The sequence below is a fragment of the uncultured Aquimarina sp. genome, assembly GCF_947495315.1.
Taxonomy (GTDB): Bacteria; Bacteroidota; Bacteroidia; order Flavobacteriales; family Flavobacteriaceae; genus Aquimarina.
Map to the genome: position 1 here is coordinate 115,344 of NZ_CANLYD010000016.1, position 57,671 is coordinate 173,014.

At 32.7% G+C, this 57,671-nt stretch carries 56 protein-coding genes (2 of these 56 cut by a window edge); 19 read left to right on the plus strand and 37 right to left on the minus strand.

The features are described 5' to 3' along the window. The 3 genes in view from Q0910_RS22915 to xerD are tightly spaced (at most 46 nt apart) and all read right to left on the minus strand, a layout consistent with a single transcriptional unit that may run on beyond the window. Nucleotides 1-695, minus strand: partial view of a leucine-rich repeat domain-containing protein gene (locus Q0910_RS22915; protein WP_299221991.1) — the 5' portion only. The gene continues 250 nt to the left of window position 1, outside the view; 695 of the gene's 945 nt are visible here — the first part of the coding sequence; the start codon lies at nucleotides 693-695; its stop codon lies off the left edge, out of view. Further along, a complete protein-coding gene (locus tag Q0910_RS22920; RefSeq protein ID WP_299221993.1) occupies nucleotides 688-1,599 on the minus strand; it encodes a hypothetical protein in 912 nt (303 codons plus the stop codon). The genes Q0910_RS22915 and Q0910_RS22920 overlap by 8 nt, the downstream gene beginning before the upstream one ends. Before the next feature lie 46 nt (nucleotides 1,600-1,645). Then, the gene (gene xerD, locus Q0910_RS22925; RefSeq protein WP_299221995.1) at nucleotides 1,646-2,542 is read right to left on the minus strand and encodes a site-specific tyrosine recombinase XerD; all 897 of its coding nucleotides are present in this window, start codon (nucleotides 2,540-2,542) and stop codon (nucleotides 1,646-1,648) included. 199 nt (nucleotides 2,543-2,741) lie between these two features. Here xerD and Q0910_RS22930 point away from each other — a divergent pair, with 199 nt between their 5' ends. Then, nucleotides 2,742-3,353, plus strand: a complete 612-nt coding sequence (locus tag Q0910_RS22930; protein ID WP_299221998.1) for a porin family protein — start codon at nucleotides 2,742-2,744, stop codon at nucleotides 3,351-3,353. A 245-nt stretch (nucleotides 3,354-3,598) separates the two neighbouring features. Continuing rightward, a complete protein-coding gene (locus Q0910_RS22935; protein WP_299222001.1) occupies nucleotides 3,599-4,210 on the plus strand; it encodes a porin family protein in 612 nt (203 codons plus the stop codon). A gap of 80 nt (nucleotides 4,211-4,290) precedes the next feature. Here the strand turns inward: Q0910_RS22935 and Q0910_RS22940 are convergent, their stop codons facing one another. Further along, on the minus strand, nucleotides 4,291-4,872 hold the full coding sequence (locus tag Q0910_RS22940) for an outer membrane beta-barrel protein (RefSeq protein ID WP_299222003.1): 582 nt from the start codon (nucleotides 4,870-4,872) through the stop codon (nucleotides 4,291-4,293). Nucleotides 4,873-5,157: 285 nt separating this feature from the next. On the opposite strand from Q0910_RS22940, the gene Q0910_RS22945 reads away from it, so the two are divergent. The 5 genes from Q0910_RS22945 to Q0910_RS22965 all read left to right on the plus strand — a co-directional run bounded on the left by Q0910_RS22945 (nucleotide 5,158) and on the right by Q0910_RS22965 (nucleotide 9,307). Continuing rightward, the gene (locus Q0910_RS22945) at nucleotides 5,158-5,787 is read left to right on the plus strand and encodes a porin family protein (RefSeq protein ID WP_299222006.1); all 630 of its coding nucleotides are present in this window, start codon (nucleotides 5,158-5,160) and stop codon (nucleotides 5,785-5,787) included. After that, a complete protein-coding gene (aroQ, locus tag Q0910_RS22950; protein WP_299222008.1) occupies nucleotides 5,788-6,201 on the plus strand; it encodes a type II 3-dehydroquinate dehydratase in 414 nt (137 codons plus the stop codon). It abuts the gene before it with no gap. Between the two features lie 5 nt (nucleotides 6,202-6,206). Further along, complete coding sequence (locus tag Q0910_RS22955; protein WP_299222011.1) at nucleotides 6,207-6,932, plus strand: diphthine--ammonia ligase; 726 nt, start codon at nucleotides 6,207-6,209, stop codon at nucleotides 6,930-6,932. A 106-nt stretch (nucleotides 6,933-7,038) separates the two neighbouring features. Then, a complete protein-coding gene (locus Q0910_RS22960; RefSeq protein ID WP_299222013.1) occupies nucleotides 7,039-7,464 on the plus strand; it encodes a hypothetical protein in 426 nt (141 codons plus the stop codon). 4 nt (nucleotides 7,465-7,468) lie between these two features. Next, nucleotides 7,469-9,307 carry a hypothetical protein gene (locus tag Q0910_RS22965; RefSeq protein WP_299222016.1) on the plus strand — a complete coding sequence of 613 codons (1,839 nt, stop codon included), beginning with the start codon at nucleotides 7,469-7,471 and terminating at the stop codon, nucleotides 9,305-9,307. Between the two features lie 82 nt (nucleotides 9,308-9,389). Here Q0910_RS22965 and lpdA read toward each other — a convergent pair whose 3' ends face one another. From lpdA to Q0910_RS22990, 5 genes are all read right to left on the minus strand, one after another. Next, nucleotides 9,390-10,781: a dihydrolipoyl dehydrogenase gene (lpdA, locus tag Q0910_RS22970; protein WP_299222018.1), complete on the minus strand. Its 1,392-nt coding sequence runs from the start codon at nucleotides 10,779-10,781 to the stop codon at nucleotides 9,390-9,392. A 193-nt stretch (nucleotides 10,782-10,974) separates the two neighbouring features. Beyond that, nucleotides 10,975-11,472: a hypothetical protein gene (locus Q0910_RS22975; protein WP_299222021.1), complete on the minus strand. Its 498-nt coding sequence runs from the start codon at nucleotides 11,470-11,472 to the stop codon at nucleotides 10,975-10,977. A gap of 66 nt (nucleotides 11,473-11,538) precedes the next feature. After that, nucleotides 11,539-11,934 (minus strand): peptide-methionine (R)-S-oxide reductase MsrB, encoded by a 396-nt coding sequence (msrB, locus tag Q0910_RS22980; RefSeq protein ID WP_299222024.1) that lies wholly within the window; start codon nucleotides 11,932-11,934, stop codon nucleotides 11,539-11,541. Further along, complete coding sequence (gene msrB / locus Q0910_RS22985) at nucleotides 11,934-12,422, minus strand: peptide-methionine (R)-S-oxide reductase MsrB (RefSeq protein WP_299222027.1); 489 nt, start codon at nucleotides 12,420-12,422, stop codon at nucleotides 11,934-11,936. Before msrB (Q0910_RS22985) ends, msrB (Q0910_RS22980) begins: the two co-directional genes overlap by 1 nt. Nucleotides 12,423-12,488: 66 nt before the next feature. Next, entirely contained in the window at nucleotides 12,489-13,358 is an 870-nt protein-coding gene (locus Q0910_RS22990; RefSeq protein WP_299222030.1) for an alpha/beta fold hydrolase, read from the minus strand. 179 nt (nucleotides 13,359-13,537) lie between these two features. Between Q0910_RS22990 and Q0910_RS22995 the strand changes: the two genes are divergently transcribed. After that, nucleotides 13,538-15,052 (plus strand): DEAD/DEAH box helicase family protein, encoded by a 1,515-nt coding sequence (locus tag Q0910_RS22995; RefSeq protein ID WP_299222033.1) that lies wholly within the window; start codon nucleotides 13,538-13,540, stop codon nucleotides 15,050-15,052. Between the two features lie 7 nt (nucleotides 15,053-15,059). On the opposite strand, the gene Q0910_RS23000 is transcribed toward Q0910_RS22995, so the two are convergent. From Q0910_RS23000 to Q0910_RS23025, 6 genes are all read right to left on the minus strand, one after another. Beyond that, on the minus strand, nucleotides 15,060-16,094 hold the full coding sequence (locus Q0910_RS23000) for an NADP-dependent oxidoreductase (protein ID WP_299222035.1): 1,035 nt from the start codon (nucleotides 16,092-16,094) through the stop codon (nucleotides 15,060-15,062). A gap of 44 nt (nucleotides 16,095-16,138) precedes the next feature. Further along, nucleotides 16,139-16,831 carry an aspartate/glutamate racemase family protein gene (locus Q0910_RS23005; RefSeq protein ID WP_299222038.1) on the minus strand — a complete coding sequence of 231 codons (693 nt, stop codon included), beginning with the start codon at nucleotides 16,829-16,831 and terminating at the stop codon, nucleotides 16,139-16,141. Between the two features lie 11 nt (nucleotides 16,832-16,842). Next, a complete protein-coding gene (locus tag Q0910_RS23010; RefSeq protein WP_299222041.1) occupies nucleotides 16,843-17,628 on the minus strand; it encodes a PhzF family phenazine biosynthesis protein in 786 nt (261 codons plus the stop codon). A 4-nt stretch (nucleotides 17,629-17,632) separates the two neighbouring features. Beyond that, entirely contained in the window at nucleotides 17,633-18,229 is a 597-nt protein-coding gene (locus tag Q0910_RS23015; protein ID WP_299222043.1) for a short chain dehydrogenase, read from the minus strand. A 41-nt stretch (nucleotides 18,230-18,270) separates the two neighbouring features. Next, nucleotides 18,271-18,582, minus strand: a complete 312-nt coding sequence (locus Q0910_RS23020; RefSeq protein ID WP_299222046.1) for an ArsR family transcriptional regulator — start codon at nucleotides 18,580-18,582, stop codon at nucleotides 18,271-18,273. A gap of 85 nt (nucleotides 18,583-18,667) precedes the next feature. Further along, nucleotides 18,668-19,702, minus strand: a complete 1,035-nt coding sequence (locus Q0910_RS23025; RefSeq protein ID WP_299222050.1) for a rod shape-determining protein — start codon at nucleotides 19,700-19,702, stop codon at nucleotides 18,668-18,670. 315 nt (nucleotides 19,703-20,017) lie between these two features. Here Q0910_RS23025 and porQ point away from each other — a divergent pair, with 315 nt between their 5' ends. Together porQ and cmk are read left to right on the plus strand one after the other, a co-directional pair. Further along, the gene (porQ, locus tag Q0910_RS23030; RefSeq protein ID WP_299222053.1) at nucleotides 20,018-21,037 is read left to right on the plus strand and encodes a type IX secretion system protein PorQ; all 1,020 of its coding nucleotides are present in this window, start codon (nucleotides 20,018-20,020) and stop codon (nucleotides 21,035-21,037) included. Continuing rightward, entirely contained in the window at nucleotides 21,037-21,738 is a 702-nt protein-coding gene (gene cmk / locus Q0910_RS23035) for a (d)CMP kinase (RefSeq protein ID WP_299222056.1), read from the plus strand. Before porQ ends, cmk begins: the two co-directional genes overlap by 1 nt. Before the next feature lie 36 nt (nucleotides 21,739-21,774). Here the strand turns inward: cmk and Q0910_RS23040 are convergent, their stop codons facing one another. Continuing rightward, nucleotides 21,775-22,095: a hypothetical protein gene (locus tag Q0910_RS23040; protein WP_299222060.1), complete on the minus strand. Its 321-nt coding sequence runs from the start codon at nucleotides 22,093-22,095 to the stop codon at nucleotides 21,775-21,777. Nucleotides 22,096-22,303: 208 nt separating this feature from the next. Next, nucleotides 22,304-22,681 (minus strand): LysM peptidoglycan-binding domain-containing protein, encoded by a 378-nt coding sequence (locus Q0910_RS23045; RefSeq protein WP_299222062.1) that lies wholly within the window; start codon nucleotides 22,679-22,681, stop codon nucleotides 22,304-22,306. Nucleotides 22,682-22,833: 152 nt separating this feature from the next. On the opposite strand from Q0910_RS23045, the gene Q0910_RS23050 reads away from it, so the two are divergent. The 3 genes from Q0910_RS23050 (at nucleotide 22,834) to Q0910_RS23060 (ending at nucleotide 25,501) form a co-directional block, all read left to right on the plus strand. Further along, nucleotides 22,834-23,631, plus strand: a complete 798-nt coding sequence (locus tag Q0910_RS23050) for a tRNA pseudouridine(38-40) synthase TruA (RefSeq protein WP_299222063.1) — start codon at nucleotides 22,834-22,836, stop codon at nucleotides 23,629-23,631. After that, nucleotides 23,628-24,278 carry an MOSC domain-containing protein gene (locus Q0910_RS23055; RefSeq protein ID WP_299222065.1) on the plus strand — a complete coding sequence of 217 codons (651 nt, stop codon included), beginning with the start codon at nucleotides 23,628-23,630 and terminating at the stop codon, nucleotides 24,276-24,278. Before Q0910_RS23050 ends, Q0910_RS23055 begins: the two co-directional genes overlap by 4 nt. Before the next feature lie 98 nt (nucleotides 24,279-24,376). Further along, nucleotides 24,377-25,501 (plus strand): NAD(P)/FAD-dependent oxidoreductase, encoded by a 1,125-nt coding sequence (locus Q0910_RS23060; protein ID WP_299222068.1) that lies wholly within the window; start codon nucleotides 24,377-24,379, stop codon nucleotides 25,499-25,501. Between the two features lie 17 nt (nucleotides 25,502-25,518). Here Q0910_RS23060 and Q0910_RS23065 read toward each other — a convergent pair whose 3' ends face one another. From Q0910_RS23065 to Q0910_RS23080, 4 genes are all read right to left on the minus strand, one after another. Then, entirely contained in the window at nucleotides 25,519-27,927 is a 2,409-nt protein-coding gene (locus Q0910_RS23065) for a G8 domain-containing protein (RefSeq protein WP_299222070.1), read from the minus strand. Next, nucleotides 27,924-30,635 carry a G8 domain-containing protein gene (locus Q0910_RS23070; RefSeq protein WP_299222073.1) on the minus strand — a complete coding sequence of 904 codons (2,712 nt, stop codon included), beginning with the start codon at nucleotides 30,633-30,635 and terminating at the stop codon, nucleotides 27,924-27,926. The genes Q0910_RS23065 and Q0910_RS23070 overlap by 4 nt, the downstream gene beginning before the upstream one ends. Before the next feature lie 398 nt (nucleotides 30,636-31,033). After that, a complete protein-coding gene (gene recQ / locus Q0910_RS23075) occupies nucleotides 31,034-33,151 on the minus strand; it encodes a DNA helicase RecQ (protein ID WP_299222076.1) in 2,118 nt (705 codons plus the stop codon). 83 nt (nucleotides 33,152-33,234) lie between these two features. After that, entirely contained in the window at nucleotides 33,235-33,606 is a 372-nt protein-coding gene (locus Q0910_RS23080) for a VOC family protein (protein ID WP_299222078.1), read from the minus strand. A 357-nt stretch (nucleotides 33,607-33,963) separates the two neighbouring features. Here Q0910_RS23080 and Q0910_RS23085 point away from each other — a divergent pair, with 357 nt between their 5' ends. Beyond that, nucleotides 33,964-34,641: a class I SAM-dependent methyltransferase gene (locus Q0910_RS23085; RefSeq protein ID WP_299222079.1), complete on the plus strand. Its 678-nt coding sequence runs from the start codon at nucleotides 33,964-33,966 to the stop codon at nucleotides 34,639-34,641. 52 nt (nucleotides 34,642-34,693) lie between these two features. Here the strand turns inward: Q0910_RS23085 and pulA are convergent, their stop codons facing one another. The 3 genes from pulA to epsC form a co-directional block, all read right to left on the minus strand. After that, nucleotides 34,694-36,679, minus strand: coding sequence for a type I pullulanase (gene pulA, locus Q0910_RS23090; protein WP_299222080.1), 1,986 nt, complete (start codon nucleotides 36,677-36,679; stop codon nucleotides 34,694-34,696). 67 nt (nucleotides 36,680-36,746) lie between these two features. Then, nucleotides 36,747-37,631 (minus strand): cysteine synthase CysM, encoded by an 885-nt coding sequence (gene cysM / locus Q0910_RS23095; protein WP_299222081.1) that lies wholly within the window; start codon nucleotides 37,629-37,631, stop codon nucleotides 36,747-36,749. After that, nucleotides 37,631-38,419, minus strand: a complete 789-nt coding sequence (gene epsC / locus Q0910_RS23100) for a serine O-acetyltransferase EpsC (protein WP_299222083.1) — start codon at nucleotides 38,417-38,419, stop codon at nucleotides 37,631-37,633. The genes cysM and epsC overlap by 1 nt, the downstream gene beginning before the upstream one ends. Before the next feature lie 325 nt (nucleotides 38,420-38,744). Between epsC and Q0910_RS23105 the strand changes: the two genes are divergently transcribed. The 4 genes from Q0910_RS23105 to Q0910_RS23120 all read left to right on the plus strand — a co-directional run bounded on the left by Q0910_RS23105 (nucleotide 38,745) and on the right by Q0910_RS23120 (nucleotide 43,533). Further along, nucleotides 38,745-39,164 (plus strand): CBS domain-containing protein, encoded by a 420-nt coding sequence (locus tag Q0910_RS23105; RefSeq protein ID WP_299222085.1) that lies wholly within the window; start codon nucleotides 38,745-38,747, stop codon nucleotides 39,162-39,164. 252 nt (nucleotides 39,165-39,416) lie between these two features. Next, the gene (locus Q0910_RS23110) at nucleotides 39,417-40,097 is read left to right on the plus strand and encodes a DUF2461 domain-containing protein (RefSeq protein ID WP_299222087.1); all 681 of its coding nucleotides are present in this window, start codon (nucleotides 39,417-39,419) and stop codon (nucleotides 40,095-40,097) included. 76 nt (nucleotides 40,098-40,173) lie between these two features. Further along, nucleotides 40,174-41,163 (plus strand): type I glyceraldehyde-3-phosphate dehydrogenase, encoded by a 990-nt coding sequence (gap, locus tag Q0910_RS23115; RefSeq protein WP_299222089.1) that lies wholly within the window; start codon nucleotides 40,174-40,176, stop codon nucleotides 41,161-41,163. A 144-nt stretch (nucleotides 41,164-41,307) separates the two neighbouring features. Beyond that, nucleotides 41,308-43,533, plus strand: a complete 2,226-nt coding sequence (locus tag Q0910_RS23120; RefSeq protein ID WP_299222090.1) for a DUF5916 domain-containing protein — start codon at nucleotides 41,308-41,310, stop codon at nucleotides 43,531-43,533. A 68-nt stretch (nucleotides 43,534-43,601) separates the two neighbouring features. Here Q0910_RS23120 and Q0910_RS23125 read toward each other — a convergent pair whose 3' ends face one another. The 5 genes from Q0910_RS23125 to Q0910_RS23145 all read right to left on the minus strand — a co-directional run bounded on the left by Q0910_RS23125 (nucleotide 43,602) and on the right by Q0910_RS23145 (nucleotide 47,595). After that, a complete protein-coding gene (locus tag Q0910_RS23125; protein ID WP_299222091.1) occupies nucleotides 43,602-44,351 on the minus strand; it encodes a glucose 1-dehydrogenase in 750 nt (249 codons plus the stop codon). A gap of 50 nt (nucleotides 44,352-44,401) precedes the next feature. Further along, nucleotides 44,402-45,007 (minus strand): TetR/AcrR family transcriptional regulator, encoded by a 606-nt coding sequence (locus tag Q0910_RS23130; RefSeq protein ID WP_299222092.1) that lies wholly within the window; start codon nucleotides 45,005-45,007, stop codon nucleotides 44,402-44,404. Between the two features lie 56 nt (nucleotides 45,008-45,063). Next, nucleotides 45,064-45,591, minus strand: a complete 528-nt coding sequence (locus Q0910_RS23135) for a GNAT family N-acetyltransferase (protein WP_299222094.1) — start codon at nucleotides 45,589-45,591, stop codon at nucleotides 45,064-45,066. 13 nt (nucleotides 45,592-45,604) lie between these two features. After that, on the minus strand, nucleotides 45,605-46,354 hold the full coding sequence (locus Q0910_RS23140) for a C40 family peptidase (RefSeq protein WP_299222096.1): 750 nt from the start codon (nucleotides 46,352-46,354) through the stop codon (nucleotides 45,605-45,607). A gap of 62 nt (nucleotides 46,355-46,416) precedes the next feature. After that, nucleotides 46,417-47,595, minus strand: a complete 1,179-nt coding sequence (locus Q0910_RS23145; protein ID WP_299222098.1) for an acetyl-CoA C-acyltransferase — start codon at nucleotides 47,593-47,595, stop codon at nucleotides 46,417-46,419. 182 nt (nucleotides 47,596-47,777) lie between these two features. On the opposite strand from Q0910_RS23145, the gene Q0910_RS23150 reads away from it, so the two are divergent. Next, nucleotides 47,778-49,823 carry an HDIG domain-containing metalloprotein gene (locus Q0910_RS23150; protein WP_299222100.1) on the plus strand — a complete coding sequence of 682 codons (2,046 nt, stop codon included), beginning with the start codon at nucleotides 47,778-47,780 and terminating at the stop codon, nucleotides 49,821-49,823. A 254-nt stretch (nucleotides 49,824-50,077) separates the two neighbouring features. On the opposite strand, the gene Q0910_RS23155 is transcribed toward Q0910_RS23150, so the two are convergent. The 8 genes from Q0910_RS23155 to Q0910_RS23190 form a co-directional block, all read right to left on the minus strand. Beyond that, on the minus strand, nucleotides 50,078-50,353 hold the full coding sequence (locus Q0910_RS23155) for a DUF3817 domain-containing protein (protein ID WP_299222101.1): 276 nt from the start codon (nucleotides 50,351-50,353) through the stop codon (nucleotides 50,078-50,080). Between the two features lie 68 nt (nucleotides 50,354-50,421). After that, entirely contained in the window at nucleotides 50,422-51,660 is a 1,239-nt protein-coding gene (locus Q0910_RS23160; protein ID WP_299222103.1) for a mechanosensitive ion channel domain-containing protein, read from the minus strand. A 57-nt stretch (nucleotides 51,661-51,717) separates the two neighbouring features. After that, on the minus strand, nucleotides 51,718-52,335 hold the full coding sequence (locus tag Q0910_RS23165) for a VTT domain-containing protein (RefSeq protein ID WP_299222105.1): 618 nt from the start codon (nucleotides 52,333-52,335) through the stop codon (nucleotides 51,718-51,720). A gap of 238 nt (nucleotides 52,336-52,573) precedes the next feature. Continuing rightward, nucleotides 52,574-52,948 carry a hypothetical protein gene (locus tag Q0910_RS23170; RefSeq protein WP_299222107.1) on the minus strand — a complete coding sequence of 125 codons (375 nt, stop codon included), beginning with the start codon at nucleotides 52,946-52,948 and terminating at the stop codon, nucleotides 52,574-52,576. 366 nt (nucleotides 52,949-53,314) lie between these two features. Further along, nucleotides 53,315-54,199 carry a DUF2807 domain-containing protein gene (locus Q0910_RS23175; RefSeq protein WP_299222109.1) on the minus strand — a complete coding sequence of 295 codons (885 nt, stop codon included), beginning with the start codon at nucleotides 54,197-54,199 and terminating at the stop codon, nucleotides 53,315-53,317. Nucleotides 54,200-54,238: 39 nt separating this feature from the next. Beyond that, nucleotides 54,239-54,754: a DoxX family protein gene (locus tag Q0910_RS23180; RefSeq protein ID WP_299222111.1), complete on the minus strand. Its 516-nt coding sequence runs from the start codon at nucleotides 54,752-54,754 to the stop codon at nucleotides 54,239-54,241. Nucleotides 54,755-54,889: 135 nt separating this feature from the next. Beyond that, nucleotides 54,890-56,593: an alpha-amylase family glycosyl hydrolase gene (locus Q0910_RS23185; RefSeq protein WP_299222113.1), complete on the minus strand. Its 1,704-nt coding sequence runs from the start codon at nucleotides 56,591-56,593 to the stop codon at nucleotides 54,890-54,892. 159 nt (nucleotides 56,594-56,752) lie between these two features. Further along, nucleotides 56,753-57,671, minus strand: the 3' portion of a protein-coding gene (locus Q0910_RS23190) for a helix-turn-helix domain-containing protein (RefSeq protein ID WP_299222115.1). It continues 269 nt past the right edge of the window; the window shows 919 of its 1,188 coding nt (coding positions 270-1,188); the start codon falls outside the window, past its right edge; the stop codon is at nucleotides 56,753-56,755.

A 57,671-nucleotide genomic window follows, 5' to 3' on the forward strand; every position in this document is an offset into this window, starting at 1 on the left:
CACAATTTTTTCATATTGGTTAATTGATACGGTAATTCTTTTAATTCATTATGATCAATGTATAAAAACCTAATTTGACTCAGCTCTCCAATAGTATTAGGTAATTTTTGTAATTCATTATGGTCAATCCACAGAGAGTAAAGTTTTGGGAGCTTTCCTAAGTAAGTATAACTAAGAGGATCATTCATAGTATTATATGATAAATTAAGATCTCTTAAATCTTGTAATTTGGTAATATTTTCAGGAAGACTGGCGAGCTTATTGTTTTTTAGATTCAAAAACTCAATGGGTAACCCCGAAATTTGTGTAATTACTTGTTGCAAATTAAGATTAGGATTATGTACTAAGGAAATTTGCTTTAGGTTGGGAAATAGCTTTATTGATGCCGGAACTTCTTTAATATCTAAACTATCTAAGATTAATACTTCAAGATTTTTATGAACTGCTAGTTTTCTGAACGTACTATCTATATTAAGCTTGATATTATTGCTTAAGTTGATCATTTTCAGATCCTTTACACTTTCAATTGAAATTGGCAATTCTTCAAGGTCTTGATTACTAAGATCCAGACGACTAATTTTTGAGATTTTTTCTATGTTGATCTCTTGATGAGTTGTACTATAAAATGTGGTATAGGTAGAGCAGCTACTTACTAGTAATGATATACATAAATAAAATAGTTGTTTTTTAATCATCTGTAACGGCTTTAAGAAACGCACTTCCGCTTACTTCTAGATAGATTTTATCTTTGGTTTCTACCAGCCAAGGAAATCTAGGATTTAACCCTAAACCATCATGTAGTATATTCTGGATGTAAGCTCCGGCTTTTTGACTATTGATCCCTAATTTAGAATATATAGAAAAATTGTTTTCTTGATAGGTACCATACGCATATAAATTACCATAAAAAAGTTCTTTAAATGGGGGTAATGTAAACCATACGTTTTTACGCCCATCATCTGAGTTAATTGAATTTCTTGGTGATCGACTATAATCTGGTCTAGCGGTAAATAAGTCAATTCCTATTCCCAATTTATACACCGTTTGCGGATTTGTAATTTCCGTAAAGCCTATATCCAACGAACCGGTAACTCCATAATCTGTGCCTGAACCACTAAACAAACCTATGCTAAAATCGTTCTGAAAAACAAGATGAATGTTATGATTAGCATTACTAAAACGCATTAATAAAGCTCCCCGTTTTAATCCATAAGATTTTAGTGATTTAGGAAGGTAATCTTTACTAAACCCAAAGCCTAACCCGTTAAACCCTCCTTTACCTTTTGGGTTAAATATAATAGAAGTATTCATGTTTGATATAGAAGAACCTAGTAAATTACTGTTTTTACCGAGTCCCGCTAGTGCAAAAAAATCATATGAATACCCTAATCCATAAGTCTTTACTGTATGTCGCTTTAGAAATTGATAAGATGCAAAAGATAATCCGCTTTCTACAGAAATATCTCCATAATTAAGAGTGCCAAAACCAAAAACACCTACTTTTAAACATTGATTTTGGTTACCTAAAGTAATTTCTGTTTTTAGCATAACACCACCATCTGCACTAAATCGTTGTGAGTATAGAAGAGAACAACTCAAGAATACAATACAAGTAATTTTTTTTCTTAAGTTGTTTATATGCATATTATCTTCTGGGATGAAATGTATTAATAACTTCAGTTAGGTGACTTCTGTCAAGATGCATATATATTTCTGTAGTAGTAATGCTTTCGTGCCCCAACATCAATTGTATGGCTCTTAGATCAGCTCCATTTTCTAATAAATGTGTAGCAAAAGAATGTCTAAACGTATGCGGACTTATGTTTTTATGAATACCTGCTTTTTCAACTAGTCTTTTTACAATAGTAAAAATCATAGCTCTGGTAAGCTGTCTTCCTCTGCGATTTAAAAACAACGTATCTTCATGTCCTTTCTTAATATCGAGGTGAATTCTTATTTCGTTTTTATAAATATTAATATACTTCTGTGTTAGCTCTCCAATAGGAACAAATCGTTGTTTATCTCCTTTTCCTGTTACACTAATAAAACCTTCATCAAAAAAAAGATTAGAAAGTTTTAAATCGATTAATTCGCTAACTCGAAGTCCGCATCCATAAAGTGTTTCTATAATAGCTTTATTTCTTTCTCCTTCAGGTTTACTTAAATCTACATGCGCAATGATACTGTCTATTTCTTCTAGAGATAGTGTGTCTGGTAACTTCCTGCCAATTTTAGGAGCTTCTATAAGTTCCATGGGATTGGTTTCTCTATAATCCTCGAAAATCAAATAATTGAAAAAACTTTTTAAACCAGAAATTATACGAGCCTGAGATCTGGCATTGACTAGTTTTGCAGTTTCATAAATGAACTGCTTCAACATATCTTTTTCTATCGCGATAGGAGTGGTCTTAATATCATTTTCTTCTAGATACTTAAGTAACCTTTGGATATCCAAACTATAATTGATAATAGAATTATCAGAAAGCCCTCTTTCAATTCGTAAATAATGTTCATAATCCTTTATAGCATGACTCCATTTCATTTCTCTAATATATTAAAAGATTGAATGCAATTTCATTTATTTTTAGCGAATTTACAACCCTTTTAAAATGAATCAATTATATGAATTAAGATATATAGATAAAAGTTGAAAACAATGAATTTTATTAGTTTTTGTTTGTTATGTCGATAAAAATGATACTTTTGTCGGAATTATTTGAAAAAACAAAAAAAAACAAACAATGATTAAAAAACTATTATTTTTAGTATTATTCGGAGCAGTTACTGTAAGTGCTACTGCCCAAGAAGAAAAAATCAGATTTGGTGCTAAAGCAGGTCTTAACTTATCTAACATTACAGGTGATTTTACTGATGAACTTAGTACAAGAACGAGTTTTCATATTGGAGCTTTAGTTGAAATTCCTCTTACAGATAAGTTTGCGTTGCAACCAGAAATAATGTATTCTGCTCAAGGAGCAAAATATGAATTTAGTGAGGTAGGATTTACTGATGAATCGACAATCAAATTAGACTACTTAAACATTCCTGTAATGGCTAAGTTTTATCCTGTAGAAGGATTGAGCATTCAGGCAGGACCACAATTAGGAGTTCTGTTATCAGCAAAAGATAAAGGAGAAGATTCTATTGGTGGTGAGTATGAGGATGATATTAAAGACTTCATTTCTTCTGTAGACTTAGGTTTAAATTTTGGTGTTGGTTACCAGTTAGAAGCAGGTATTTTCTTCGAGGGTCGTTATAATTTAGGGCTAACTGATGTTAATGATGTTAATACTTCAGAAGATTTTACTCAGCAAAACTCAACTATCCAATTATCAGTAGGATATAAGTTCTAAGAAAAATAATCTATATTTTTTATGAGAAGCACCTTCTAGTGAGGTGCTTTTTTTATGTCGAATTATATAAGTAAGGGTTTGTAGTTTTTCATTTATCACTAGAATTGAACTATTTATCCACATTATCATATCGAACGAGAACAGTTTTATCTGTTTAAATAAATCTTCTCCTAATTTTGAAGCATTAAATAGGGCTTTGGATAGTCTAAATCAATGAATTGAATTTATTAATAAAAAAACAAAACATGGTAAAGAAGTTATTATTAGTGCTTTTTTTAGGGGTAGTTACAGTTACGAATGCTCAGGAAGAGTCAATACGGTTTGGGGCCAAAGCAGGATTGAACTTGGCAAATATTACGGGAGACCAAACTGATGAACTTAGTACAAGAACAAGCTTTCATATTGGTGCGCTTGTTGAAATACCACTCTCTGATAAGTTTGCACTTCAGCCAGAATTAATGTATTCCGCTCAAGGAGCTAAATTTGAATTTAGTGAATTTGGATTTACTGATGAATCAACGGTTAAGTTAGATTACTTAAATATTCCTGTTATGGCTAAGTTTTATGTTGTAGAGGGGTTAAGCATTCAGGCAGGACCACAATTAGGTATTTTATTATCTGCAAAAGATGAAGGAGAAGATTCGATTGATGGAGAATATGAAGAAGATATTAAAGATTTTGTTTCTTCAATAGACTTAGGTCTAAACTTTGGCTTAGGTTATCAATTAGAAGCTGGTATCTTTTTCGAAGGTCGTTACAATTTAGGTTTGACTAATATTGATGACGATGATGAAGCGGTAAATGATTCTAGCATTAGAAATTCTGTGATACAATTCTCTGTAGGATATAAGTTTTAAAAGTGAGTAATATTTTGTTTGTAAAAAGAAAACCCATCATAATTAATTATGATGGGTTCTTTACTTATTAGATAAGGATCTTAGAATTTGTAAACCAATCCTAAGTTGATATCATCAAGATTCACTCCGATAGAAAATAAATCAGTAGACTCATCTCCATTGAAATCAGATTTTGTTGATGAATAAGAAAGTGCTCCCCAGAAAGCTTCTAAAGCAAAGTTATCGCTAATGAAGTAGCTTACTCCAGGTCCTCCACCAATTAAAAACCCATCTGTTGTTGAATCAATTGTTCCTATTTCTGTTTTAATAGAAAGATAGTTCGCCCCAAGTTCACCAAAAATGGAAAACTTACTAGATGGCGTAAAATAATACCTACCAAATGCACCACCCGTAAAAACGTTTGATTTCGCATCATCAGTAAATGGTATTTCTTGTTTTTGAGTAGTGTAACCTATTCTAGCACCTACTGCAATATTATCTGATACAAAGAAACCCGCTCTGGGAGTAATCTCAAATGAGTTAGACTTGGCATCACCAGTAGAAGTAGAATTGTACCCAAAAGATCCTGAGATAAAAATATCCCCTTTTGAAAATCCTCCATCTTGTGCATTGGTAAAGGCAACTGTAAATACTACAACTGCAGTTAAAAGAATTTTTTTCATGATGTTTGTTTATTTATTATTACACTCATTAGTAACTGAAATAGATGTTTTGTTACTATGCTTTTTGGAGAAATTTAAATTAAATTCTAGGGAATTTTTACAACACACTAATAGTCAATGAATAAAAAGTGTTTTTAATGTAAGGCTTTGCTAACTTAAGATGGGAGTAATATGAAGATTTTCTTCGGAACATTTTTATATCATTGTAAAGTATAGGTTTTTTGTTTACAACTACCATTGTATAAAAAAATAAAACTACTTTTGGGTATAAACTTATAGTAAAGGATGAAAAGAAATACTTTTATACTTATGATGATCTTAAGTTTTGTTTCTGTAAATGCTCAGAAACTTGATGATGAAGATCCGTTATATGCAAGAGCAGGATTTAAAGGAGGTATTAATTATAGCAATATTTTAGGAGATGCTGATGGTACTGAAGCCAGAATAAGAATACATCTCGGAGCTGTTGTAGAATACCCTATTTCAAGTAAATTTTTTATACAAGGAGAATTACTCTATTCAGCACAAGGGTACAAAGTAGATATTGGGGGTCAGGAGCAGAAAATTAGTGTAAACTATTTTTCGTTACCTATTATAACCAAAACATATATAACAGAACGTATTAGTCTCGAAACAGGGCCACAGTTTGCTATATTGACCAACGTAGGAAATGATGACGTAGAGGATAATGATCCTTTTTTTGATTCTTTTAATAATTTTGACATTAGTTGGGCATTTGGAGCGGGTTATAAACTAGAAAGTGGTTTATTTTTTCAGTTAAGATATAATTTAGGTTTAACCAATATTAACGATACAAGTATTATTGATGTAACCAATAGGAATTCAGTTGCTCAATTATCAATAGGATATTTGTTTAAGACGAAAAATAATCGAAGAATCTTACGAGAACAATAAATGAAACTTTTAATATTAAACGGACCAAACCTTAATCTTTTGGGTAAAAGAGAGCCTGGTGTATATGGTAATCAATCTTTTGAAGATTTTTTTTCAGAATTACAAATGAAATTTAGGGATGTAGAGCTGGGATATTTTCAATCCAATATAGAAGGTGAACTGATTACTAGAATCCAACAAGCTGATGATACTTATGATGGTGTTATTTTAAACGCGGGAGCCTATACTCATACTTCTATTGGTATTGGTGATGCGATCAAAGCAGTTACTGTTCCTGTTATCGAGGTACACATTTCTAATACATTTGGTAGAGAAGAGTTTAGACATCAATCTTATATATCTCCAAATGCCAGGGGTGTTATTCTTGGTTTCGGTTTACAGAGTTATGTATTAGCGATTCACAGTTTTTTATAGAAAAAATGCATAAAACTTATTTTAATTGGAGCAGTGGTAAGGATTCTTCGTTGGCATTATACTATATGATGCAAAAAAAGGAATTTAAGATTTCTACCCTGTTAACTACTGTTAATAAAGATTATGGGCGTGTTTCTATGCATGGACTACGGGAATCTTTGTTAGATGCTCAAGTAAAAAGTTTAGGCCTTCCGATACATAAAATTAAACTTCCTGCGGATGTTTCTATGGCTTCATACAATGAAGCCATGAAAAATAATGTGAAACATTTAAAAGATCAAGGGAATACGCATTGTGTGTTTGGAGATATCTTTTTAGAAGATCTTAGACAATACAGAGAAGACCAGTTAAAAAGTATTGGGATACAAGGCGTATTTCCACTTTGGAAACGAAATACTAAAGAATTATTATTAGAATTTATTGATCTAGGATTTAAAGCAATTACAGTATGCGTAAATGCGAAATATCTTGATGAATCATTCTGCGGTAGGATTTTGGATACATCATTTTTAGAAGATTTACCTGAAAACGTTGATCCTTGTGGAGAAAATGGAGAATTTCATACGTTTGTGTTTGATGGTCCGATATTCGCAAAGTCAATTAATTTTGAAATAGGAGAGAAGGTGCTCCGAAGTTATGCACCCTCCGATGATGATGATAATTGTTTTACTGATGACAATGATCAACATTGGGACACTTCGTTTTGGTATTGCGATTTGATTCCAAACTAATTCTTATACAGTGTTTTTCAAATTGAATTAGGTGTTTTCCCCCTTTTTTAAGGATATATTTTTACATACTTTTAACTACTCAAGCTTTATTCTAAAATATACTCTTATGATAGAACCTATTATTTTATCCAAAACGGATGCTGCCTTAGCTAATACCTTATTTAATAATGCGTTGGTAAATGAACCGGTGACACTTATACTAGTAATTGGTGATAATGCTCAATCCAATGGAGCTGTGCAAAAAATTTCTTCTTTTATTAATTCTGATGATCATTTTTATAACGGTATAAAAGTAGTACAAGCTCCCAATATTAGTTTTATTTTAAATACTTTAAAAGGATTAAAAGTTAGTCCAAGACTAGACGATATAGACTGGAATTCTATTGATTCTTATGTACTTTTATCAATTTCCAACGTTTTTAATAATATAGGAAATGTGGTATTAGCCTCTAAGTATGATAAACGATCAACTTATTATATAGAAAAATCAATTATGTTGGCGATGGCTTATGACCAAAATTTAAATCCATAACTATATGAGTATTATAAAGAACATCTACATTTATTATATACTTGTCTGCTGTTATTGCATATCAATTACTGTAGCTTATGGTCAGGATCAAGTGGAAAGTCAAGATCAAAAATCGGTGTTTTCTATTTTAGAAAAAGATAGAGATGCTCGTTATCAGGATAAAGATTCTGCATATATCAATAATCGGATCGTAGATATTAATAGTGTTTTACAAATAGATTTAGATTTGGGGACTATTACATCCAAGGTAGCATCTAATACACAGGGTTTGCCCGCTGGTATTGGTGAAAAGATTAGTAAGCTTACAAAAGCTTTAAAAGAGCGTAAAAAAGTTCTGAAAGCATTCGATAGTTTACTAAAAAGCTATGATTATGACACGTTTAAGAAAATTCCAAAGAAAAATGAAGAATGGGCAGCAGCTATGCAGCAATCAGCGATTTCTGTAGTTGATCTTTGGGATGTAAGTAGTTTTATAGAATTTGGAGATCCAAATGATAAAAATGTGAGCGCTAGACCTGGTCCTACCTATCAAAGGGCGCGGATAGAATTGGAACGTATGAGTAAAGAGGTAGAGGATTTTGCTGATAAGCAGGGTATTTATGTTCAATTTGGAGCATGGTTATATAGCAAAAACAATCAAAATATTCCTTTGCATATTCCAGGTTTTGATTCTATAAAACCCCAAACACCTTATGAGGTAGATAGATGGAAAGTAATTCCAACGAAAGAACAATTGACGCAGTTACAGGAAGCAAGTAACTTGGCGCAAGAAAATAAGGATAAAGGATTGTCAGTGCTTAAAGAGACTATTGATATACAAGTAGAGCAATTAGAAGAAGTGCTTACAGGGCAGTTTAACTCACTTGTTGACTCGTTGAACCAACAAGCACAACAAATAGTTGATGATCGAATTAAACCTATCATTGCAGAGATAGCATCTTTCAAAGAGAATCTTGAGAGTTTCAAAAATGATGTGAAACAACGTATTTCATATTATGAGGATTTTAATATAGACTCTCAGCTTTCTATAATTCAGGTGTTAGCACAGATAGAAAGTGATGTGGATTTTATTAAAAATGATGGACAAGCACTACTTGATCAAGCTACTAAGTTGTACGATGCTATCGAAAAACTAATCAATAGCACAATTAACAATGTCGATACTTTAGAAGAATTTGCAAAAAACATTAAAAGTCAATTGACAACTTGGTTAGATACTACATTAGAAAAAACTAACATTTCTAAAATAAAAGAACTTCTACAGGGAACTCCGGTAGATTTTGAACTATTAAAATTTAGTGATAAGGTTTTTAAATTATCATTAAAAGATTTACCAAAACAAGCAGATTTGGATTTATATACTGCAGGTATTCGACGAAGTGGAGACAGGATTGCATTTAAGTTTGAAGTAGCTTCTAAAGAAAAAACAATATATACGGAAAATAGGGAAGTATATATGTTTAGAATTTTACCCCATATAGAAAGTACTGTTGGTGTTATTTTTGCGGATCCTATAGCAAGGACAAATGTGAAAACACAATTTCAGATGGCTCCTTATTATAACTTGATTCTAAAAGGATTGTGGGATCAAAAAATAAGAAGAAAAAGTGTAGCGTATAATAGAATATTTGATTGGGGAATTGGGCTTCATATTTCTGCTCCAGATTTTGATGGAGATGATGTGCCTGAGTTAGGTGCCGGTTTAGTAGTATCAATACTACACGATTATGTGCAGACAGGAGCGGCTATTAATGTATTTACAGGTGACCCATATTGGTATTTTGGATTGAGACTACCAGTGCCATCTTTTAATATAGGTTCAATTCCAACGAGTTCTAATTAAAAGATCTAATTATTGTATATAAAAACACCTTACCAACTTTTAACAGGTAAGGTGTTTTTGTTTTAAATATATTTTAGCTGTTTTATAAATGAATCACTTCATCATAAGCATCGGCTACAGCTTCCATCACGGCCTCACTCATTGTTGGGTGAGGATGTATTGTTTTTAGTACTTCGTGACCAGTAGTTTCTAATTTTCTACCTAAGACAGCTTCTGCGATCATATCGGTTACACCGGCTCCTATCATATGACATCCTAACCACTCACCGTATTTAGCATCAAAAATTACTTTAACAAAACCATCTTTGGTTCCAGCTGCACTTGCTTTACCAGAGGCAGAGAATGGAAATTTACCAACTTTAAGCTCATAACCAGCTTCTTTGGCCTGTTTTTCTGTCATTCCAACACTTGCAATTTCTGGGGAAGCATATGTACATCCAGGAATATTACCATAATCGATTGCTTCTACATGCATACCGGCTATTTTTTCTACACAAGTAATACCTTCTGCAGAAGCGACATGTGCTAATGCGGGGCCAGATACAACATCACCAATGGCATAAACACCAGGAATATTAGTTTGATACCAGTCATTTACCACAATCTTATCTCTATCTGTAGCAATTCCTAATTCTTCTAATCCTATGTTTTCTATATTCGTTTTGATTCCTACTGCGGATAATACAATATCGGCCTCAAGAATTTCTTCTCCTTTTTTAGTTTTTACCGTTGCTTTTACGCCATCACCACTGGTGTCTACACTTTCTACAGAAGAATTGGTCATTACTTTGATTCCAGCTTTTTTGAAACTTCTTTCAAATTGCTTAGAAACTTCTTCATCTTCTAGTGGTACTAGGTTAGGAAGGAATTCTACTATGGTAACTTCTGTTCCCATTGCATTATAAAAATGTGCAAACTCTACACCGATTGCTCCAGAACCTACTACAATCATTTTCTTAGGTTGAGAATCTAAAGTCATGGCTTTTCTATACCCGATTACTTTTTTACCATCTTGTGGTAAGTTTGGTAATTCTCTTGATCTTGCTCCTGTAGCAACAATGATATGCTTTGCATCATAATCTGAAGAGTTTCCGTCCTTATTAGTAACAGTTACTTTACTACCGGATTTTAATTTACCAAAACCTTCGATTACATCAATTTTATTTTTTTTCATTAAGAATTGAACACCTTTGCTCATTCCTTCTGCAACGCCACGACTACGTTTTACCACTGCATCAAAATCTTTGTCAAATTTTTCCACGGTTAAGCCATAATCAGAAGCGTGTTTAAGGTAGTCAAATACCTGTGCACTTTTTAATAGTGCTTTTGTGGGTATACATCCCCAATTTAAACATACGCCTCCAAGGCTTTCTTTTTCAATAATAGCAGTTTTAAACCCCAATTGAGAAGCTCTAATAGCAGTAACATAACCACCAGGTCCACTTCCTAATACGATAATATCATATGCGCTCATAAATGTGAATTTTTTGAAGACACGAATTTACGGATAATTAGGTTAACCAAAAAAGGTTTTAACCATTCGGTTTTCGTAATTATTCACACTAATTATTGACATAAAAAAACACTATCATTATGATAGTGTTTTTTTTTTATAGTATATATTGTTTTTTTAGAGTAAAAACAAGTATTATTTAATAATTAGATTCTTAAAATTCTAAATTTAATGCTGATTGTACTTCATCGAAATCTAATAAGTTGATATTCGTGGTTTCTGCAAATTCTGATGGTACAATAACAAATCTAAAAGTTTGATTATTTGTTAAATCAGCAGGAACTAAATCAGGATTATTACTCTCCATTAGCAAAAGAATTTCAGCAAAAGAGAAATTAAATCTGTAAAGAACAGAGGTGTCATTTGCATCGTTTAAGAAAATTGAAGTTGTTGGTAATGGCTCCCAGACATCTCTTCCATCAAATACTTCCTCTAATCGATAGACCAAAACTACATCGCTGTTTTCGATAATTGGATCAAGAATTATCTCCGCAGAGAATCCATTACTGGCATTGAAATCTACTGTTCTTTCAAAGGTTTCAGCTAAAAATAGTCCCCCACCAGGTCCCTGAGGTCCAACTGGACCCTGATCTCCTTCACAAGCTGTAAATAGTATTGATGATAAAAATAAAAGTGTGAAAATCTTTTTCATAATGTGTAATTATTTGTTGTTTTGATATTAAATGTATGTATCAATAAGTGTTCCAAAGTATGAAATTTATGCTTTATCAAAATCAATACTTACAGAATTTACACAATAACGTTGCCCAGTTTCTGTAGGACCATCATCAAAAATATGCCCCAAGTGACTACCACAGTTAGTACATAAAATTTCTGTTCTTATCATACCGTGAGAAGTATCTTTTACGTACTCTACGCTTCCTTCTATAGATTGATCAAAACTAGGCCATCCACATCCAGAATCAAATTTTGATGTACTTTCAAATAAAGGAACGTGACACCCCATGCATTTATAGGTTCCATTCTCTGAATGAATATTGTATTCTCCTGTAAAAGGACGCTCAGTTCCTTTTTGTCTCAATACTCTATATTGTTCTTCAGAGAGTTCTTTTCTCCATTCGTCTTCTGTTTTATCAAAAGGGTATTTACTCATTATTTAGTTTGTTTTGGTTCAAAAATTAAAGCGTCACCATTAATACAATGTCTTTTCCCAGTAGTTTCTCTTGGTCCATCATTAAAAACGTGTCCTAAATGCCCACCACAGGTTCCACATACAAGCTCAGTTCTGGCATAGCCTAACTTATAATCCGTGTCAATAGACACATTTCCTTTTACAGCTCTATCAAAACTTGGCCAACCCGTACCGCTATCAAACTTATGTTCGCTCTCGTATAATGGTGTGTTACATCCTGCACAATGAAAGGTTCCTGATGCATAAACTTTATTTAGAGGGCTAGAGAAAGGCCTTTCTGTGCCAGCTTGTCTTAAAATATAGTACTGATCGTTTGTTAGGATTTCTTTCCATTCTTTATTTGTTTTAGAAACAGCATATTCTTTCTTCTCTTTTTTGATTTCTTTTTGGGCATTACCAGTACAACTTATCGTTAAAATACTGATGAATAGTATTAGAATCTTTTTCATTTTATTCAAATTATAGTTTTATATGTATATAGTCGTATATCGGTACGGTCCATAACATAAAAAACCTTATTCTATAATAAAGTCAATTATTTTACCGATTACTTCCTGATCTCCAAGAATTTTTCTATGACCTAATTTCTTAGTTAATAGTAATTTTCCTTCGATTAACTTTTCGTTAATCTCTATAGCCTCTGTATATTGTACGTCTACATCATTTTTATCATGAACAACTAATGTCGGGATTTTTACAGCTTCTGCAGAGATTCCACCAGAATAATTGTCAAGATCTTCTCCGTAGCGCTCATCGAGATATCGTTTCATTAATCTACCAGTTTTCTGGCTTAACTGCAAGTTTCTAACAAATTCTTCGGTTATTTTAGTTACACTATTCGCTGTACCGATGATTACTAATTTTTTAATCTCTAAACCTAATTTGGTAGCTCTTAATAAAGACATTCCTCCCAATGAATGCCCAATGGCACTATAAAATGGACCATGTGTTTTTTCTAATTGATGTATAGTCTCGATAAAATGTGGCATATTACTTCTTTTTCCAGGAGCTTCACCATGTGCTGGAGCGTCAAAACTTATCGTACTAAAACCTTTCTGCAATAATTGATCTGCAATCTTAGAAAGTTGAGTGCCACTGCCAGACCATCCATGTACTAACAAAATTTTTTTGTCAGAGTTTCCGTAATTATAAACAATTACTTCTCGATTTATCTTTTTAATTTTCACTTTTTCTTTACGACTTTCTGTCGCCATAATTCTCTCTCGTTCAGGTCTTTCATACTTAAATGGTGTTAAGAACAAACGTGCTCCAAATCTAGAAGCCAAAAAAGGTGAAATCCAGTTCAGTACTTTACCTATAGATAAAATTGGTTTAGGAATAAGTAGCGCTTGAACAGGTATTAGATCTTTATCAATCTTAGTCATTAATGAATTAATCAATTTTTATTTAAAATTAAAAGAACAAAAACAGTTGTAAGAAATATTATGAATAATTAACACTTTAGAAGAGATTTGATGAATTAAAACGAAATATATTCTACGAATTCTTTTATATAAGTTTATAAAGTGCTTAATTTTGTAGCTTATTTTTTAACCTAAAGCAAATGCGGGTGGAACCCACTGAAATAGAAAAAAAGGAACAGAAAGTACTTTATAATTATCAGTCCAGAGATATTGATAAGATCTTTGGGCGTTTGCAAGAGTTTCCTAAAAGCTATAATTTACTTTATCAACTCCCTACAGGAGGAGGTAAAACGGTTATCTTTTCGGAAATCGTAAGAAGGTATATAGAAACCACAAAGAAGAAAGTCGTAGTCTTAACACATCGAATCGAGCTTTGTGATCAGACTTCTAAAATGCTTACTGAGTTTGATGTAAAAAACAAGATCATTAACAGTAATGTAAAAAAGCTTGAAGATCAGCACGAGTATATGTGTTTTGTGGCTATGGTAGAGACACTCAATAATAGACTTAATGATGACCAATTAGAGATTGATAATGTGGGGATGGTTATTATCGATGAGGCACATTATAACTCTTTCCGAAAGCTATTTCGTTTTTTTGACACTTGTTTTATTCTTGGTGTTACTGCTACACCTCTTAGCTCTAATATGAAACTCCCAATGAAGGATAACTATCGGGAGTTGATTGTGGGAGATACTATTACATCTCTTATAGGAAATGGATTTTTAGCTAAACCGATCACTTATACCTATGATGTAGGTCTTGGCTCTCTTAAGATCGGTATGAATGGGGATTATACTGTAAAATCTTCTGAGGATCTATATACAAACGCGTTGATGCAGGATAAGTTGCTAAAAGCGTATGAAGAAAGATCAAAAGGACAAAAGACATTGATTTTTAATAATGGGATCAATACTTCCGTTCAGGTCTATGATGTTTTTCATAGAGCAGGATATCCAATAAGACACTTGGATAATACCAATAGTAGACAAGAAAGAGCAGATATACTAAAATGGTTTAAGCATACAGATGATGCAATTCTTACTTCAGTGAGTATCTTGACCACTGGTTTTGATGAACCTACCGTAGAAACGGTAATTCTTAATCGAGCTACGAAATCTTTAACCCTCTATTTTCAGATGATTGGTAGAGGATCCAGAATACTTCCTAAAAAACCAGAATTTTCTATTATTGATATGGGAAATAACACGGCTCGTTTTGGACTTTGGAACGGAGAAATTGATTGGCAGTCTATTTTTAGATCACCTGATTTTTATTATGAAAGCTTAGTTAGTGATGACGAGATAGAACGTAAATTTAAATACGTAATGCCGGAAGAAGTAAGAAAGCAATTTAGTAATTCTGCTGAAATAGATTTTGATATCGAAACGGAATACGCTAATACCAAAAAATATGGTTTACGTAGTAAAAGTGTGCTAGAAAAATCGATTGAACAACATGCTAAGATGTGTGTGGAAAATAGTGAAGATGTTTTCGATGCACGAATTCTTAGTAAATTATTAGAACAAGATATTGAATATAGAGTTCGTCGATATTCTTATTGCATAAGTAAAAGCACCAAAAATTATAGGGATTGGTTACAGGAGGATTACGGACGCAAATTACGTTCTAAAATCAATCAAATGTTCTTGTAATTGTTTTCTACACTTTTACAATTAACTTACCCATATTTTTTCCGAAAAACAACATATTCAAAGCTTCAGGCAATTGATCAAACCCTTCGAGAATTGTTTCTCTATATTTGATCAAACCATTTTGTACCCAAGGAGTCATTTCTGAAAGTAATTCGTCCATTCTTTGATTGTAATCTCTGGCAAGAACACCTTGTATTGTTGCTCTTTTGTATAATATTTTATGCAGAAATCTTGGGCCCATTTCTGGAGTATCTAACCCACCTGAATATTGGGAGATCTGCCCGCAAATAATGATACGTGCATTAACATTGATATGTTCAAAAATGGCATCGGTAATATATCCACCTACATTGTCATAGTATATATCTATTCCTTCAGGCGATACCCGCTCTAATTCTTGGTACATTGCTTTTGCTGATGAATGATTCTTGTAATTTATTACTTCGTTTACGCCAATCGTTTCTTTAAGAAATTTTGTTTTTTCATCAGATCCGACAATACCGATAACTTTACAACCCTTTATTTTGGCTATTTGTGCTACAATTTGCCCGACCGCACCAGAGGCACCAGAGACAACAACAGTTTCACCTTTTTTAGGGAAACCAGCTTCAAGAAGACCAAAATATGCTATCCGAGCAGGCATGCCTAAAACACCTAAAGCCGTTGTAACCGAAACTTCAGTAGGATTTAATAAACGAAGACCACTAATTTCGGTAATAGCATATTCCTGCCAACCAGTATATGATAATACCCAATCTCCCTTTTTTAAAGAGGAACTATTATCATTAATGGCTACTATTTGAGCAACAACCGCTCCACCTTGAACAGTATCTAATGGATGTGGTTCTTCCCAGGTATTATGTTTAGATTGTTGGATCCGCATATATGGATCTATACTAAAATATACAGACTTTAGTAAGGCTTTTCCCGGTTTTACCTCTGAAATAGAGATTATATTTTCTTCTAACGTATAATGACGTTGATCAACCAGTTTTTCAGGTCTTTTGGTATAAATCCACTGTTTATTTCTAAATTCGTTCACTTTCTTAAAATGTATATTTTGGGTTTGACAATTTTTGTTGTTGATTAATTCTTTAATGCAATTTCTACAGCACTTTCTGCATGAATCTTTGTAGTATTGAATATTGGAATATCTACGTCTTCTTGTTTTATTAACAAAGGTATTTCGGTGCAGCCAAGAATAACGCCTTCTGCTCCTTTGTTTTCTAGATCTTTTATGATCCGCTTATATGCTTCTCTTGAATTACTTTGAATAGTTCCAAGAACTAATTCCTCATAAATAACCTTATGTATTAGTTCTCTATCATCGACATCCGGAATTATAACATCAATTCCATATTTTTTAAGAATTGTTCTATAAAAATCTCTTTCCATGGTGAACTTAGTACCTAAAAGTGCAAGTTTTCGCAATCCTTTGGATTGAATTATTTTTCCTGTAGCATCGGCGATATGAAGAAAAGGAATCGTTGTATTTTTAATTATTTCTTCACTACACAGGTGCATTGTATTTGTACAAAGAAGTATTAGATCTGCACCAGCGTTTTCTAATTGTTTTGCGGATTTAATCATATATTTAGTTAAACCATTCCAATCGTCTTTTCTTTGCAAAATTTCAATTTCTGCAAAATCAACAGAAACCATAATAGATTTTGCAGAATGAAAACCACCTAATTCTTCTTTAACCTTTTTGTTTATCAATTCATAATAAACGGCTGAGGATTCCCAACTCATACCTCCAATTAATCCAATTGTTTTCATAATTTACTTTTTTAGATTTCTATTTCACCAACTAAATAAGGAACTGAGTATCCACTAAGAAAAACTCGATCTCCCACTAATTTACAATCAAGTTCTCCACCTCGTTTGGATAATTGATGAGCTTTCAGTTTTGTTTTGCCGAGTTTTTTTGCCCAAAAAGGAACAAGTGCGGCATGCGCAGATCCTGTAACCGGATCTTCTAGCGGGATTTCGGGATTAGCATCGAATACTCTGGATACAAAATCCGAATTTTTACCTTCAGTAGTAATAATGGTACACAAATAAGGGAGTCCTTTCAAAAACTCTAATTTAGGTTCTTCTGCTAATACTTCTTCTTCTGAACCAACAGTAATAATAAGATCTCTTCCGGCAAAAGCTTTTAATGGTTTAGCTTGGAAAGCTTCGAATACTTCTTTTGGAATATCAATAGGTTGCGGAGGTCGTGAAGGAAAATCTAATGTAATAGATCCGTTATCTTCTTTTTTAGCTTTTAGAATACCGCTTTTAGAAGAAAAAGTTATTTCATTAATTTTAGTATCGATATAATTAAAAATCACATAAGCTGAAGCTAAAGTCGCGTGACCACATAAATCAATTTCTGCATATGGCATAAACCATCTAATTTCATAGATGTCGTCTTTTTTTACAAAATAGCCTGTCTCTGCAAGATTATTTTCGATTGCAATATTCAATAAAGTTTCATCATCTAACCAATGAGGCAAATGGCAGATAGCTGCTGGATTACCTCCAAAGAGTTTTTGAGTAAATGCATCGATCTGGTATATTGGAATTTTCATAGGTTTAATAAATTTTTAGAATTTGACCTGTATTTTTATTAGTTAGTATGTATTCGTATATTTTTATAACATCTTCTATTTCTACAGGTAAATACCCTGCAAATTTCTGATCTTTAGGAAAATCACCCGCTATTGCTCCAGGAGCGACAGTATTAAGTCGAATACCTCGAGTAAGTTCTTGGGAAGCTGCATTAACAAAACTATGAATGGCGCCATTAACCAAAGAAAGTGCCACTGCATTTGGTTCATAATGCTCAGCAAGAATACCAGTTGTTAAGGTTATAGAACCGTTTTCTGTTAGATAATCTTTAGCTATATGAACAAGGTTTACCTGTCCCATTAATTTACTTTTAATTCCTAGATAATAATCTTCTTCTTCGAGATCAGAAAGAGATTTCCATGATGCTGTACCTGCTGCATTAATTACTGCATCTAGTTTGGGTAGCTTTTCAAAAAGGGATTTTATTGAATTTTTATCTGTAATATCAATAGGGTAGGAGTTACTTTTTCTATGTGCACCATAGACTTCATGATTATTTTTAAGAGAATTGTAAATTTCTTTTCCAATGGTTCCTGTTGCTCCTATAACTAAAATCTTCATAATTATATATTTAATTTTATAAATATGTTGTTTTAAATTTTTTATAAATTATCTTTTATTTCTGTAATATATTCTTGGATAATCTTTTCATTTCTTTTAAAATATGTCCATTTTCCGTGTCTGGTTGGTGTAAGTAAACCAGCTTTGTGCATAGTGGCTAAATAATGAGAGATAGTAGGCTGCGATAAGCCAGATTTATCCTGAATTAATTGACCACATACACCAAAATCAAAATGACCTAATTCCGTATGGGGTGGAAAATTAGAATCTGGATCTTTTAACCACTTAAGTATATCTAACCTAGTGGAATTTGCTAATGCTTTCTTAATTTCTAAAACTTTTTCTTTATTCACGGATCAAATATACATATTTAATTTTATAAATATGTTTGTTTGTGCTAATTTTGATCAAAAAATATTATACAATGCTCGAATTGTGTTATGTGCTTTTTATTAAAACGTTGGTGTATCTATTAAGATTTTTTAGAACCATCTCACTTCCTTTTACAACAACTTCTAACGGGTTTTCTCCTTTGTATACAGGCAATTCAGTGGTTCTAGAGAATCTTTTATCAAGACCTCTCAACATAGATCCCCCTCCTGTTAAAAAAATACCGGTATTATAAATATCTGCAGAAATCTCAGGAGGAATATCTGATAAAGTATCTAATACTGCATTTTCTATCTGTGTAATAGATTTATCAAGGCTTTTCGCAATTTCTTTATGCGTGATATAGACTTGTTTTGGTTTACCTGTTAACATATCTCTACCCTGTACAGGTATTTTTTCTGGTGGTGATTCTAATATATCTACTGCAGAACCAATCTTGATTTTGATATCCTCAGCAGTACCTTCTCCAATATGTAAATTATGATTTTCTCTTATGTATTGAATGATATCATCGTTAAAAACATTTCCAGCGATTTTTACAGATTGACCTGATATAATTCCACCAAGTGTTATTACCGCAATTTCTGTAGTACCACCTCCAATATCTATAACCATATGACCCTTAGGTTGTAGTACATCAATTCCGGCTCCAATTGCTGCGGCCATTGGTTCAGCAATTAAATATACCTTTTTTGCATTAAGACGCCTTGCGGAGTCTCTTACAGCTCGCATTTCGACTTTAGTAATTCCACAAGGAATTGCTATGATCATTTTGTAAGATTTAATAAAAATTGCACTGCCTATATCGGATAGTGTTTTGATGAGAATTTTGAGCATCTTTTCAGATAAATCAAAATTAGCAATGACTCCATTTCTTAGCGGATAGAAGGTTTTAATATTCTTGTGAATTTTACCACGCATAGAACTAGCTTCTTTACCTACTGCAATTATTTTTCCGCTAATTCTGTTAACTGCAATAATCGAAGGAGCATCGATAGCTATTTTACCTTTGTGTGTTATTAGAGTGTTAGTTGTTCCTAAATCTACTGCTATTTTATCAGTTAAAAAATCAAAAAAGCCCATAGTTGTTAGTTAAGTTAGATTGATTTGAGTTGTATAAATATCAAATAGTTCGATCATATTCATACATTTGGGTTGCTAATTCATGATAACTCTTATAAACATATAATATTGTAGGTTATTTTTTATACATCTAATAATCAGCATTTTATGTGTTATTTTATTTTGAAATAAGATTTAAGAGTAATTAGTGTAAAACTCTGAATAATTTTTTCCCTGGGATTATTTTTAGTCGTGTTTTAGGTTTTATTTAGTGCCTCGTAAAATTTTTATCACTTACTATCGTTTTCCAGATAGTTTCTTTTATTTTTGCTGCTAATGATGCGTAAATACATATTTCTGGTAATACTTTTTTTTACCGCTTTAACCTATTCACAAATAGGAGGGAGATATACCTATCAATTCTTGAATTTGGTTTCGTCTCCAAGACAGGCGGCACTTGGTGGTGAGTATGTTACTGGTTATAATATGGACCCTACTTCTGCGATGCTTAATCCAGCAGCGATTAATATCGATATGGATAATCAATTAGCTGTAAACTATGTGAATTATATTGCCGATGTTAACTATGGATCGGTATCATATGCAAAAGCTTTTGGAGAAAAGAGACGAGTATTCCATGCCGGAATCACCTATATAAATTATGGTAAGTTTGATGGTTTTGATGAATTTGGAAATGAAACTGGAGATTTTGGAGCTGGCGAAGTAGCAATATCAGTAGGATATGGGTATGCTATACCTAATTCGAATTTTCATGTCGGTGCCAGCGGAAAATTTATTTCTTCGAAGTTAGAGCAATACACATCTTTGGGAGGAGCATTAGATCTAGGATTGATATATCATAATCCTGATTCAAAATTTGATTTTGGATTAGCAGTTCGTAACCTAGGAACACAATTTACTACCTATGAGGATACAAGAGAAGATTTACCATTATCCGTGGATATGGGTTTTGCTAAAACATTAAAAAATGTACCTATTCGATGGAATTTAACTCTTGAAAATCTACAGGTATGGGATGTAGCATTCCGAAATCCTGCACGTGACATTACGGATCTAGAAGGAAATGTGGAAGCAGACGATCCTAGTTTTTTAAATAATGCGTTGCGCCACGTTGTAGTAGGACTAGAGTTTTTTCCTGAAAGTGGATTTAATATTCGCTTAGGGTATAATTTCAGAAGATCTGAAGAATTAAGAATAGAAGATCAACGATCATTTGCCGGACTTAGCGGTGGATTTTCTTTAAAACTTGGTAAATTTAGATTTGCCTATTCCTATGCACGTTATAATTCTGCAGCTTCTTCCAGTACTTTTGGTGTAAATGTAAATCTTCAATAGTGAATACAAAAATAATCATTGCAATAGACGGTCATTCTTCTACAGGTAAAAGTACTGTTGCAAGACAATTGGCAAAAGAATTAGGATATATTTATGTGGATACTGGAGCTATGTATCGTGCCGTTACTTTGTATGCTATGCGACATAAGTTCATCAATGAGTCTGAGATTGATAGGAAAGCTTTAGAAAAGAGCCTTCCTTTAATTAATATTAGGTTTGAAGTTAGTTCGAAAACAGGACTTGCAGAAGTAATGCTTAATGATGAAAATGTAGAAAAAGAAATAAGAACACTAGAGGTTTCCAGGCAAGTAAGCCCAATTGCTGCTATATCAATGGTTCGAAGAAAATTGGTAGAACAACAACAATTAATGGGTAAAGACAGAGGAATAGTGATGGATGGCAGAGATATTGGAACAGTTGTTTTTCCGAATGCAGAATTGAAATTGTTTATGACAGCAACTGCAAAAGATAGAGCAGAGCGAAGGTATAACGAACTTTTGGAAAGAGGAGAAAATGTTACATATGAAGATGTTCTAAAAAATGTAGTTAATAGAGATCATATTGATAGTACAAGAAAAGACTCTCCTCTTCGCAAAGCTGAAGATGCCGTAGTAATTGATAATTCTAATCTTACTCTTGTAGAGCAATTTGATCAAATACTTACTATAGCAAAGGCAGCAATTGCCAAAAAAACTAATTAGGCTGATAGTAAATAATAAATAATTTTTTCTTTAGACTTATTCAGAATCTTTAGGCTCCCTAAGCTCATAGAACGTCATTTTTCCTTTCACCCATTCTATTAGTTCTTTTTTTTCATTCTTTTCTTTAACTAATAGTACACGATTTAGAATAAGTGTTTTGTTTTCGAAAGTATATCTTAAGGGAATAGTGGTATCAGTTATAGCGTATAGAGGAGTTTCTTTAAGAATTTTATATTCCTTGCCATTATTCATGACCACAATTTTTTTGGATTCAAAAATAATATTGGTTTTAGATAAAGCTTGCCCATACCCGGATATCGCCAACATTAAGAAGAATGAAAATAAAATCGATTTCATAATTATTTACAGATTTGGATGGGGTGTGTTACGGTAAAACCTCAAAGTTAAACATTTTATTGTTTTTCACCAGTATTTTTAAAGAAACACCTAAATTTTATTTTTTTGTTAATGTAATATTTGAAATCTTCAATGAATAATTATAAAAAAAGGCCATCCAGTAGCATTTTGGAAGGCCTATATTATAAAGTATGTTTTAAAATGTATCTTATAGATTAGGGATAATTAATTCTTGATCAGGATGAATAACATCAGGATTCTTAAGAATATGAGTGTTTGCAGCAAAAATCTCCTTGTACTTCATAGGATCTTTAAAGTAATGTTTTGCAATTTTACTTAAAGATTCTCCACTTTTTACTGTATGTCTATGATATACAGAGGTATCTGCTACGTCAATATCCGCTACAATATCAGCAGGAGTTTCTCCTCCGATTTCTTTTATTTTATCCCAAAGTTGATTTTTTTCATATTGAGTATTTGCAGTTCCTTTTACTTTAAGGACTCCATTGTCTTCAGAAACGTCACCATTTTGGATATTTAATTCTTGTCCTAGATCCAAAACATCTTGATATTTTGCTTTAACCATAACTAAGTTGATTTTTTAGATTATTATTTAGATTTACTCAAATATAATAATTTCTATAGTTGATTTTATACTATTTCCTGATTAAAAAACATCTTATAATCGATGAAATACATAATTTATCTATATTCGAATGCTTATAAATAAAAGTCAATATGTTTCGAAAACGATTCTATTATCTTATCCAACTACAATATTTAGGATTTAGATATCATGGATGGCAAAAACAGCCAAAAGTGAATACTTTACAACGAATGGTAGAGCGTACCATAAATTATGTACTGGAGACTAAAGATTTTAAGGTATTAGCAGCCGGGCGCACTGATGCTAAAGTTTCGGCTAATGAAGCGTATATAGAATTATTTGTGGATCATACGCCATTAGAGATAAATGATTTTTTTGATTTATTTAATCAAAACCTACCACAGGATATAAGAGCTATAAGTATACAAGAAACAGATGAGCAATTTAATATCATACAGCATCCAAAAACAAAAGAGTATGTATATCTGTTTTCTTATGGAGAAAAATTCCATCCTTTTAGTGCGCCATTTATGTACAATATCATGGAAGATCTTGATATTGGTTTAATGGTAAGAGCGGCCAAATTATTTGAAGGAAAGCATAATTTCAGATCGTATTGCCATAGACCGAATGAGAATACAATAGTGCACGGAGAAATTATACAATGTGAAATTGTAAAGAATACTTTATATACAGCCAGTTTTTTTCCAGAAGAGAGTTATTTATTACGAGTAAAGGGAGAAGGGTTTAAAAGAAACCAAATTCGATTGATGATGGGAGTATTATTGGATCTGGGAAAAGGCAAAATTGATATAGATTTTATTAAACAGACATTAGATCCGGATGGAGAAAAGATTACCTTAGAGCATATCGTTCCAGGTTCCGGATTGATTTTAAATTCAGTAACACTTAAAAATGAAATGCTATGAAAGTAATATCTACTAATATTGGAGAATCTCAAACTATTTCATGGAGAGGAAAAGAAGTAAAGACAGGGATTTATAAATATCCCGTTAATGAACCTATTTTCCTTGATACGGAAGATGTAAAAGGAGATCATGTTATTGATAGACGTGTTCATGGTGGTGTTGACAAAGCCTGTTATTTATATGCAGCAGAGCATTATCCATACTGGAAAGGCAAATATCCCGATCTAGATTGGAATTATGGTATGTTTGGTGAAAATCTTACGGTTTTGGGTCTTGATGAACGTATTATTAAAATAGGAGATGTATATCAATTAGGAGATGCTACAGTTCAGGTTTCGCAACCGAGACAACCTTGTTATAAATTAGGAGTGCGTTTTGGAACACAAACTGTTTTAAAACAGTTTATCGAAGCAATGATGCCAGGTGTTTATCTAAGGGTTTTAACTTCTGGAGAAGTAAAAACAGACGATATTTTGAAGGAAGAGGAAATACATACCGATGGAATATCTATTCGAGATATGTACAGATTGCTTTATGATCAAAATTCATATCTGGATTTGGCTAAAAAAGCACTTGATAATCCTTTTGTTACTGTAAATAATAAGAAAAGTATATTGAATCGGTATGGAAGTTCTATTTCTCTATAAAGTAAGAATGCTTGCTGGTTATTGATCATAATAAGGAAAGCAAAAAGAAATCAACATATACAAACAATAGATTAAAGAAGAATTAAACCCCTTCATTAATGAATACAAGAGAAGTAAAAAATCTAATTATTGGAGCAGGACCGGCAGGTCTGGCAATTGCAGGGCGTTTTAGAAAAAAAAATATTCCTTTTGAAATAGTCGAACAAACAGATAAAATTGCTTGGAGTTGGCATGATCATTATGACAGGTTATTATTACATACAGTAAAAGAACTTTCGCATTTACCTCACCTAGAATTCCCATCAGCGTATCCTAGATACGTTCCTAGAGCTAAATTGGCTCAATATTATGAGGATTATGCTACCCATTTTGATATAAACCCTCAATTTAATGTTGAAGTCCAATCTATAAAGAAGGAAAATGATCATTGGACTGTGATCACCAATAAGCAAAAATATCACTCAGAAAATGTTATCGTTGCTACTGGAGTGAATAGAATTCCTTTCTCTCCTGTTTGGGAGAATCAGGAAGATTATAAGGGAGAAATTATTCATAGTCGAAGCTATAAAAACGTATTGCCTTTTAAAGGAAAAAAAGTACTCATAATAGGCATGGGAAATACAGGTGCCGAATTGGCACTTGATCTTAGCGAACATAATATTGATGTAACCGTTTCTGTAAGAAGTTCATTACTTATTGTTCCGAGAGATATTAATGGTAGACCTGTTCAAACTACAGCCAAGAAATTAGAGAAGTTACCTTTTGGATTAGGAAGATGGATTGGTAAGCAAGTAAGAAGCATTGTTATTGGTGATCTTTCTAAGTATGGGATTTCAATTTCTAAAAAAGATCCTATCGATCATCTAAAACAAACTGGAAAAACACCGGTTATTGATTTGGGAACGGTACAACAAATAAAATCCGGTAAGATCAAAGTAGTAGGCGACATTGAATCTTTTTATGAGTTCGGTGTTCAACTGAAAGACGGAACACAATTGGAAAAAGATACTGTAATTCTGGCAACAGGATATCGTTCTAAAGTAGAACAGTTCATAGAAAATACAGAAGGATTATTGGATCGATATGGTGTTCCTAAAAATGTAATTGGAAGAGGAGAACATAAAGGGTTGTTTTTTGTCGGCTTTGACAACTATAAACTAGGAGGGATTCTAGGTACTATCTACAATGATTCCAAAACTATTGCCGACGCGATCCTTAATTAATTATTTTAAATAAGATACTAATTAGCATAAACCGGTCCTTTATGCGTTTGACCATCAATAGTTAAAAAATAAAATAGTACCGTTTTATTTACTTGATGTTTATCTATATCTACGATTCCTTTAACGATTTCATTTTCAGAAATACCATCGAATAATGTTTCCAGTGGATTTCCGTAGCTATCTGTGAGCACAAGTTTTGATTTTATGGATATATCTGGAATTTTATAAGAAATAATAACCTTATTGGCATTAGTATCTGTTTTTATTTGTAAAGGTATTCTGTTACCTTGATATGAGATTTCGGTAAGAATATCTGAGCTATATAGTACTAGTTCATTATGATTGTTGGTGTTATAGATTTTTATCGTTGCTGTATTTGAAACTTCATCAATAAAATAACTTGTTTTTTCTGAATGTAATAACAAATCCTTAGATGGACTAGGTTCTATTAAACTACCAAAAGGATGTAGCGCATAGCTATTACTATGCTTATAGGAAATATTAAGTATAATCCAAGTGTCCTTGGGTGCATCCCATTCCAGACTTATGTCATAAAAATCACTAGCCGAAAGGTTGTAGTTCAATGAGTATGTCGTATTTGCGGTAATAGTAAAGGATTCCCTGTTCTCAGCTTTTTTTCGGGATAAAACTTTTTTGTTTTTTGTATTGGTTAACTTTATATCTCTAAAGGTTTTCCAATGTTCATGAATAGGGTCATCTAATCCGAATCCTGTGGATATAGTGAGTTCACCAAGTTTCCATTCAGGAATTTTGGAAATTACTGGTTGATCAGTAAGAGAATTATTATTGTTAGTATTCCAAAAAGAGTTTTTAGCAATGAAATAATTACCTTTTGGTTTTTTCTCTTTATTATTATGGGTATGATCCATACTTTGATGCATCACATGATCTTGATGTATCATTTTACTTGTTTCCGGTTTTTGATCTGTTCCCAATAAACTACTATCAATATCATATATATAGCTAGTATCAGATAGATGTAAAAAATGAGCTGGTTTATCTACATTGTCATATGTGATTTTTTTGAAATAATTTTCATTTTCCACGTTACCGTAAAATTGAATTCCTGTATCATAATTTTTTATATGTAAGCTTTCTATTTTAGGAGCTGAAATACCTATTGTATCTGATACTAATAAACCAATTTGTAATTTATGTTTAGAAGAATCTGCTGTAATAAGACATTTTTGGATATACGCACTTCCTGGTAAACATCCAATTATATTATTTTTCCAATAATATTCTTGTAATACGGTGTTTTTATTCTTTAATATACTTCCGATGGAGTAGTTGTTTATCTCATTGTTCATAGTTCTCCATATACCAGAATGTTTAAAATTATCCAAATAAAGCCCTGTAGAGTTATATGAAATATCTTTTTGTGAAAGATGTTTTATCTTGTTGTTTTTTAGCACAAAATGTTTGGCAGGTTTTTGCCAAATAAAATCTTTATAGTTTTTCTGAGTAGTATATGTTAGTCCATCTGATTTATTTTCAGAGTAAATGATATTATTAGTTATCTGTTGATACGGATTTTGAATTTTTACTGCAGCCGTGCCTTTTTCCGATGAATGAAAAATAATATTCTTATTAATCGTGTTGTTTTCACCTACACCTGAGGGTGAACATAGTATTGTATTTTGATTAACACCAATCAAAATGGAGTTTTTCAGAATAAGTTTCGTTTTATCTAGATACAACCCACCGCTGTTTTCTGAATGAATTATACAATCCGTAATTATGGTAGATACTTTTGATTTTCCATATAGATTTATAGCAAATTGACCATGGTACTCAGAATTATGATGAAACGACACTCCTGAGATGTAAATGTTTTTGGCATTTTCAGTAGATAGAATACTTGACTGAGAATAAGATTGAATTGATATGTTTCGTTTTGGTAGATTGTTGAATTCAGGGATTGAGATAATTTCTTGACCCGTAAAACTCTTTTTTTGATTTCCATAAAGCAACAACTGGCCTTCATTTTTAATAATAATGGAAGCTTCATCCGTTTTAGGAAACTTTAACGTCAGTTTACTTTTAAACTCGTCCATAGAATCACCTACCTTAAAAATACCTCCATCTATTTCTAAATGATCTAATTTTAATTCAAGATCTTGTTTGTCTGAGACAATAACAGTACCTTGAATTATCAAACGACCAATATTAACTGGGCTTTGATCTATGACCAGTACCTGATTTGCTGAAACTGTGTACTCTTCTTTCTTTTTATCTGATTCAGTTTTTTTATGAAGCTCTGACCATAATAATTTATGTTTAGGTTTTAGATTTTGTTCTTGCCCAAAATTAACGCCGTAAGTAAAAAATATAAAAACGAAAGAGTATAATAGTTTATGAAAACCAGTAACATTGTTAATTACTTGATATCTTCCAAAAATCATTGTTTTATAACTTTAATCTCCGTTGAGGCTTCTAAAAGTTCAATATTTAAGGCATATAACCCCGACTGCACAGGTATGTTATCTAAAGGAATACTATGAATACCCGCTTCTTGTTCTTCTGATATTATTTTTCTAACTTTTCTACCTAACATGTCATACATAGTGATAGATACTAGCTGATCCTGTAACAATGTATATTCCAAAACAGAATTTGAATTTAATGGATTTGGATATACAACCATATTTATAATATAACGTTCTAAATCATCAGAATCAACACCGTAATTAGGACCATTTCTTTGTCCTACTGGTATCATCAGTAACCAATCTTTTCCATCTTCTTTCGTAATCATCTTAACGTGTACAGCTCCATTATTCTTATCAAAATAATAGGATGTAGTCGTTTGAGACTCTAAATCGGATAAACTAGTAACTTTATTAATAGATTGTTCTTCTCGGTTTTCTACTATTATGCCTTCATATGGAAAAGGGTGCTTAAGGATAGTCCATTCTCCTTCTTTTTTCATAGCACTTAATAGTTCTAAACTTTGCCCGGCATCATCAATATCCCATTGACCATAAAGTGTATACTTCTGATTACCAAAAAATCTAAAAAAACGTTGATGTGCCCATTGCATTTTTGGAATTCGAAGCCCATCATTATCTCGAATAAGTGAAAGATCTAGTGGTAGATCAAAACCAACTCTATTCATTTTAAGTTCCATGGCATTTTGGGCATCTACAATGTAGGCATTCCAATCTTCTTTATGCTCAATAGCATCTTTTACAAAAGAAGAATAGGGGTGTACAATTAGAACAGGTCGATTATACCCAGTTAAACTACCATCTTTATCTAATAAGAACGAAGAATTTGCATTTCTACCGTTGCTACCAGCAGAGTCCATATACATAGGTGTAGAATTTATAATTTTAATCCTCTCAAAGTAGTTTTCTCCGCGATGCCCTCCATGTCCTACCACAGCTGCAGCTACACCTTCTTCAATATCTTTATTAATGTCTATAAATGTAACGTTACTAAATTTTGGCTGCTTTGACCCTCCTTGTGATACGGAGTAATAACCTGCTCTTTTATGACCGTGTCTAAGATTTCTGTTAGGTCCTCCGATATCATTATTAGATCTACCAACAACTATACTATTTTGAACGTAAGACTCAGAAGACAAAAGTCCAATTGCATTGTCTGCGGATATAAAATTATCTAGGGTAACATTGGTAATTTCGGTCCACACACCACTCATTGCGTTTTTATAAGATGTGAAATTACTAAACTCCCACATTAAATCACCGTTTTGAAAATCACCTGTCATAAAAAAACCATGTCCATGACCAACTTGACCATATAAAGCATGATTGGAAACTCCTTCATTTCCTAAATTTCCAGGCACGGAACAGGAATGTGCTAAATTATCATCAAAAACGATTTCTCTTGGTAATAAATCATATTCTCTAAATTCTCTACTTCTACCTCTTGCATCAAAAAAGAAACCTGTACCTCTTTCGGAACCAGCTACATGATTGCTAATTAGGTTGTTGTGAGGGTTCCGCATCCAGAAACCCGCTACACGTTGTTCCCCTTGCGTGCTACCACCATTACCATCTCTAGGAAATGCAAAGAGCCCTTCATCTGGCTTTCTTATAAGCATGGCTAAATTTCCTATGAATGTATTATTTATTTCATTTCCATCTTCAGCAGGAATAAAAGCATGGTTTTGTATATTAAATGCCACTATATTTTCTACCCATACGTTATCAGTTTGATGAGCAACTACTGCTCTTTGTAAACTATGATGGATACTAGAATTTTTAAGATAATCTCCCGTACGATCACCTGCTAAATGCCAATGAAAATTATATCGAGCCTCAAGACCTGGTTGTCCAAGTTTGGTAAATTCAACTCCTTCTACTTGAATAGACCCTGAACCTCCCATAATCATTATATGGCCTCCATATTTTTGTGTTACCGAGTCTTCTGCACCTTGTATAATGATATTTCGAGTTAGCATTCCTACTTCTGCACGTTCATCAAGAATTTTCCCTTCATATTCCTGGATTTCCCCAAAATGAGGGTATTGCAAAGCAGGTGTAAAAGAAATGATTCTTCCACTTAACTCAGAAATTGTAACTTCTTCGGCCTCGTAAGGTTCATATCCACTAGGGGCAATAGCTATCACATCTCCAACTTTCCAACCAACAGGATCCTTATCCAAAGTAATTTTAGTATCACCTGGTGCTACTGTTTCAATAAGTTGTCCCCAACTTAATTTTGATCTACTGGCACCATGAATTTGTAGAGACCCGCCACTTACTGTGGATAAAAAACGACCTCCAAAACCAGGTTCATCAACTTTGGGTCCTGTAAGTGTAATGGTAGCATTATTTTGAAAAGGAGTATCAACAGTTCCTATTTGTAACAACCCTTTGACTAAAATGACTTTTGCAGTAAGAGAAACATCTACGTCTTTAAAAATAAGCTGTCCATTAATGGTTAAATCACCAAGTTTAGCTGTATTAACATCCAGAATCATTGTTGTTTCAGAAGGAATAACAATATTTTCATTTGCCTGTGGAACTCTGCCGGATGGCCAGGAACTAGGGTTTGACCAATAATTTTGTGAGAATAGGTGAGTGGGGAAGCATAAGAAAATGCACATAAGAAGAAAACCCCATAAAGAGTACTTTTTAGTCATTATTTTAGGTTTAGTTAGTAGGAGTTTTTAGAAATTTCTTAATTCATAAGATTTCTTACTCAATAATTTGCTAACCTTAATAGATGAAAAAAATTACATGAAAAATGTTAAAAAACTTACAAAATTTTCTTAATAATCGATGAAATACACTTGTTGTTTTTTATAAAATTGACTAATTTTTATATCAAAATTATTTAATGAAAGCAAGTAAATTAAGGCGATGAAAGTGTCTTTGTAACCAAGTAAATTTAGAAGACATAAGAACAACGTGGTTTAAATGATATCGATGAAACACATATTTTGTTTCCCTTTATTTAATATTTTAGCAGATTTTACTTTATTAAATACTGCAATTTTATTATCGTATTAATATCTGTGAAGATAAGTATGTAATATTATTATTGATTATTTTCCAAAACAGCTAAAGCCAGTTTTATGGTATTATAATCCATTGCCTGTTCGAAATGTTCAAAATATGGTTTTAGGGTTTCTGGATTATCCAACGTTTCTTTTGCTTCTTTTACCGAAATGATATCTTCTTTACTAACAAATTGCTTTAAATCAATGTTTTCACCATCATTATATAATTTCATAATATGAGAAAAAACGGTAGACTGTGCCAGTTTTCTTTCCTGCGCAATTTCTTCAATAGATAATCCTTGTTTATATAAACTCAGTGTTTCCTTATAAGAATTTCCTTTGTTCTTATTAGTTTTCTTCTTCTTTTTAGTCTTTTCTGCAGAAAAGTCAATGATAGCTTTTATGAATTGGTATCCATAGTTTTGCATTTTCAGTTTACCCACACCGCTAATTTGCATGAATTCATCATCACTCATAGGTCTGGATTTTTCCATTTCTTTTAAGGAGGCATCATTAAAAATCTGATATGCAGGTATACCAGCTTCTTTAGCAAGTTCTAAGCGCAGTTCTCGTAACTTATCGAACAATGTATTTGGCTTTGCTTTTTTAACCTGTTGGGCGGCTATTTCTTTAATTTTTTCAAACTCTGCAAGATTGGCTAGACTAACTTTTTCACCTTCAAAAAGTACTTTTTTAGAAAGGGAAGTGAGTTTAAGTTTGTTATTAAGATGAAAAGCAATTTCTAGGTACCCTTGATTAATTAACTGTATAATATATTGCTGCCAATCTCTCCAAGAGATATCATTTGCAATACCATACGTTTTTAGACTTTGATATCCTTTATCTAAGACCATTGCATTTTGGGCTCCTCTAAGAACGTCAATTATGGTTCCTATTGGTTCTTCTTCTTTAATTCTTGCTACTGTAGATAATGCTTTTTGAGCAATAATAGTTCCATCAATAAAGCTTGGTGGATTTTTACAGACATCACAATTACCACAATCTTCTTCAATTAGTTCTCCAAAATAACTTAGTAATATCTTTCTCCGACAACTAAGTGAATCTGCGTATTGCTTCATTCGATCCAATTTGGCCATTTGCACTTCTTGATTGCCAGATGTAGTTGCGAACTTTTGTAATTGTACTACATCAGCATAACTATGAAATAGTAGGGTAGAAGAAGGTAATCCATCACGACCGGCACGTCCAATTTCTTGATAATAACCTTCTATGTTTTTTGGTAAATTATAATGAATCACCCAGCGCACATTAGATTTATCGATTCCCATACCAAAAGCAATAGTTGCGCAAACTATCTGTACGGTATCATTTATAAAACCTTCTTGTACTTCAGCTCTTTTCTTGTGATCTATACCAGCATGATAAGCTTCCGCAATAAATCCCTGACTTTGTAGTTTTTCTGCCAACATTTCTGTTGTTTTTCGGCTCAAACAATAGATAATACCAACATCATTAGGTTTGTCTTCCAAGAAATCTATAATTTGTTCAATCCTCTTGTTTCCTGGACGTACTTCCAGACTTAGGTTTTTACGGTCAAAGGATGCTAAAAACTGCTTAGCTTTAGGAATGTTTAATTGTTTACAAATATCTTGCCGGGTTGCCTTATCTGCCGTTGCGGTTAAGGCAATTACCGGAGTATCAGGAAACCTGTTTTTTAAGTATCCCAGTTGTGTATAGGCTGGTCTAAAATCATGACCCCAAGCAGATATACAATGCGCTTCGTCGATAGCAATTAAACTTAGAGTAATTTGTGAAAGTATAGTATCCAAAAAACTCAAACTTTCAGGAGCGACATAGAGTAGTTTAATATCTTTATCTAGGAGCTTTTGATATATTTCTTGTTGTTCATTTTCGTTTTGACTACTATTCACAAAAGCTGCTTGGACACCATTGACTCGCAATCCATCCACCTGATCCTTCATTAATGCAATTAATGGAGAAATTACTAAGGTAATACCAGGAAGTAATAGTGCAGGTAATTGGTAACAGATCGATTTCCCTCCACCAGTAGGCATGACAACCATATTATCCAATCCCTCGAATATGGAATCAATGATTTCTTGTTGTAACGGTCTAAAGCTGTCGTATCCAAAATACTCCTTTAACGTACTTAGAATTTGTTGTTGTTCTGGCATAGATGCAAAGAAAAGAAAAAGCCATTAAAAATTAAACGATCTTATCGGCCCATATTAATTTCTTTTCCACTTTTTACAACTACTTAGATATGCTGATCTAGCAAAATCGTATTTCCATCCGGATCAATTAATATAATGCTTCCTGGACCGCTAGAATTTTCATCTGTCTCTTGTTCTAATTTTATGCCTTTCTTTTTCAAATCCTTTTGAATTTCTCTTACATCATCAAAATTTTCGAGTGTATTAGCTGTAGTATCCCATCCAGGGTTGAAAGTCATAATGTTGTTTTCAAACATTCCTTGAAAAAGCCCAACTAGATTGTTTTCATTTTTCATTATCAGATAATTCTTTTCGATATCTCCGGCGAAAACGTCAAACCCTAAGTTCTCGTAAAATTCTTTTGATACGTGAATATCTTTCACGCTAAGACTTATTGAAAATGCTCCTAATTTCATCTTTTATATTGTTTAGTTTATGTGGTTTTATAGGTTTTAGTATAAGTTGTTCAAATTTTTGATCTAATGAAAGATACTAAATTTAAGTTCGTAAAAAGTATTATTGGCATAATGGAAAACAAATTAATGATATTGATTGTGAATAAAAGCGGTTGTTATAAACCAGAGAATTATTAAAAATGCCACACCCCATTGTATGTAATCATTTCTTTTAGTAGTACCTGTTTTCGTATTCATAATGTAATAATATATTAGATTCATCAATATAAGTATAAGAATAGGAGCATTCGTTACATTTTTCAATGTTAGAGATATTATATTTGGATAGGTGTAATTATATTTTGTAGTTTATACGGTATGAAAAATAAAGGCAATATAGTAGAAAGAACAAAAAAGCTTTGGCCGACAAAAGATGCAATGGAACAGATTTATGAAAAGAATCTTTGGGGGAGTAATAGTTCTCTTTTCTATTCAGGTTCAGGGTCACATGATCCTGAAATAGTAAAACCCTATATAGATGCTTTAATTTCTTTTTTAGGATCGTTTAAAAGTCTACTTACTGTATGTGATTTAGGTTGTGGGGATTTTAATATAGGAAAAGAATTGGTAGCACATACTAAAAGGTATATTGCTGTTGATATTGTATCTGAACTTATAAAGCATAACAAAGAAAAATTTAAAGAAGAAAATTTAGAATTTCATTGTTTGGATATTGCTGCAGATACTTTACCTTCTGGTGATTGTGTGTTATTGCGACAAGTACTACAGCACCTATCCAATGTAGAAATACATCGCATATTGAGTAAGTTAACCAATTTTAAATATGTGATTTTGACCGAGCACATACCTGAAGGAGACTTTGAACCAAATAAAGATATCATTTCTGGACAAGGAATTAGACTAAAAAAACAAAGTGGTTTAGATGTATTAGCTCCACCATTTAATTTTAAGGTAAAAGAAGAAAAACAATTATCATCAATTATTTTAAATAATCATAATGGAGTTATAGTAACCACGCTTTATACTATTTTTTAAACAGCGTCTATATTGATATGCCGTACTTGATAGTTTTAAAAGTACAATTACATTATTCCCGAAATAAAACCATCATCGATATAGAAGGTATGGTTATCTTACTTTTCACATTTTTTGTTCCTTCAAAATCAAAGTTATCTCCTAAAACGGCCACTTGCCAAGTTTCATCTAGTTGATAGGCTATTGCTTTTGGGTTGCTATTATATACCACAAGAATGTTTTTCCATGTATCTGCATTAGCATTATTCTTAATTTGATAACTTATCAATCCATTTTTATCTTCTTTAAACTCTAAATTTGTTCTCACATCATCTGCCTTAGTCATTCTGAAAGCAGGATGTGCTTTTCTAAGTGTTATAAGGTTTTTATAATAAGTAATGACATCAGCATGTGTGTTTTTCCAAATCCAATCTATCTGATTAATACTATCCGGTAGATTATAGGAGTTATGTTCTCCATTTTTAGTACGTAACATTTCTGCTCCGGCGTGCATAAAAGCGACTCCTTGCGAGGTCATTACAATAGCATTCGTTAGTTTTTGCATAGAGATAAGCTCATCTTTTGTTGCATCTTTTCTGGAGATTTTTAGTTTATCGAATACGGTGTGGTTATCGTGACAAGAAACATAGGATACAGATTGCCAAGGCTCATTTGCCCAAGGTGCTTTTGAGTAATTTACTTTTGTATAATCAATTTGCGGATGTTTTATAGATCCTACAATTCCCATTTTTACAGACTCCTCTTCATTTTTTGCTCCGCTAACAAAACCTGTACTTTCTTCCTTAAAGACAGAACCTTTTAGCCCATCTCTTAAGTCATCACTAAAAGCAGAAATTTGTGGCATAGCCAAAGTGTTCTTTTTTAAAGCTCTTCTTTCTTCCGGTAGCGGAGAATCACCAGCAGTCCATCCTTCACCATACACAAAGATATTTGGGTTTATGGTTTTTACCGTTTTAGCTACTTTGTTCATCGTTTCAGTATCATGAATTCCCATCAGATCAAAACGAAATCCATCTAGGTGATACTCTTTTGCCCAATATGCTACGGATTCTGTAATATACTTTTGCATCATTGCTCGATCTGAGGCTGTTTCATTACCACATGCAGAAGCATCCGAAGGTTTACCGTCTTCCCATTGGCGATAATAATATCCGGGAACTTCTAAATTAAAATTAGAATTCTCTGTTCTTCCCGTATGATTATAAACCACATCTAAAATGACTCCGATTCCATTATCGTGAAATGCCTTGACCATTTGTTTAAATTCCTTTATTCTCACTTCGGCTTTATACGGATCAGAAGAAAAGGAACCTTCTGGGACATTATAGTTCTGAGGATCATATCCCCAATTAAATTGTGGTGTATCTAATTTTGTTTCATCAATAGAGTAGTGGTCATAAGTTGGTAAAAGATGAACATGTGTGATGCCTAATTCTTTTAGGTGATCAATTCCCGTTACGATACTATCAGGGCTTTTAGTACCTTCTTCTACCAACCCTAAATATTTACCAGGCTTACTGGAGCCTGATTGTGGATGTATTGTCATATCTCTGATATGTAATTCATAAATAATGGCTTCATTTGGATATGTAAGAGCAGCTCTTTTATCCTGATCCCATCCTTCAGGATTTGTAGTTTCAAAATCTAATACCATAGCTCTTTTACCATTAACTCCCGTAGCTTTCGCATAAATACCAGGCGTTTCTTCTAACCATTTACCATCCATCATCGTTTGATACGTATAGTAAATACCATGTAAATCTCTATCAATCTGTAAGGTCCAGATTCCTTTTTCTTCTTGATTCAGTGCTGTGGTTTCCAATGGAGCTCCTCCATTACCTTCTTTGTATAAATGAAGTTGTATTTTTTCTGCAACCGGAGACCATATTTTAAAAGTAGTCACCTCTTTAGAATAATCAATCCAAAGATTGGCCTCTACAGGTGTAGGATACTCTTCAAAACTAGTATATACTGGTTTCTTTTTGGAACAGGAAATTATAGCAGATGAAATAAAAAGGTACATGAAAATACGTTTCATATGTTTATACTTTTGGTTTATAAATGGTTATGGTTGGTTAACTATAGGTTTTAAAATATGTTCTTATTTATGAAAATAAATCGGAACTTAAATATCGATCACCGCGATCGCAAATAATTGCTACAAGAACTCCGCTATCTAATGTTTCTGCCAATTTTAGTGCTGCAGTGACTGAACCACCGCTACTCATCCCAGAAAAAACACCTTCTTCTTTTGCCAGCCTCTTAGCCATTTCAGTAGCTTCTTCCTGACTAACTTCTATAACTTGATCGACTTTGGCTGGATTAAATATTTTTGGTAGATATTCTTTTGGCCATTTACGAATTCCGGGAATTCTGGATTCGTCTGTAGGTTGTACACCTACTATCTGTACATTTTGAGATTGTTCTTTTAGATAAGTAGAAGTTCCCATAATAGTTCCAGTTGTTCCCATAGAAGAAACAAAATGAGTTATCTTACCTTTGGTATCTTTCCAGATTTCTGGACCAGTTGTTTTGTAATGGGCTTTCCAGTTATCATCATTGGCAAACTGATTAAGCATAACATATCCTTCATTAGCTACTTTAGCTTCAGCATAATCTCGCGCTCCTTCAATACCAACATCTTCAGAAGTTAGTATAACCTTTGCTCCATATGCACGCATGGTTTGTACACGTTCTTTTGTAGAATTCTCAGGCATTACCAGCTCTATGTCTAATTTAAAGATTCCAGCAATCATAGCCAATGCAATACCTGTATTTCCACTAGTTGCTTCAATAAGTTTAGTAGTTTGATCTATATCGCCACGATCTAATGCAGATTTAATCATGTTGTAGGCTGCACGATCTTTTACACTTCCACCAGGATTATGCCCTTCTAGTTTTAGATATAATGTAATATTCGGGTTTTTAATTATGGAAGTTGCCTTAACTAAAGGTGTATTTCCGATAAGGTCTAAAATGCTATGCGACATTAAACAACTTTTTTGATCTTGATTTCTGAAGTATTTGATATAATCGAGTTTTCCGGCACAGAAGACGTAATCCACGCATTACCCCCAACGGTGCTATTAGCGCCAATTATTGTTGTGCCGCCAAGTATAGTTGCATTGGCATAAATGGTTACGTTATCTTCTACGGTTGGATGTCTTTTTACATTACGAAGTTTTCTGTCTACATATAGTCCACCTAGTGTAACACCTTGATATATTTTTACATTGTTTTTTATAATTGCTGTTTCTCCTATAACAATTCCTGTGGCGTGATCAATAAAAAAAGATTCTCCAATTTCTGCACCCGGATTGATATCGGTACCTGTCAACCTATGAGAATACTCGGTCATTAATCTTGGGATCAAGGGCAAACCAAATTTTAATAATTCGTGGCTTAATCGGTAAATCGCAATTGCATAAAATCCAGGATATGCCAGATACACTTCTTCAATAGAATTAGCTGCAGGATCACTTTTTATAAATGAGTCTGCATCTTTATTTAATTTTTGCAAAACCTCAGGTAATTTTTCTAAATAAGATTGCCAGATACTACAGGGCTTTTCAGTTTCCCAACAGGCAAGATCAACTAGCTCTTCAAAAGTTTGTTCTAAAATATCAATATTCTTTTCTACTTCAGTATCTGAATCGAATAGGGTATAGAAAAGTAGATTGGTAAAATACTCGGTTCTTTCTTTTAACTTTAGTCTAAGATTAGGATTTTTTTTCTGTTCCTCAATTTTAGCTATGATTTGATCTTTTGCTTTCGTCATTGTGCCTTTTTTGAAAAGTCTAGTAAATATATAGAATAAAGAATATATTCGTCCTAATATGCCATAATTCCTTACATTTTTACAATAATAATAACAAAGAATAGTAAGAATTGATAGTAATCCATAAAATTTGGTTAAAAACTCAGAAGAAAATAATCCTGTTTTGTCCTTATTAATTATAAAAACACATGATGGTATATTAGATTTATGAAATAGAAACCTATCAAAATTGCTTTATTTTATATTCTTTTATCCACTGATATTTATCATAATTTTTATTGGAATTGGGTGATACATTTGAATATCATTTTTAAAGTAATTCAACATGAAAAAAAGGACTCCAGTTTCAAGAATAATGACTTCTGATGTAATCACATTAAATAGTACAAACGGATTAGAAACTGCAGAAATGCTATTTAAAGAACATAAAATCCGACATATACCAGTAGTTAAAGGTGATTCAATTATTGGAATGTTAAGTTATACGGATTTACTGCGTATAAGTTTTGCTGATGCAATCAACGATAATGATGGTGATGTAGATACCGTAGTGTATGAGATGTTTACTATAGAGCAGGTAATGGCAAAAAACTTAGTAAGTGTTAGTTCCAGTACAACTATAAAGGAAGTAGCTGAAATATTGGCTAAGAGAGAATTTCATGCATTACCAGTTATTGACAATGGTAAACTGGCTGGAATCGTAACTACAACTGATTTAATAAACTATTTGTTAGAACAATTCTAATATCATCTATAGTATTTCTTTGTCAATCTAAATGATTACTAGATAAACCTTCTTTGATTTAGTCAAAAGAAGGTTTTCTTGTATTGAACTCATCTTTACTTTTTGTTTTTAACCAAAAATGTATTGAAATATGGGTGAATTTTAGTGATTTTTTAGGAAACATAAAAAGTGTAGATAAGTTCATTATTTAAAATTTAGTTAAACTTCTACTCAGCGATTAGATTTTAGTAATTTTAACACTAAAGTAATTTTATGAGTACGATACCGAAATCATCTTTTGAGTTTTTAAAAGATTTGAAAAAGAACAACCACAGAGATTGGATGCAAGAACATAAAAAGCGTTATCAAGCCAATGAAAAGGAATTGAAAGCGTTTTACACCTCAGTCCAAGAAAGGCTTAACGAGCACGATGAGATAGAGAAATTAAAGGTTTTTAGGATCAATCGTGATGTTCGCTTCAGTAAAAACAAAACACCTTATAATGTGCATAGAAGTGTAAGTTTTAGTAGGGCAGGAGCTCATCGTCGAGGAGGTTATTATCTGCGTTTAGAACCTGGCAATTCATTAATGGCAGGTGGTTTTTTTAGTCCAGAGCCAAAAGATTTATTGCGTATTCGTAAAGAATTTGAGATGGATGATCAAGAAATACGAGAGATCTTAGCTAATTCAGATTTCAAAAAAGCATTTGGTAGCTTTAATACTGGATATCAGGTTAAGACTGCACCCAAAGGGTTTAACAAAGATCACCCTGCTATTGATTTGATTAAAAATAAATCTTTTTTTGTAGAGCATACGTTTTCTGATAAAGAGGTGTTTTCTCCTGATTTTCTAGATAAGTTGATTTATCATTATGAATTATTGCGCCCTTATTTTGATTATATGAGTGATGTATTAACTACAGATCTTAATGGAGTATCTTTAATCGAAGAATGATGTAATTTTTGTTTACATTTTTCGACAACTATAAAATAATTTTAATCACACAATTAACCGACAAAATAATAGAAATATGAAAAGAGTAGCAATTAATGGGTTTGGAAGAATAGGGCGTGCATCGCTTAAGGTAATTATGGAAGAACCAGGATTACAAGTCGTTGCGGTAAATGACTTAATGTCGATAGAAAATGCGCAGTACCTTTTGAAATATGATAGTGTGTACGGTATTTATGATAAAGAAGTTCGTGTTCACGAAGGTCATTTAGATGTAGACGGACAAAAAATACTATATTTCAATCAGCGAGATCCTGAACAACTTCCGTGGAAAGAAAATAACATTGATATTGTAATTGAGAGTACAGGTTTTTTTACCAATAGAGAAGATGCGGAGAAGCATATCAAAGCGGGCGCAACCAATGTTGTAATTTCTGGTCCGACCAAAAGTAAAGATACACCCACGGTTGTTCACGGAGTGAATACCGAAGATGGAAAAACCGCTATATTCTCTTGCGCAAGTTGTACAACCAATAATATTAGTCCTGTTGTAGAAATATTAGGAAGAACGATTGGAATTAAAAAAGCTATTCTTAATACAATTCATGCATATACAGCATCACAAACATTAGTAGATGCACCTTCTAAGAAAAATCCAAGAATGGGTAGAGCTGGAGCAATCAATCTTACACCTACGTCTACTGGCGCAGCTGTTGCGACGACTAAAGCGTTACCACAGTTTGAAGGTAAGTTTGATGGTATAGCCATAAGAACTCCGGTTCCTGTAGGTTCTATTAGTGATGTTACATTTATTGCTGAAAGAAATACTACAGCAGAGGAAATTAATGAAATACTTCAGAAAGAGGCGAATACAGATAGATATATTAAGGTATTAGATGTTACTTATGAACCTATCGTTTCTTCTGATATTCAGATGAATCCATATGCTTCTACAGTTGATGCGTCTATGACTAGAGTTGTAGATGGAGATTTAGTCAAGGTAATGATTTGGTATGATAATGAGTGGGGATTTACTAATCAAATGATTCGACAGATTTTAGAATTGTAATGATTTATTCAATTTTACTATTTCCAAAGCCTCTACTTATTTTGTTTGTAATAATTTTAACACAAAGTTAATTTTCGTATTCTATTTTTGAGAATTCAATATTAAAAGTAAGCAAACATTACAAATTAATACGAAAGTTTCAATATGAGGTTTTGGATCATTGTACTCTTCATAGGCTGGGGATATCAAAATTTTGCTCAATCCGGAAATACAGAAAAAAAATCTTTTGTAGTAGGGACTACAGATGAGATCATGAACATAGATGGTCAATTAGATGAAGCTATTTGGACGAAATTGACTCCTGCAAAGGATTTTGCTCAATATTTCCCTAATGATTCTTTGCCTGCTGCTGCACAAACGGAGATCTACATGTGCACAGATAAAAAGAATCTGTATATAGGAATTAAATGTTATGCAAAAGGAAATGATTGGGTTGTAGAATCTTTGAGAAGAGATTATAGAGCAGGAGGGAATGATAATATCACGCTATTATTTGATACTTTTGATGATGAAACAAATGCTTTTTATTTTGGAATAAATCCAGAAGGTGTTCTAAGAGAAGGTACCATTAGTAATGGAGGGAATATGTTTCAAGATTTTTCCACTTCATGGGATAATAAATGGAGAGGAAAAGCCAAAAAGTACGATGGTTATTATACCGCCGAGTTAGAAATTCCTTTTAGCACATTTAGATATCCAATACCTTCAAAAAAGTGGGGATTTACTAGCTATCGCTTCGATACGCAATCTAATGAGATTAGTACGTATCCTGGTACGCCTCGTAATCAGGTTGTATTCACGCTAGCATATACAGCAGATATGATTTGGGAGGAACATTTAACAACCAAGAGTAGTGCGGTTTCCTTAATACCTTTCGTATCTTCAGGAATTAATAAAGACTACGAAAATGATACACCTACTGATGAGATTTTTGAAGTTGGTGGAGATGCTAAGATCGCTTTGACACCAGGATTAAATCTCGATCTAACCGTAAATCCTGATTTCTCTCAAGTAGAAGTAGATGAGCAGATTACAAACCTTGATCGTTTTGAAATCTTCTTTCCGGAACGAAGACAATTCTTTTTAGAAAATGCCGATCTTTTTGGGCAATTTGGTTTCTCTAATATCAATCCATTCTTTTCCAGACGTATTGGAGCAGCTGAGGATGTTACTACAGAAGAATTGGTACAGAATAGAATTTATGGTGGATTGCGTATTAGTGGAAAACTGGATCCTAAGACGAGGGTAGGTTTATTGAATATGCAAACTGCATCCAGTAAGGAGCAAGGCATACCCGGAACTAATTTCGGGGTAGCAGTTGTGCAACGTAAAATAGGGATACGATCTAATATAGGAATTATTGCTGTCAATAAACAAGCGGTCAATTTTGATGAAAACTTAGATACACTAGATATTAATCGGTACAATAGAATTGCCGGTATTGATTATAATTATTCTACCCGAAGTAATACCTGGTTTGGTAAAAGTTTTGTCCATGGAACGTTTTCTCCTGATACAGATATATCTATTGCTCAAGGAACCACTTTAAATTACAATACAAGGAAATTTGGAGCACTTTGGAAGCATGAATATGTTCATGAAGACTATAATGCAGAGGTTGGGTTCGTACCAAGAACTGATTATTTTAGAATAAACCCTAATGCAGAATTACGCTATTATCCGCAGAATGATTTTTTGAATAATCATAGTTATGGAGCAGAGGCAGATATTTTTTGGCGCCCTGGATTTGGTAAAACAGATCATTTTTTATCTGTTGGGTGGGGAGGAGAGCTAACCCAAAGATCGAACTTTGGATTTAATCTGAATCATAGTTATGTATATTTATTCGATCCGTTTGATCCCACGGGTACTGATTCAGAAGAACTTGCAGCTGATCAAGACTTTTCTTGGGTTAGTTTTACCGGAAATTATAGAAGTGACAGAAGAAAAGTATTCAGTTGGAATTTAAACCCATACATCGGAGAATACTTTAATGGTTGGCGTTATGGTACCAGAGGTGGCTTTAACGTACGTTTTCAGCCTAAAGGTTTCTTTTCTTTAAACTATGCTGTAAATGTGTTTGATTTACCACATTTGGACGGAACAAGACAAACCTATTTGATAAGTCCGAGAATAGACTATACGTTTTCCAAAAGCTTCTTTACTTCTGTTTTTGTACAGTATAATTCACAAAATGATAATACCAACATCAATGCTCGTATTCAATGGAGGTTTGCACCTGTATCTGACTTGATACTGGTTTATACAGACAATTACCTTACTGGTGATGTAGATCCTATGAATCGATTTGCTTTTGATGTGCAAACTCGTTCTATAGTCTTAAAAATTACATATTGGTTGAATTTGTAAAAAGGAAACCTTTCAAATTATAGAAATCTGAAAGGTTTGATACTTTTTTCAGTAAGCAAATATTTTAATTATATCTGACTTAATCCGCCATCTACTTCTAATTCAACTCCATTAATATAAGATGCATCATCAGAGGCTAAAAATAAAGCTGATTTCGCTATTTCTTCTGATGTTCCGAAACGTCCAAGAGGTACTTGCTGAGCAAATCCCTTCCCCATTTCAGTGACAACATCTTCTGGCAGCCCCATTTTTCCGTAAAGAGGAGTTTCGATAGGCCCTGGAGCAATCGCATTCACTCGGATTCCTCTGGATTTCACTTCGGATGTCAGTACTCTTTGATATGCACGTAAAGCTCCTTTAGAAGCAGAATAGATTCCTAATCCTTCAAAACCTTTTTGATGTACAACAGAATTTGTAAAAAGAATCGTTCCGCCATCATTGATGTGTGGTAATGCTTCTTTTGTAGCGATAATAGGACCTTTTACATTGATGTCAAATATGTGATTATAATGTTCTTCGGTAATATCAGTAGTAGGAGCAACAGGTGCTACTCCTGCGTTCAGAAATAAAATATCTATTTTTCCATATTTGTTGGTTGCTTCCTGTATTAAACGTTTATTGTCTTCTGCTTTAGCTACGTCTGCTTTAACAGTTATGAAATCACCTTCTAATTCCTTAGCTACTTCATCTAATGCTTCTTGACGTCTTCCAGAAACTACTACTTTCGCACCTTCTTTAAGGTATAATTTGGCTGTTGCTAATCCGATGCCACTATTAGCTCCTGTAATAACGGCTACTTTGTTTTTCAATTTATTCATTATATTAAATTTTTATTTGAAACAATCGTTTCAAATTAGATTAAAAAAAATTAGTGTAGTACTTTTAGTACTGTGTTTATTAGGTTCTTGAGTTCATCCTCATTATTGTTTAGTATTCCTGTCATACGAAATCCTTGTATTGCAGAATATAAATACAATGCATATTGAGTTGCTGTTTGATCTTCATTAAAAACCTTTTCCATTTGTCCATTATGAACCAAATCTTCCAAGACAGCCAACATTTGCTCCTGATTTTGTTCCATAAAAGACCTTATTAAGGGGTCTTGGTTTGTCATTTCAGATTTACAATTCACGATCAAGCAACCTTTTCTATTTGGATCTGTAATAATATCTCTCAGATACATTTCAAAAATTGCCTGAATAGTGTCCGAAGCATTTTGTGCTTGTCTGGTTTCCTTTCCTATATTGCTTTTAGCAATAGATTGGTAATGAGAAAGTACTTCCATAAACATGCCTAATTTGCTCCCAAAAGAATTGTAAATACTAGATCGATTTAGGTCAGTTGCATCTACCAAATCCTGCATAGAAGTACCATTATATCCTTTTCTATGGAATACTTCTGTTGCGTTTTGCAATACATTATTTCTATTGAATGTTTCTACTTTTGGCATGATTAATTGAAATGATCGTTTCAAAATTAATTATAATTTCGAAACCTTACTGTTATAAAAATATTAAAGTTTTGAAATGCTTATAAAACCAACTTCATCATGACATCTGTTTGCTCTTCAGAACCTAGTATAAATGTATGTTTATCAAAGGTTTTGAACCCATTTCTTTCATAAAACTTAATAGCTCTTTTGTTTTTATCCCAAACCCCTAGCCATATAAATTCTAAAGCTTTTTCATTTGCTATTCGTTTAGCATAGTCAAAAAGGTGTTGACCAATACCTTTACCTTGATAGGGCTTTATTATATAAATCCGTTCGATTTCTAATGATTTTCCTTTTACAATTTCAGTTTGTGTTTTTCCTGAATTGAATTTCAGATAACCAGCAATTTCACCTTTATGGAAAACAAAGTAAAACTGTGATTCAGGGTTTAGAATCTCGTTCGTAATTTTTTCTAAGGTAAATTTCTGACTTAGATAATAATGAATATTCTCTGGAGTGTTATGTGGAGGACCGAAGGCATCATAGAATGTTTGACGGCCAATTTCCAGAAGTTTATGATTATCCTCAGGAAGAACTCTTACTATTTTTAATTCCTGGGATTCCATATTTTTTGTTTTTTTATATGATTCGTTTGATTACCCTTAATTTATGGGTATACAAACGTTTTTCTCCATTAAAAATACCTGTATGATCTATACGATCCACCCGAACTTTACCGTGCGCGTGGATAATATAGTTATCTTTCATAATGATACCAACATGTGTAATTGCTCCTTCTTCATTATCAAAAAAAGCAAGATCACCTGGTTCACTTTCTTCTATAAAACTTAATGGTTCTCCTTGAGTTGCCTGTAAAGATGCATCTCGTAATAGTTTATAACCGTTTAGTTTATAAACCATTTGTGTAAAACCACTGCAATCAATACCAAAGTTTGTCTTTCCTCCCCATAAATAAGGAGCATTTAGAAAAAGAAATGCTGTTTCTACTAACTTATCTTTTGGCTGTTTTTCAGTAATTCTATTGCCATCATATTGATGTTCAAAAAAATCCAAAGTTCCTAATGAAGAGCCTAAGACAATAGGTATTAGCTGATCATCTTTACAGCTCACAAAATCAATTAAATCTGCTGTTACATCTAATGGTTTAGTATCAAAATTTTTATATTCTTCTTCTGTAATCTCCAGATACTGTTTATTATCAATCCAACCTTCATAGGTATCAAAGGCTAGGCGTATTCGACTCCATTTTTTTCGTTTTTCTAAAACTTTGAAATGCTCACCATATAAAACTTGTGATACCATTTCACTGGGATCACTGGGTTCAAAACGTAAAGGGACAATACTGAGATTGCAAATACCGTATAGCATGAATCTTTATGGATACTAGATATTAAACATTTAATAAAATTACAATGATGCTCAACTTCAGATTATATACGTTCGATCACCATTGCAGAAGCACCACCGCCACCGTTACAAATAGCTGCGGCTCCTGTTTTTGCATTATTTTGTTCCAACACGCTCATCAAAGTGATTAAGATACGAACACCAGAACATCCTAATGGGTGTCCTAAAGATACAGCTCCACCATTTACATTGGTATTAGAATCATTCAATCCAAGTATTTTCATATTAGCAAGTCCTACTACCGAAAAAGCTTCGTTAAATTCAAAGAAATCAACATCATCTAGTGTGATTCCTGCTTTATCGATCGCTTTTGGTAATGCTTTTGCAGGTGCTGTTGTAAACCATTTAGGTTCCTGCGCTGCATCTGCATAACTCTTGATTTTTACTAAAGGTTTTAATCCAAGTTCAGCTGCTTTCTCTGCACTCATTACTACCACAGCTCCGGCACCATCATTAATGGTAGAAGCATTAGCCGCTGTAACTGTTCCTTCTTTTGTAAAAGCAGGGCGTAAAGCTGGAATCTTCTCCATTTTCACATTTTTATACTCTTCATCTTCTGTAACCATGACAGGTTCTCCACGACGTTGTGGTACTGGAACAGGAACAACTTCATTAGCAAATTTACCTTCTGACCATGCCTTTGCAGAACGCTCATAAGATTGAATTGCAAAAGCATCTTGATCTTCTCTGCTAAAATTGTGTTCTGTGGCGCATAAATCTGCACAAACTCCCATGGCATTTTGATCGTATACATCCACCAAACCATCACGTTGCATTCCGTCTTCAAGTGTTTGAGAACCAAATTTATGACCTGTTCTTAATCTAACATAATGAGGAATTAGACTCATGTTTTCCATTCCACCAGCTACTACAATATCGGCATCTCCTAATGCGATAGTCTGAGCTGCATGCATCACTGCTTTCATACCACTAGCACATACTTTGTTTACAGTTGTACAAGGCACCGTGTCACCTAATCCTGCACCTAAAGCAGCCTGTCTAGCTGGCGCTTGTCCATTTCCAGCTTGTACTACATTACCCATGAATACCTCTTCAACTAATGAAGGGTCCAGATTGATTTTATCTAATGCACCTTTGATTGCTATTGATCCTAATTGTGTAGCAGGAACTGTAGATAAACTTCCTAAAAAACTACCTATTGGAGTACGTGCTGCTGATACTATTACAACGTCTTTGCTCATTATATTCGAATTTAATAAATGTGTGTTTGTTATTTTGCGAATTTAAGGATTTTTGGAGGATATACATAGCTAAGTTATTCATAGGATTTACTAATTCTGAATTATAGGGATACGCGATTTTTTCACCTTCTTTGTACTGACTTATTTTTTAGTACTTTTGAGTAATCTATACGAATATTCTGGTGAAAAAGTTTTTAAATAATTTTTATAAAAATCAATCCTTTTTATATAAAGGGTTTCTTTTTGTTAGTACGTTGATTCTCATAGTATACCTATTCCCAAAAGGAGGTGTTTTTAAGTATGAGTTTACAAAAGGGAAGCCATGGCAGTATGAAAACTTATATGCTCCGTTTGATTTTGCGATTGCAAAAACTCAAGAGGATATTGATGCAGAGAAGAAGCGTATCGAAGATAATAATATACCGTATTTCGAGTATGATACTATCATTGCCAATACTGCCAAAGATAGTTACAATGCAGCGTTTAAAAGTAATTTAGAAACTTTAGATCAGAGTAGTTCTGGAAAACAAGCGAAGCTTTTCGGTAGGATACTTCTTAATGATATTTATAGATATGGTGTTTTACAAGAATCATATTCTTATGAGAATAAACGACAAATCTTTCTTAATAAAGGAAATAAGGCCGAAGCTATAACTTTTGGACAAATATTAACTCCCAATGCGGTTACGGCGATTATTAGTTCCAGAATTGATAAAAGTGAGTATGTTAAATTTAAAAGTGGTTTTGTAGCCTTATTTTATGATTTGGTGAAACCAAACGTATCTCTAAATCAAAAATTAACCGAAAGTACACTAGAAAACGAATTAGCGCAAGTACTTACTACGAGAGGTAGTGTTTCTAAGGGAAGCAGGATTATTGCAAAAGGAGAAGTAGTAGAGGGAAATAGATTACAGATTCTTACATCTCTGAAAGCAGAATACGAGTCCCAGGTATGGAGTGATAAAAACTTTTATTGGATTGTTTTTGGATATGGGATTCTAGTTTCTCTGGCTTTGCTAATGTTATTACTTTTCATTCGAAAGTATAGAAGGGATATCTATGATAATAATACTCAGGTTACTTTTATTGCATTTAATATCCTTTTAATGGTCTTGATCACTACGTTAGTGGTGAAATACAAGTCAGATTATATCTATATAGTTCCATTATGTATTTTACCATTGATTTTAAAAGCTTTCTTTGATTCTCGACTTGGCTTGTTTACACATGTGGTAACAGTAATGATTTTAGGTTTTGTTGTTCCTAATAGTTATGAATACACTTTTTTGCAAATTATCGCTGGAATCGTTACCATATTAACTATTTCTGAATCTTATAAAAGAGCAAACTTGTTCATTACTGTTGGACAGATTACCGGGATTTATATTTTGGCTTATATTGCTTTTCATATTATTCATGAAGGAAGTATTAGTGATATTGATTGGACGACTGTTGGTCTATTTGTAATAAGTGGTTTTGCTACATTAATAGTGCATCCATTGATTTACGCCTATGAAAAGATGTTTGGTTTAATCTCTGATGTTTCTCTTTTGGAACTTAGCGATACTAATTCTTCTTTATTAAAAGAGTTATCTGATAAAGCTCCAGGAACCTTCCACCATTCTCTTAATGTTGCCAACATTGCGGAAGCTGCGGCTAGTGAAATAGGAGCAAATGTAATGTTAGTAAGGGTAGGAGCCTTATATCACGATATTGGTAAAATGGCAAATCCTACATATTTTACTGAAAATCAAACAGCTTCAGGAAATGCACACGACGTATTATCTCCTAAAGAAAGTGCTAAAATTATCATCAATCATGTAATAAGAGGTATTGAAATAGCCAAAAAGAATAAACTGCCTGATCGTGTAATCGATTTTATAAGAACACATCATGGGACCAGTACGGTGTACTATTTTTATATGAAAGCTAAGGAAATTAATGAGAATGTGAACATGGAAGATTTTCAATATCCTGGACCTAAGCCTTTTTCTAAGGAAACTGCTATTTTGATGATGAGTGATAGTGTAGAGGCTGCTTCTAAAAGTTTGAAAAACCCAACCAGTAGTTTAATTGATTCATTTGTGGAGAAAATTGTGAATAAACAAATGGAAGATGGACAGTTTCTTAATGCAAATATTACATTTAAGGAAATTCAGCAAGTTAAAAAGATCTTTAAACGAAAGCTTACTAATATCTACCATTTAAGGATTGAATATCCGGAATAGTCTATGAGTGATTGAGTTTGTGAGTTATTGAGTAAAAGGAGTATTTTGTGTCAGATTTACTTGATATATCAACTTGACTTTGATTATTAAACCATAAACTTTGTGATCATTATATCGTTAGGTCTCGACTTCGCTAGAATTGACCGTTTATGGTATTTATTGTGATTGGTTAGTTTGACCCATTTTATAGTGAATTTTTCACCTCATCCTTTACTATCAAATCCAACAATCCAACCTTCTTACAATCTAAAAGTCTAATCTTTCAAATACTTTCCATCCATCCAGAAAGTTCCGAAAGGAATTACAGAGCATATAAGTACTATTGCCAATGTTTTATTATTCCATCTTTTTTCGGGTTTTACTAAAAAAGCAAATACGATGTAAGCAAGAAATAAAAAACCATGTGCCATACCAATTACCTTATTGGGTTCTGGTGATGCAAATAAATACTTCAGTGGCATCGTAACAAATAGTATAGCTAAGTATGAAATTCCTTCGAGATAACTAATGAATCTGAAACTGGTGATCATATTCTTATATTTATTTAAAATTGAGTGCAAATTTAAGGCTCAGAATATATCCAAACGTTAATAAATACCTATTTTTTATTACTATACTCTAATTCAAATATTTCGAGATCAAAATAAGGGATAGCTGATAACAAATGATCAAAAATATCAGCCACTATCTTCTCATAGTTTTTCCATACTTTATCATTACTAAAAGCATAAATTTCTAAAGGAGTTCCTTGAGCGGTAGGTGCTAATTGGCGACTCATGATCATCATTTCATTATTGATATGTGGATGATCCTCTAGATAAGATTCTACATATTTTCTAAATACGCCCATATTAGAAAGGTTCCGACCATTCATTAGAACCTCCTTATTTATCTGGTTTTCTTTATTATAAGAATTCACCTTGTGTTGTGCTTTATCCAGGTATTCCTTTATAAGCTCCACTTTTTTAAGACGATCTACATCATTTTCGGATAAAAACTTAATACTAGAAGCTTTTATTAAAATAGCTCTTTTTATTCTCCTTCCACCAGAATCCATCATACCACGCCAATTCCTAAAGGACTGAGAAGTTAAATGATAGGTAGGGATCGTTGTAATTGTTTTATCAAAATTCTGAACTTTTACTGAGGACAGATTGATCTCGATCACATCTCCATCTGCTCCATATTTAGCCATTGTGATCCAATCGCCAATCCTAACAGTGTCATTAACAGCAACCTGTATACTCGCTACAAAACCTAGGATAGTATCTTTAAATATTAGTAGAATAACTGCAGACATCGCTCCAAGAGCCGTTAAAAACGTCCAAATTGATTTTCCGGTAATCAAAGAGAAAATAAAAATAGCACCAATCACCCAGATAAATATCATAAAGACCTGAATATAACTATCTATAGGTTTATCTTTAAATGACTCTAATGACTTTAAGAAATCTCTAAAGGTTCTAAGGATACTTCTTACTATCCAAATAGTCAAAGCAATTACAAAGATGTCAAAAAGAATTTCTAAGTAGCTTTCTGCTATAGGAAAAGCTATAAATAGCTCGGGTATTATCCATATGCTAATAGATAATGGTATAATGTGAGATACATAATCGAAAGTTTTGTTTTTGACTAAATAATCATCAAAAGTATTTTTCGATTTTGAAGCGTATCTTTTAAAAAGGTTTAAGATTACCTTTCCGATGACTTTATCTAGAACGAATAGTACTATTAATAAGATACAAACACCAATAACTACATTTAGGTATTCTGCCATAGTTTCTGAAAAGCCATTAGAAACTAAAACTTTATAAAAATACCGAGTTAGTTTTTCCATAAAAATAAATGAATTCAGATCAGGTTCTTAACCTACAGGTTATTGTTCTAATAAGTTTTATACCAAACTGAAAATGGCTACAGCATACAAATAGAATCTTACAAAACGTAACAGTCCAAAAAGTAAATAATTAATAAAAGGATATTTTATCATTCCAGCTGCGATACTAGTAATAGAAAAAGGAATAGGAAGTAATGCTCCTACTACAATTAAAAAACCTCCCCATTTACGAGTGTTTCTAATATGTTTGGCCATTTTTACCTCTAGATATTCATGAACTGAGGGGATTTTGGTAATTGATTTCCCAATGAAATAAGAGATGACTCCTCCTAAATAAGATAATAAAGCAAGTATTGAGAGATATAAAATAGGACTAGTTGTTTTGTCACTCCACGCGATGAAAATTTCCGGGGGGATAAGACCCAATAAAGATTCTGACGCAAAAAATACACTAAACACTACATAGTCTGAATAGTTTTCTGTTACATAAATCAATAAATCATTGATATTAATAACGAAATAGTTTACAATTAATAAACCTGCTATAAAAAGTAAAATAGGAGGTAAAGCTTTTTTTAAACTGATTCCTAAAAACTTATAGAAACCTGTATAACTATAATATTGATGCAATAATTGCAATCGTGTTTTTTTTACAGATCGGGGATTCATTTTCATAACAATTTTTCCACAAGGCAACAAAAATAATATATAATTGATTTTTTGACGTTTATAAAATCATAAAATTTGTCGAGAAGTTGTTATAATAATTACAAGATATAAAGAAAATATCCCAAAACGCTCATTATAAAAGGTATAATGCCCGATTGATTCCATGTGTTTAAACTAAAAAAACCCTGAAAATAATCAAGGCTTCTTTACGGTATTATAGTAAGAAAAATAGTATTGTCTATATTTATGCATTCAAGGCATCTCTGTAATCTGCCAAATCCATAACATTCATTTTATTTTTTATATCCTTAAACAGAGAAACAAGATACATTAGGCTTTCCACCGGATTTACATCTTCATTCTTTGCAACAGGTGTTTCATTTTCTTCTTCTTGTTCTTCGATAGGCTCATCATCTGGAATAGGGATAAGAAAACTATCATTTTCTTCAATATGTTCGTAGGTAAGTCTTAACACTTTTACCACTAATGGTACTTGCTGTTCTAAAGCATAGGATCTCAAAGCTTTAAGATCCTCTATTAGTGTGTCTGTATTGATTCCGGATTTTTCTAGATCAGTCAGAATTTTGTCAATTAATTTGAGCGCCTTTTTATTTTCCAAGGATTATAAAATTAGTTTGTTTTAAAAAATGATTACGGCAAATTTAACCCTTTATCTAAATCTTTGAAATCTTTTAAAACAATAAATTTACTTTTTAGTGTTAAAAAAAATATTGAAAAAAAATATTCCCAAACAAATCGAGGAATTTTCCCCATAAAATACTGACCATTAGTTGTTTATTGTTTAAAAAACAAGCCTATGCTTGTATTCCAGCTAAAGTTTGAGGTTTAACCGTAACCAAAATTCCTTAATCCTTTTTATCTTTGAAAAGTATTCCAATTACAATTTTTCCCTTACTTTTTTTGTTTTCCCCAACACTTACCTCCTTGAATACAGGAGGTAAGTTCTTCTTGGGGTATTTCGTAATTAAAATAAAGCTACAGTTTTATCTTCATCTTCTTCTTTTATTGTAATTAATAGTTTTCTTTTTCCCAGCATACTTACTTTATATACTTTAGTTCCAGTGGTCCAATTTTCTTTTCTAGTTGCCTGTGGCATCATAGGGAAACCATAACTAAATTTCGAACCATCCGGTTTGGAACCAATAACAAAGAATTGATTTCTGGTTAGAGAATTATTCTTGATTTCAAATTTTATATATTTTATCAAGGCATTTTTGGTTTTCTTTTTATTGTGAACTATTGCTTTTCTAGCATCTCCTTTAATTTTTTTTGGAGTATTTATGATTTTGAGCTTAGCATTTTTACTTAATTTAGTGTCTAACTCATTTATAACATTCACTTTTGCAGAACCACGACTCCAGATATCTACTCTTGCATTTTCTGCAATCAGACTAGATGCATCAATAGTAGCAAGTTCTGCTGCAATGCGTAGTTCTTTTGTTTTACCATCCATAAAGATTTTACCGATCGGTGCTAAAACCTGAATGTAATTGTTATCAAGGTTAATAATTCTTGTAATATCATGTGTACCACTCTCTACTTTTCTGATATTGGGAGCACCAACAACTATTTTGGCGTTTTCTGATGGTTGTATCCATTCTTTTTGATTCAAATGTAAAGTACCATCTATAACTTCCTTATCTATATAATCAAATAGATTAGTGTCCGTGGTAATCGTGAGACTTTCTTCTTTAGATTGATCAATAATCACCTGAGCGTAAAAATTAATTTTTATATTTTGGATGTTATTAACATCAAAGATTTTCGTTGTAATTTCTTTATTTCCTTTTATTTGTGAGGTAGCTGTTAAACTAACTAATAGTAGTAATAGATTAATATACTTCTTCATGACTTTATGTTTTAGATTAAATTTTTAATAATGTTGTGATTAGTTAATAATGTTGTGATTAGTTTTAGTAAACCACTTTTTTGTGATTACATAATCGATTCCAAATTTTCCTGATCCTAAAATAAGGTTGTAGATAGCAATCCATAAGAATCCCATTGCCGGTAGCATAGCCCATAATCCATTATCCCATTTTTGGAAAATTATGGCGACTAGCATCGTACACATAATAAAAAAAGAAGCAATTCTGGTTTTGAAACCTAGTAGAAGGAATACACCTCCGATAGCTTCACTAGCGGCGCCCATCCATGCGAAGAATACTGGGAAGATTGCAAAAACACCTCCGTATTCTGAAATATCTTTAGGGAACCATGCTACAACTTCTAGAAATGCTAGATCAGGTGATCCTTCTGGACTCCAAGGAACTCCGAATTTACTTCCCCCAAAATTCACTGCTAAAAAATAACCACAGATGATTCTAGGAAATGCAAATAGCAGATCTATTGACCAATGCTCCATAGTAATCGGAGAGATAATCTTTTTAATGACATTTTTCATAACTGAAACGATTTTAGATTGTTTGATGTTCCAAATGTCTGAATCAGTTGTGAATACTGCGCCCCAAAACAAAATAGGACGGCTCAAATTATAATTTGAGCCGTCCTAAATTAAGTGAGACAGTATGTTATTAGGCTATTTTTTAGCTTCTAATAGTACGATGTCATTATCAGATTTTATTGTTACACCACCATCCTTTACGGTAACATCTGTTCCGGAATATACGTCTGTTAGAACAGTACCATCTTTAAAAATGGAATTAACTTTTAAAGTTTTGGTTCCTTTTCTTAGGTTTAATCCTACAACAACACTATCATTGATGCCCTCTTTCTTATATGTTCTTGAAAACACATATGGAGTTTCGCTAATCATTTTGTGTTTTCCAGCGCCAACAGCTGGGTGATCTTTTCTGAATTTACCTAATTTTTGCCAATGTAATAATAATGACTTGGTTTCTTCTTTCTCTAAATCTTCCCAGTTCATATTGGATCTTAGTGTAGCATCTCCTTGCGCTCCATCAATGACCAATGATCTTGCTGTTTCATCACCATAGTATACCTGAGAAATACCAGGAGTTAATAAAAGCTTAGTTGCAGATTCATAGGTTTTACTTCTTTCTTTATCAAATGGATCACCATCATCATGAGAAGTAATGTAATTCATAACACTTTTACCGATCAAACCAGTTTGCAATGCTGTACTATATTTGCTGTATAATTTTTCATAATTTAATTGTCTTGCATCATACTTAAACTGGAAATTAATAAGATTATCAAATCCGTTAGCATAGTAATCTACTTTACGATCTCCAAAATCATAAAAACGTTTCCCGTCAATTCCATATCCATATAATTCTCCGAGAACATAAAACTCATTGTTATCTAATACTTTTTCTGGATTATTCTTTTTCCATTCTGCAAAAGCAACTTTTGCCTGTTCTGCCAGTACACTCCATACACCTTCTTCCACGTGTTTTACAGTATCTACACGATATCCATCAATACCTAACTCTTTAACATAATCCGTTAGCCATTTAATGATATAGTTTTTAGGTGATCGTTTAAGGCCAGTTTTAGCAAAAAAGATTTCTAATTCATCCATTTCAGCCTCTAGTCGACCTTCTTTTTCCCATTTCACCTTTAATGCTTCAGGAAGTTTTACTTCTTCATCACTTTCCGTTTTGATATCAGGAAGATTTTCGACTAAAGTACATTTTACTGCAGTTTCATAATCTTTATAAGTACATTGTGGAATAGTACGTACCCAATCTTCAGACCAAACAGGGTCTTTATCAGTTACAGGACCTGTATGATTGATAACCACATCCATTAAGATTCGTATACCGTTTTTATGAGCGACCTCTACTAATTTCTTAAGATCTTCATAGGTTCCAAAATTAGGATCTATAGTTGTCCAGTCTTTTGCCCAATATCCATGGAATGCATAGGTGTTACCGGTTCCTTCATCAACACTTTCATGAATTTGCTCCACTAACGGATTCACCCAAAGTGCATTAATTCCAAGATTTGTAAAATACCCATCTTCAATTTTTTGGATGATTCCTTTTATATCTCCTCCTTCAAAATCACGTAACACTCCGGTTTCTTTTTTTCTTTCTAAAACTTCATCATTGGTTGTATCTCCATTTTTAAATCTATCAGCAAGTAAAAAGTAGACGTTTGCACCTTCCCAAATAAAAGGCATATCTTCCGTGGTTACTGGTTTAACAGTTTCTAATGCTGCAGTTTCGGTTGTTGAAGAGACTGTTTTGGTATCACTTTTACAGGAAATAAGAATACTAAAAAGTCCTAAAAAGGTAGTTGTTAATAAATGTTTCATGTGTTTGTTTTTGTGTTTCAAAATATTCTTGTCTTAATTATAATAAAGGCAGGATAAAAGAATTGAAACAATAGTCAATACTGGTTTAAGGTGCTAATCTATAAAATTGAACATAAAAATCCATCTTTGTAGAATTGTGAAATTCGTAAAAATCACAAGTCAAGCTTTGTTTTGAGATGCTAAGTACTGGGAAGGTGAGGTGTTTGTAAGTTTTTTGAACACTCTATTAAAGGTTGCTTTACTATTAAAACCGCATTCATATGCGATTCCTAAGAGAGATAATTGTTGCTGTTTTCCTTCCTGTAACATCACTTGTACTGCTTTAACTCGATATGAGTTTATGAAATCATTGAAGTTTTTCTCAAATCCGGAATTTATAGTATCTGATAAGGTCGGTGCAGGGATTTTAAGCATTTTAGAAAGCTCCGTAAGATTTAAATCAGGATTAAGAAATGGTTTCTCATTTTCCATAAACTCTTCAATTTTTTCTTTAACCTTAATTAGATCTTCACTAAGTTCAATTTGTGGAGTAGCAGTATTCTCTTTTACAGCCACTGAAAAATTTAAGTTGTTCAACTTATTAGTATCTGTAAAATATCCTTTGATTCCAATATAGATAATGGCTACAGCCGTAAAGAAATGATACCACCATTTTTGAGTCCAATGTAAATCCGTAATAACCGAACCAATAACTCCCTGAAAAATACTATATAAAAACAGGAAAGAATAAATAAAAAGAAAGTTCCTAATCCAGTTTAATTCCAGACTATAGGTGTTGGAGAAAAACTGCTGGATCTTTTTTCTGTATATATAATATAGTTGTATGGTAAATGCCAGGTACAATAGCATCTGTAGATTTTCTACAATCCCTATTAGTGGGCTTACATATTTTTCATCTAGAAAAACTTTTAGATACCCATTTTGAGTTTCATCAAATCCTGGCTGAGCGGCATCATAAATAAGAATAAAGATCTTATAGACAATGTATAAACTAACGGGAATAAAATGTATAAAATCCTTTTTTCTAAACTTAAAATTGGAAGTTGTTATAGATTTTACATAAAAATAGAGCAAAGGT

What these genes read in the sequence shown, in the direction of transcription:
- lpdA (WP_299222018.1), bottom strand. Translation starts at nt 10,781, where the DNA reads ATGAGCGCATATGATATTATCGTATTAGGAAGTGGACCTGGTGGTTAT.
- Q0910_RS23165 (WP_299222105.1), bottom strand. Translation starts at nt 52,335, where the DNA reads ATGAAAATGAATCCCCGATCTGTAAAAAAAACACGATTGCAATTATTG.
- Q0910_RS23085 (WP_299222079.1), top strand. Translation starts at nt 33,964, where the DNA reads ATGAAAAATAAAGGCAATATAGTAGAAAGAACAAAAAAGCTTTGGCCG.
- Q0910_RS23140 (WP_299222096.1), bottom strand. Translation starts at nt 46,354, where the DNA reads ATGCTATACGGTATTTGCAATCTCAGTATTGTCCCTTTACGTTTTGAA.
- Q0910_RS23055 (WP_299222065.1), top strand. Translation starts at nt 23,628, where the DNA reads ATGAAAGTAATATCTACTAATATTGGAGAATCTCAAACTATTTCATGG.
- recQ (WP_299222076.1), bottom strand. Translation starts at nt 33,151, where the DNA reads ATGCCAGAACAACAACAAATTCTAAGTACGTTAAAGGAGTATTTTGGA.
- Q0910_RS23025 (WP_299222050.1), bottom strand. Translation starts at nt 19,702, where the DNA reads ATGGGCTTTTTTGATTTTTTAACTGATAAAATAGCAGTAGATTTAGGA.
- Q0910_RS23160 (WP_299222103.1), bottom strand. Translation starts at nt 51,660, where the DNA reads ATGGAAAAACTAACTCGGTATTTTTATAAAGTTTTAGTTTCTAATGGC.
- Q0910_RS23180 (WP_299222111.1), bottom strand. Translation starts at nt 54,754, where the DNA reads ATGAAAAATGTCATTAAAAAGATTATCTCTCCGATTACTATGGAGCAT.
- Q0910_RS23005 (WP_299222038.1), bottom strand. Translation starts at nt 16,831, where the DNA reads ATGAAAACAATTGGATTAATTGGAGGTATGAGTTGGGAATCCTCAGCC.
- Q0910_RS23080 (WP_299222078.1), bottom strand. Translation starts at nt 33,606, where the DNA reads ATGAAATTAGGAGCATTTTCAATAAGTCTTAGCGTGAAAGATATTCAC.
- xerD (WP_299221995.1), bottom strand. Translation starts at nt 2,542, where the DNA reads ATGAAATGGAGTCATGCTATAAAGGATTATGAACATTATTTACGAATT.
- aroQ (WP_299222008.1), top strand. Translation starts at nt 5,788, where the DNA reads ATGAAACTTTTAATATTAAACGGACCAAACCTTAATCTTTTGGGTAAA.
- Q0910_RS22995 (WP_299222033.1), top strand. Translation starts at nt 13,538, where the DNA reads ATGCGGGTGGAACCCACTGAAATAGAAAAAAAGGAACAGAAAGTACTT.
- msrB (WP_299222027.1), bottom strand. Translation starts at nt 12,422, where the DNA reads ATGAAAAAGATTCTAATACTATTCATCAGTATTTTAACGATAAGTTGT.
- Q0910_RS23105 (WP_299222085.1), top strand. Translation starts at nt 38,745, where the DNA reads ATGAAAAAAAGGACTCCAGTTTCAAGAATAATGACTTCTGATGTAATC.
- Q0910_RS23145 (WP_299222098.1), bottom strand. Translation starts at nt 47,595, where the DNA reads ATGAGCAAAGACGTTGTAATAGTATCAGCAGCACGTACTCCAATAGGT.
- Q0910_RS23155 (WP_299222101.1), bottom strand. Translation starts at nt 50,353, where the DNA reads ATGATCACCAGTTTCAGATTCATTAGTTATCTCGAAGGAATTTCATAC.
- porQ (WP_299222053.1), top strand. Translation starts at nt 20,018, where the DNA reads ATGATGCGTAAATACATATTTCTGGTAATACTTTTTTTTACCGCTTTA.
- gap (WP_299222089.1), top strand. Translation starts at nt 40,174, where the DNA reads ATGAAAAGAGTAGCAATTAATGGGTTTGGAAGAATAGGGCGTGCATCG.
- Q0910_RS23045 (WP_299222062.1), bottom strand. Translation starts at nt 22,681, where the DNA reads ATGGTTAAAGCAAAATATCAAGATGTTTTGGATCTAGGACAAGAATTA.
- Q0910_RS23015 (WP_299222043.1), bottom strand. Translation starts at nt 18,229, where the DNA reads ATGAAGATTTTAGTTATAGGAGCAACAGGAACCATTGGAAAAGAAATT.
- Q0910_RS23010 (WP_299222041.1), bottom strand. Translation starts at nt 17,628, where the DNA reads ATGAAAATTCCAATATACCAGATCGATGCATTTACTCAAAAACTCTTT.
- cysM (WP_299222081.1), bottom strand. Translation starts at nt 37,631, where the DNA reads ATGTCGCATAGCATTTTAGACCTTATCGGAAATACACCTTTAGTTAAG.
- Q0910_RS23120 (WP_299222090.1), top strand. Translation starts at nt 41,308, where the DNA reads ATGAGGTTTTGGATCATTGTACTCTTCATAGGCTGGGGATATCAAAAT.
- Q0910_RS22945 (WP_299222006.1), top strand. Translation starts at nt 5,158, where the DNA reads ATGAAAAGAAATACTTTTATACTTATGATGATCTTAAGTTTTGTTTCT.
- Q0910_RS23185 (WP_299222113.1), bottom strand. Translation starts at nt 56,593, where the DNA reads ATGAAACATTTATTAACAACTACCTTTTTAGGACTTTTTAGTATTCTT.
- Q0910_RS23125 (WP_299222091.1), bottom strand. Translation starts at nt 44,351, where the DNA reads ATGAATAAATTGAAAAACAAAGTAGCCGTTATTACAGGAGCTAATAGT.
- Q0910_RS22965 (WP_299222016.1), top strand. Translation starts at nt 7,469, where the DNA reads ATGAGTATTATAAAGAACATCTACATTTATTATATACTTGTCTGCTGT.
- Q0910_RS22975 (WP_299222021.1), bottom strand. Translation starts at nt 11,472, where the DNA reads ATGAAAAAGATTTTCACACTTTTATTTTTATCATCAATACTATTTACA.
- Q0910_RS22930 (WP_299221998.1), top strand. Translation starts at nt 2,742, where the DNA reads ATGATTAAAAAACTATTATTTTTAGTATTATTCGGAGCAGTTACTGTA.
- msrB (WP_299222024.1), bottom strand. Translation starts at nt 11,934, where the DNA reads ATGAGTAAATACCCTTTTGATAAAACAGAAGACGAATGGAGAAAAGAA.
- Q0910_RS23175 (WP_299222109.1), bottom strand. Translation starts at nt 54,199, where the DNA reads ATGAAGAAGTATATTAATCTATTACTACTATTAGTTAGTTTAACAGCT.
- Q0910_RS23060 (WP_299222068.1), top strand. Translation starts at nt 24,377, where the DNA reads ATGAATACAAGAGAAGTAAAAAATCTAATTATTGGAGCAGGACCGGCA.
- Q0910_RS22960 (WP_299222013.1), top strand. Translation starts at nt 7,039, where the DNA reads ATGATAGAACCTATTATTTTATCCAAAACGGATGCTGCCTTAGCTAAT.
- Q0910_RS22955 (WP_299222011.1), top strand. Translation starts at nt 6,207, where the DNA reads ATGCATAAAACTTATTTTAATTGGAGCAGTGGTAAGGATTCTTCGTTG.
- Q0910_RS23070 (WP_299222073.1), bottom strand. Translation starts at nt 30,635, where the DNA reads ATGACTAAAAAGTACTCTTTATGGGGTTTTCTTCTTATGTGCATTTTC.
- Q0910_RS22990 (WP_299222030.1), bottom strand. Translation starts at nt 13,358, where the DNA reads ATGACTAAGATTGATAAAGATCTAATACCTGTTCAAGCGCTACTTATT.
- Q0910_RS23135 (WP_299222094.1), bottom strand. Translation starts at nt 45,591, where the DNA reads ATGGAATCCCAGGAATTAAAAATAGTAAGAGTTCTTCCTGAGGATAAT.
- Q0910_RS23050 (WP_299222063.1), top strand. Translation starts at nt 22,834, where the DNA reads ATGTTTCGAAAACGATTCTATTATCTTATCCAACTACAATATTTAGGA.
- epsC (WP_299222083.1), bottom strand. Translation starts at nt 38,419, where the DNA reads ATGACGAAAGCAAAAGATCAAATCATAGCTAAAATTGAGGAACAGAAA.
- Q0910_RS23110 (WP_299222087.1), top strand. Translation starts at nt 39,417, where the DNA reads ATGAGTACGATACCGAAATCATCTTTTGAGTTTTTAAAAGATTTGAAA.
- pulA (WP_299222080.1), bottom strand. Translation starts at nt 36,679, where the DNA reads ATGAAACGTATTTTCATGTACCTTTTTATTTCATCTGCTATAATTTCC.
- Q0910_RS23065 (WP_299222070.1), bottom strand. Translation starts at nt 27,927, where the DNA reads ATGATTTTTGGAAGATATCAAGTAATTAACAATGTTACTGGTTTTCAT.
- Q0910_RS22940 (WP_299222003.1), bottom strand. Translation starts at nt 4,872, where the DNA reads ATGAAAAAAATTCTTTTAACTGCAGTTGTAGTATTTACAGTTGCCTTT.
- Q0910_RS23040 (WP_299222060.1), bottom strand. Translation starts at nt 22,095, where the DNA reads ATGAAATCGATTTTATTTTCATTCTTCTTAATGTTGGCGATATCCGGG.
- Q0910_RS22935 (WP_299222001.1), top strand. Translation starts at nt 3,599, where the DNA reads ATGGTAAAGAAGTTATTATTAGTGCTTTTTTTAGGGGTAGTTACAGTT.